Genomic DNA, 57,671 nt, shown 5'->3' on the forward strand with positions numbered 1-57,671 from the left:
CCGGCTTGAAGACGATCTGGCTGGGCATGCAGCGCATCATGGATTTCGCGGCTGGAATCAAATATGCCAAATATGCCAAATATGCCAGGGAGATGCCGGACACGTAAAGTTGTGTGTAATGGGATGCGTTCAGTGTCAGTGCTGGCGTGAGAGAAGAGACCGAGGGCTTGATCTACCTCACAAGGTCGATGCCTTCAGGATGGGTGCAAGCTGCCTCGGTCTCGTGCGATGGGAGCTAACCATCACGAGGTTCAAGATACAAGGATGGGTAGAAGAACGGCCATGGCACGACGCTGACGATTGGCGCAGAGGCTGATTGGCCGTGAAACCCATCGAACCACTACACTACGCCTGACTGAGGTTTCCCCAAAACTTCGTCTTCCAAGGGTGACGTAGAATGACGGTCACATAAGGTTGATTTCATCAACTCAACCGAGGCCGCTGGGATCGCCGACTTGCCGTTGGCGCCCACCGCTGGCCTGACGCCCAGCGGGCCGAATACAACTCGGCCATCCCAGAGGTCGGCTCTCTCATTTGGCATCAACCCACAGGAACATGCGCCATGCGTAAAACCCTCGTCGCCCTGATCCTCGTCGGTCTCTCCGCGCCGACCGCGGCCGAGCAGATCGGCAGCGTCGCCACCAAGTTCAAATGGATGGGACCGAACGACAAAATCGTCATCGAGGTCTTTCAGGACGAACTCATCCCCGGTGTCGCCTGTTATCTCAGCCGCGCCAAAACCGGCGGCGTCTCCGGCGCAGTCGGCATCGCCGAGGACACCTCGGATGCCTCGCTCGACTGCGTCCAGATCGGCCCCATCGACTTGCCGGACGATGTGCGCTCGGGCAAGCGCGACGGTGAGGATGTGTTCAAGAAGCGCACCTCGATCCTATTCAAGACGCTTCAGGTCGTCCGCTTCTACGATGCGCCGCGCCATGCGCTGGTCTATCTGAGCTATAGCGACCGGATCATCGAGGGGTCGCCGAAGAACAGCGTCACGGCGGTTGCCATCCAACCCTGGACCAAGGCCGCCGCGCCGACCCAGTGAACCCTTACCTGAACCAAGCCTCCCGTGTCAGGGCGGGTCGATGTGTCGCAAGCCCGGGCTGAGAGCGTCACCGCCCGGATCGGCACCGACCCGGAACCGCCAGGCGAATCGACCGCGACCGTCCCCGCGAACAACGGCGGACACATCGGAAACCAATCCTCAATCCAACCCCATTTGCGGATAAAATCCCAAGTCTGCTTTCTATCCCAATGAGGTTTACCGGTGGCGCCAGAGAACATGCAACAACCCGCAGGCCGGCCAGACACCAAGCGCGCGCCGATCGTCTGGGAGACGCCCGCGGCTGACCGCTACCGGGACATCCTCTATCAACAGGCCGAGCGGATCGCGAAGATCACCATCAACCGCCCCGAGGTGCGCAACGCCTTTCGCCCCCAGACGGTGCGCGAGCTGATCGACGCCTTTCATCGCGCCCACCTGGACCCCGAGATCGGGGTCATCGTCCTGACCGGCGCTGGCGATCTGGCCTTCTGCTCGGGCGGCGATCAGCGGATTCGCGGCGACGCGGGTTATCAGGACGAGTCCGGCGTGGAACATCTGAACGTGTTGGAACTGCAACGCCAGATCCGCACGCTGCCCAAGCCGGTGGTCGCCATGGTCGCGGGCTATGCGATCGGCGGCGGGCATGTGCTGCATCTGATCTGCGACCTGACGATTGCCGCCGACAATGCGCGCTTCGGTCAGACCGGCCCCAGGGTCGGCAGTTTCGACGGCGGTTTCGGGGCCGGTCTCATGGCCCGGACCGTGGGGCTCAAGAAGGCCAAGGAAATCTGGTTTCTGTGTCGTCAGTACGATGCCCGCGAGGCGCTCGCCATGGGCCTGGTCAATACCGTCGTGCCCCTGCGCGAACTGGAGTCCGAGACGGTTGATTGGTGCCGCCAGATGAACCGGCTCTCGCCGACCGCGCTGCGCGTACTCAAGTCGTCCTTCAACGCCGACACCGACGGGCTGGCCGGGATTCAGGAACTCGCGGGCAACGCCACCGCGCTTTTCTATACCACCGAGGAGGGGCAGGAGGGACGCAATGCCTTTCTTGAAAAACGCGAGCCCGATTTTCATCGGTTTCCGCGGCGGCCTTGAGACTTGCGGCATGTGCTCATGAGTATCGACGACGAGCGAAAATTGTCGGGCGTCCGGATGACCTTGCTGGATGCCCTGGCCCAGACTGCGGCTCCGGATGTCGATTTCGAGCCGCCGCGAGCAACGGGGCTTGTACGTCCGATGGCGCGCGACGCACTCATTGCGGCAACCGCGCTGGTGCATGGCATGACCGTGGTCACCCGAAATGTTCCCGACTTCGCACCCACTGGCGTACAGATCCTGAATCCCAGGGCGGATGCCTGAAACCCGGAGCGATGCCGCTCCGGTCCAGGTTCGCCGCGCCTCGCTCGCCGACTCATCAACACCGACCATCGACCGCATCATGACCCATACCTCGCAGGCTTGCCTTTCTGTAAAGGCCCCGGAAACGCCCTCGCACTGGACGCGCTGGATTTCCGCCGCGCGCCCCAAGACCTTGCCGCTGACGCTGTCTCCCGTGATCGCGGGCATCGCGCTCGCCTTTGCCGAGACGGGACAACTGGCCCCGCTGGCGGCGCTCTGCACCCTGCTCGCGGCCATGCTGATCCAGATCGGGACCAATCTGCATAACGACGCGGCGGACTTCGAGCGCGGCACGGATACCGCCGAACGTCTCGGTCCCCCGCGCGCGACGGCCCAGGGTTGGTTCAGCGCGCGACAGGTCAAGACCGCCGCGCACCTGACGTTCGCGCTCGCCTTTCTGCTGGGGCTGACCCTGATCGCGCGCGGCGGCTGGCCGATCCTGCTCGTCGGGTTGACCTCGCTCGCCGCCGGCTATGCCTATACCAGCGGTCCGCGACCCATCGCCTATGGCCCTTTCGGCGAGGTTTTTGTCCTGCTCTTTTTTGGCATGGCGGCGGTGGGCGGCAGTTATTATCTTCAGACCCTGACTTTCGGCTGGCGGCCGCTATGGCTGGGTTTCGCGCTCGGACTGCCCGCCGCCGCCGTGTTGCTGGTGAACAACTACCGCGATCTGGAGACCGATCGCGCGGCCGGGCGCCGGACCCTCTGTCATTACCTCGACCGTCCGCGCGCGCGGATTCTGTATATGCTGCTGCTGCTGGCGCCGGTCCTCGTCCTGCTGACGGCGGATCTCCCCGGCGCTGCTTGGCCGCTGCTCGCCGCCCTGCCGCTGGCCGCGTTCTTGAGTCTCCAACTCTTTCGCGGTGCCCGTGGCGAGCCGCTCAATGCCCAACTCGCCCGCACGGCGCTCTTTCAGTCCTTGCTCGTCGTGCTGTTGATCGTCGGTTTTCTGCTCCCTGGATCGCCGTGATCGAGCGACTTCAAGTCAGCCCCTATGAATTGCCGCTACACCGCATTTGGGAAAGTGCCCGAGGCGGTTTCGTGTGGCGCAGGGGCTGGCTGATCCAGGCGAGCGCCGAGGGGCTGCATGGCTATGGCGATTGCGCGCCGCTGCCGGCCGCCGGCACCGAAACGCCCGAGGCGGCCTGGGAGGCGCTGCGTCAGGCGCAGGCTTGCGCGGCGTCCCGGTCGGCGGAGACCCTGCTGGATGCGTTGGCGCCGGTGTTGGCGGCGGCCCCCGCCGCCCGTTTCGCCCTCGAATGCGCCCTGCTCGATCTGGCCAGCCGTCGCCGGGGAGTTCCGTTGCGGCACGGACTCTCCGAATGCGCGCGCGACGAGGTTCCGGTGAACGCCATGCTCGGCCCTCTCGGGACGCTCGCCCCAGCCGATCTCCAGACGGCCTGCGACGCGGGATTCAAGGTCTTGAAGATCAAGGTTGGACTCCAGGATCCGACCGCCGAACTCAAACATCTGGTCGAACTCGCCCGCCATCTGCCGCCCGGCATCGGGTTGCGGCTCGACGCCAACGGCGCCTGGGAGCTGGACGCGGCCAGACGCCTGATCGACGGGCTGAACCCACTCCCCATCGAATCGCTCGAAGAACCCCTGCGAGAGCCCGACGCCGACAGGCTGGCGGCGCTTCAGACCGGCGCGGCCTTTCCATTGGCGCGCGACGAATCGCTGCATGGCCCGTTGCATAGACGGCTCGCGGACCTTGATCCCGCCACGCTCGGCGTGCGGCGCATTGTCCTCAAACCGGCCGTGGTCGGCGGTCTGGCGCGCACGCTCACGCTGTCGGCACGCGCCAGGGCGGCGGGGGTCGAGGTCGTCGTCACCAGCCTGGTTGAAAGCGCGGCGGGTCTGTGGCCGACCGCGCAACTGGCCGCCGCCATCGGCAGTCCCATCCCTCACGGACTCGCGACGGCGGACTGGCTGGACGCCGATCTTGGCCCCGCCCCGCGCCCGCGGCACGGCCAGATCGATCTGCCTCGGACGGCGGGCTCGGGATTCGATCCATCCCCATGAACGCGAGCCTGGATCCCGAAGTCTGGTCGGTCCTGCGACTGATCCTGCAGGTCGCTTTTTTCGTGGCCGTGTTCGCGCTGCTCAAATCCATGTATGAGGTCCGCGAAGTCGCCCGATTGCGGCATCTGGCCAAACCGACGGGCGCCTATCGGATCCCGACGATCATGCTGATCCTGTTGTTTCTCGGTCTCTTGCTCTATCAGGCGACCTGGCAACTGACCGGCGTCTTTCGGCCTCAGTTCATTACCTTCATGCAATTGCACGACCGGCGCGCGTTCAATCCGGCCCACTGGATTCAACGCGGACGGATTCTCGACCGCCGAGGCGAGGTGCTCGCCTACAGCGAGGAGATTCTCGGCAAGGTCTACCGGATCTATCCCGACGGGCCGGCGTTCTCGCCGGTGGTCGGCTATACGCAGCCAATGTTCGGGGCGACCGGGATGGAGGCCGTGGCGACCGTCCATCTGAATGGCGGCACGGCCGTGAGTCTGGAAAACTGGAGCGAATTGGGCCGGCAACTGGTGATCCAAGAGAAGCGCCCGCGCGGACAGGATCTGACCCTGACGCTGGACGCCGACCTGCAACGCCTCGCGGTCGAACGGCTCGGCGAGCGCCGGGGCGCGGTGGTGCTGCTGAATCCGCGCGATGGCGCGGTTCGCGTGCTGGCGAGCGTCCCCTCCTACGATCCCAACCAGATCACCCCAGCGCTCTTTCAGGGCGGCGATCCCGGCTCGCCCTTGCTGAACCGCGCGACCCAGGGGCTCTATCCGCCGGGCTCCACCTTCAAGATCGCCCTGGCCAGCCTGGCGCTCGAGCAGGGCTTCACCGGCACGCTCGACTGCCCGGCGGACGGTTTCACGACCTCCGCTCGCTACCGCCGAATTCGCGATCACGAGTATTACACGGCGCGCAACAACGGCACGGTCTGGAAGGGGGGCGGGCGGCTGGATCTGACGCGGGCGCTGGCAAAATCGTCCAACGTCTTTTTTGCGCAACTCGGGGTGCGGTACGGTCACGACGCCTTCGACGCCATGACCGATCGGTTCCAGCTCAATCGTCAGATCCGGCTCCATGAGAGTCCTTACGGCGTCTGGTCGATGCGCACCGGTCAAGCGCCGCGTCTCGATCGCTCGGATCAATACGGTCTGGCGCAAATGTCCATCGGGCAGGGGCGCTTGCTGGTGACGCCGGCCTACATGGCCGTCATGGCGGGCGCGGTCGCCAACCAGGGACTGGCGATGACGCCCCGGCTGATCGAAGGCGAGCCGCCCAGACCGCTTGCCCGCTTCATGAGCGAAGCGGTCGCCGGGAAGCTCGCGCCCATGCTGCGCAAGGTTGTCACGGAGGGGACGGGGCGCGGCATCGACCAGCCGACCCTCGCCATCGCCGGCAAGACCGGCACCGCGCAGAATCCGCAAGGCGATTCGCACAGTTGGTTCGTCGGTTTCGCCCCCGCCGAGCGTCCGGAGTTGGCGGTCGCCGTGCTGGTCGAACAGGGGGGGTATGGTTCCGCGGTCGCGGCTCCGATCGCGCGGGATCTGCTGCTGCGCGCACAGGCGCTTGGGTTGATTCGCGAGTAGACGATCTCCGGGTACTCTAGGCGCGTACCGACTGCTGATCATGCCGACAATGCCGTTTGATGCAACTCATGACATAGTGAACGAGGGTGGCGCCGACGGCGAGGAAGGCAGCGCCCGTGATCGCGGCGCGCGGCAGGGGCGCGATCATGGATAGCCCGAGCATCAACCAGGTGACGAAAGCGATGACGCTGGTGATCATGAAGATGACGGCAAAAGTCCAGGCCGGGGGGTTGCACTTAGGGCAAAGGTTCATGCTGGATCACTCTCTTAAGGTTCTGGAATGGAACCCGTCGACGCCATCCCTAGACTGACATGGATGTGGCTCGCGGAAAGGACAGTCAGGCTCCGCCTGCCTGATGACACCGAATACCGCGTCTGCTCCGACGACCAAGTGTCTGTGCCAACCTGGCCGATTGCTCAAAACGACGCAAAGCACACTGGACGCCCAGTTAGCTTAGAACTCTTCCCGATGGAAAGCGCATTGAAATGGGTCAATCTCCACAAATAAAGACGTCCGGCGAGGACCGGCCAAGGTCGCATGACTGACTGCGGCGAGTCACGCCAACGGCTCGCGCGGATCCTGGCGGCGGCGCTCCAGTCGGTCGAGGGCCGGGCGGCGGTACGTCGCGCGCTGGCCGCCCGACCGATCGCCGAACCGGCCTGGCTCTGCGCCATTGGCAAGGCGGCGGAGTCGATGGCGCTGGGTGCCTGTGACAGCCTGGGCGCAACCTGTGCTGGCGGATTGCTGATCACCAAGTCCGGACACCTGAACCAGTCCCGGCTCGGGAGCCTTGGGATCGAGTCCCTGGTCGGCGGCCATCCGGTTCCCACCGCCGCCAGCCTGGACGCGGGCGCGCGACTGCTCGCCGCGCTCCGGGAGGCACCGACCGATGCCACCCTGCTCTTTCTGCTCTCGGGCGGGGCGTCGAGTCTGGTCGAGGTGCCGGTTGCGGGGTTCGATCTCGCGGATCTGCAACGTCTGAATCGCTGGTTACTCGGCAGCGGACTGCCCATCGAGGACATGAATCTGGTCCGTAAGTCGGTCTCGCGGATCAAGGCTGGCGGATTGCTTGGATACCTTGCAGACCGCCCCATCCGACAACTGGCGATCTCCGATGTGCCTGGCGATCGTCCCGGCGTCATCGGCTCGGGTCTGTTGACGCCCGAGCCGGATCTGGCGCGGCGCGCGCGTCATTTGGATCTCCCCGACTGGCTGGCGGACTGGATCCGGCATGGCTTGATCGAGCGCGCCAGCGCCGACCGCCTGACTCCGGCGACTCCGCCCGACCGCCCACCCGCCATGGAACTAGTCGCCACCCTGACAACCGCCATGAACGCGGCGCTGGAGGCCGCCCGGCGGGAAGGCGTGACGGCGTATCGACACGAGTCGCTGGTTCAGGGCGATGCCGTCGAGCGCGGTCGATCGCTGGCCCGTGCCCTGATGGAGGGTCCGCCCGGCCTGCATCTCTGGGGCGGAGAGACGACCGTGCGTCTGCCGGAATCGCCTGGGCGCGGCGGGCGCAACCAGCACCTGGTCCTGGCGGCGGCGGTCGAACTCGCGGGCCGGGACGACTGTCTGCTGCTGAGCGCGGGAACCGACGGGACCGACGGACCCACGAACGATGCCGGCGCCCTGGTCGACGGCGGAACCCTCGGGCGCGCGCAACTGGCGGGCCTCGACGCGCTGGATTGTCTGGAGCGCGCCGATTCGGGGACTTTTCTGGAGGCGAGCGGCGACCTGATCGACACCGGACCGACCGGCACCAATGTGATGGACCTGATCCTGGGACTGAAACTGTGACCGAAACCCTGAGCGAACCCAGCAGCGGCGGACATCCGACCGCCTCCCCCGACCGTCGCCCCGACACGCTCTTCGACCTCGCGGCCCGCTGTCTTGGCGAGCCGGATCCCACGCGCAAACAGGCCCTGACGCGGCAGGTCGCGGCGGACTGGCTGGCCGGTCGGCTGGAAGTGGATGCCACGCGCGCCAGTCCCGTCGCCGAGCGTCCGGGTCGCCCCGCGCGCCTGGAACTGGTCCCACCCCGCCAGTTGAAGGCCCGCAAGCTGACCAGTCGGGACGGTCGCGCGGCCATGATCCATGCCGTCGTCCATATCGAGTTCAACGCCATCAATCTGGCCTGGGACGCCGTGCAGCGATTTCGGGCGATGCCGCGCGCCTTTCTGGACGATTGGGTGCGGATCGCCGCCGAGGAGGCCGAACACTTCGGTCTGATGCGCGAGCGACTTCAGGATCTGGGCTACGACTACGGCGATTTCCCCGCGCATGACGGGCTCTGGGAAATGGCCCGGCGCACCGCGCACGATCCGCTGATTCGCATGGCGCTGGTGCCGAGGGTGCTGGAAGCGCGCGGCCTGGATGTGACGCCAGGGATGATCCAGCGTTTTCAGGGGGCTGACGATGCCGAGACGGCCGCCCGGCTCGGGGTGATTCTGAGCGAGGAGGTCGGGCATGTCGCGGCGGGATCGCGCTGGTTCCGTGCCCTCTGCGATCAGCGTCAGCTTGTGCCCGCGCCGACCTATTTCGCGCTGCTCGACACCTACATGACCGGCGACATTCGCGGCCCGCTCAACCTGGAGGCGCGTCGCCGCGCCGGTTTCGACGCGGACGAACTGGAACGGCTTCAGACCTTTGGTCAGCCATGACGCCGATTCGATCCTTAGGCGGTTAGAGATAATCTAATCGATCAACCCCAAAAGGCGTCGGCGTCAGCCCCAGCCGCGCGAAGCTGTCGTTTTCGGTACAGACGTTGCCTTCCATCAGCATCTGGATCTGATCGCGCGAGATCGGGAACCAGGAGTACCGATCGAAGACTCCGGCCACAGCTTGGACCGCCAGCGCCGGGGCGGGCACCATCAGCTTGGTCTTGCCGGACGCGGCGGCGATGGTGCTCAGGATCGCCTTCCAGGTGTACCGCTGGGGACCGCACAGGCTATAGGTCTGGGACTCGGTGCGCGGCTCGGCCAGGGCGATCACGAAAGCCTTGGCCACATCCTCGACGCTGACCGGCGCCAGTTCGAATGTGCCTGCGCCGGTGGGCAGCAGGCCCTTGAAAAAGAGCGGCGCGGGCATGGGGCTGTCGATGATGTCCTTCTTGAGCTGCGAACAGAATTCCATGCGCCCCTGGGGATCGCCGAAGATCACCGAGGGCCGGAAGATGGTCCAGCGCAGCGACGAGATCTTGAGCGCTAACTCGGCCTGATATTTGGTGCGCTGATACGGCGTGCCGTCGGCGTGAATCCCGTTCGCGCTCATCAGCAGGAAGCGCCCCACGCCAGTCGCCTGCGCGGCAGCAATGGTGTCGACCACGCCCTGATGCTGAAGCGCCTCGAAGGTGATGCCGCGCGCGGGAAACTCGCGCAGGATGCCAATCAGATAGATCACGGCATCGGTGCCGGCGAGACAATCGGTCAATGTCGCGGAATCCCCGACATGCCCGTGGACAATCTCGCAGTCGGCGATCTGCTCGATCTTGCCCTCGCTGCCTGGACGCACCAGCAGCCGCGGTAGATGACCGGCGGCGATCAAATGCCGCACGAGGTGGAAGCCAACGAATCCGGTACCGCCAATCACTGCAACTTTCATGATGAACTCCTGAGCGATGACGTTAACCGCGTCCGGCGCGAGATGCCCTGTGGCGGGTCGCCTGAGCCCTGGAGTCGCTCATGGCGGTCGGCGAGACGCGGTTGAAGCGGGAGGTCTTTCAAACATAAGGTCTGAACAACGTCAGTCAAGACAGTTCGTCGACATCGCACGGGGTGCGCAAGGAGAAACCGGAAGCGGGAGTCAACGGGCGGCGGTCTGTGCCGCGTGCAGAAGCGGTGGGCGCACGGGCGCCAGACTCAGAATGTGTTGACGGCGCAAACGGCGGACATTGCGGCCCGCGGCCGTGAACACCTCGCGGATCGCCTCGCCGGCGGTCTTGCGCGCGTCGCGCACGACGACCTGACGACCGGCACCGACCTTGGCGCTCAATTCGCAGCGGACGCGGTGCCCGTGCAGCGGGTCGAACTCTTCTTGAATGGTGACCTGGGCATCGACCTGCCCATCGGGAAACCGGGCCGCGAATTTCATGGCCTCGGATTCGATCTGACGACGGATATCGGCATCCAGTGCGAGCGTATCCCCGCCTATCTTCATGAGCATGCTTGACTTTCTCCATGGGCTCGACCGAATTCCGCGTTCTTTGCCGCGTTTCAGGGATCGAGTGGAACGGATGAGGGCGCTATCGCCTCGATGGATTGTGTCGCCGGGGTGTCTCAGGGAGCGGAAGGCGCGGGACGAGACCTGGCGCGACGGTCGAATCATGGCGGTCGATGACTCAAAAAGCAAGGCTGGAAAGCGCTTTCATGCGAAATCACTCGAACAGGTCGCGGAACGCCCTCGCGAATGTCTTGTAGGCATCCCAGCCGTCCCGGTCCATGACCTGATCGATCACCCAGCGGTTTTCCTGGCTGACGCCCATCAGTGCCTGGATCTCGAATCCCAGGTGACGCAGCAGCGCATAGCTCGGGCCGTCGGCGTCAAACTGAAATTCGGCATATTCGCTCGAACGTGCGTTCAACCGGGCGATGAAGGGACCGCCATAGTCGCCGGGTCCGAGCAGATCCTGGCTGTTGTCCTGGACATGCCCGAAGACTTTCCTGGCGAACTCGGTAATCAGGATCCGGCGATCCTCGTCGTGCAACGAACCGTGCGAAAGCCGGTCGGCGATCTGGATCAGGAACACCAGATATTCCTGGATCACCAGCAGACGCTGTTCGTCGCTCGCATAGACGAAACGTTCGCAGTGCAGATTGATCGCCTTTTCCATGGCGATTCGCCAGGCGATGAACGCCAGCGCGCTGGCGATCTCCGGGAGCGAACGCTCCCGTTCCTCGTTCTGCCAATGGCTCTTGATACGCAGCGCCATGCAATCCTCCAGTGTGATTTTCAGAACAATGGCGTTATAAACTTTCGTTGACCTTCGCCATTCACCTTCGTGACAATCGTCGAGTCGTTAATTCAGTTCGAAGATGCTTCCATGATGACTGCCGTCGAACGCACGATCCCGCCCCTGCCAACCATCCGGGAAGTCAAGCCCGGCAGTTTCATCTTCGCCCGCACGCTGGCCTTGCCGCCGGCCTTTTGCGCGGCGGTGATCGAGCGCTTCGAGGCGCATCCCGAACATCAGTACGCGGGTCGCGTCGGACAACTGCGCACCGAGGATCCCGGCATCAAGCGCACCACCGATCTGGTCGTCAGCAACAAGCCCGACTGGAAGGACGTGGACCAGATGTTCTTTCGCTCGCTGGCGGCAGCGATCAAGGAGTTTCGCGAGACCTTTCCCTATTTCAAGGGGCCATTCAAGGACGAAGGCTATCAGGTGCAGCGTTATCTGCCCGGCGAGTATTATCACTGGCACATCGACAGCGGCAGCCATGAACTGAGCCAGCGGCAACTGGTCGCGCTCTGGTATCTGAACGACGTGCCGGGGCCGGGCGGGGAGACCGATTTTCTGCATCAGGGGGTCAGCGTGCGGCCCGAATGCGGCACGCTGGTGCTGTTCCCGCCCTTCTGGACCCACGAACACCGCGCCGCGACCCTCCGGACCGGCGCGAAATACATCGCGACCACCTGGGTGATCTTCGCCTGATGACCGACACCGCGCCCACTCTGCTCGCCATCCTCGAACTCGGCGGCTATCCGAACCTCGCGCCGCTCTACCGCTCGCTGGGTTTCGCGGTCGAGATCGTGAACTCGCAACGCAAGGCCCAGGCGGCGCTCAAGCGTCATGTCCCGGACGTGATCGTGACCGAGTATAACTTCCAGTCCGATTTCCGCGACCGCAGCAGCAATCTGGAGACCCTGATGGCGCGTTTGCAGCGGCATCCCGAGGCCAAGGTCATCTGCTTCTATCCGAGCGAATTCCAGCAAAAGTTCGACGCCATGACCGCACGTTTTCCGATTTTCGCGGCCATTCCCTTTCCGATCGATCCCGGTCGGGTCGAGGATGCGTTGCGACGCGCTCTCGGCTAACGTCGAGCCGCTGTCACGTCCGGGCGTCCCTTGGCACATGATCCGTCACGGCGGGACCGACATAGAGCTGGCGCGGTCGGGCAATCTTGTTGCCCAGCGTTTGCGACTGTTCCCACCAGTGGGCGATCCAGCCCGGTAGCCGACCCATCGAGAACATGACGGTAAACATGTTGGTCGGGATACCCACCGCGCGCATGATAATGCCGCTATAGAAATCGACGTTGGGATAGAGCTGGCGGTCGATGAAATAGGGATCCTCCAGGGCGATTTCTTCCAGCCGACGGGCGATGTCGAGCAGCGGATCCTGGACCCCGAGCGTGGGCAGCAGACGCTCCGCCACGTTCGCCAGCATCCGCGCGCGCGGGTCGAAATTCTTGTAGACCCGGTGGCCGAAGCCCATCAGACGCACCTTGCTGTCCTTGTCTTTCGCCATGCGCACGTAGTCTTCCGGGCTGATGTGTCCCCGGTGGATCTGATCCAGCATCTCCAGCACGGCGACATTGGCCCCGCCGTGCAGCGGTCCCCAGAGCGCGCAGACACCCGCCGCGCAGGCGGCGAAGAGATTGGCCTGACTGGAGCCGACCATGCGCACGGTGGAGGTCGAACAGTTCTGCTCGTGATCGGCGTGCAGCAGCAGCACCAGATTGATGGCGTCGCGCACCACCGGCTCGCAGAAATGCTCCGCGTAAGGCTGCGAGAACATCATGTGCAGAAAGTTGGGCACATAGCGCAGGGCCGGATCGGGATAGATATAAGGCTGCCCGATGGAATGGCGATAGGCATAGGCGGCGATGGTGCGGATCTTGCTGATGAGTCCGGCGGCGGCGACCCGAAAGTGCTCCTCGTCTTCCAGATCAAAGGACTCCGGATGGAAGCAGGAGAGCGCGTTGATCATGGCCGAGAGGATGGCCATCGGCGGGGCCGAGCGCGGGAAGCCCTCGAAGTGGTGCTTCATGCTCTCGTCGAGGTTGGCGCAGGCCGTCAGATCGGTGGCGAACGCCTGATATTCCGCGTCGCTAGGTAGATGTCCGAAGATCAGCAGCCAGGCCACCTCGACAAAATTCGGCCCCTGCTCGAACTGCTCGATGGGGATCCCGCGATAGCGCAGGATCCCGTTCTCGCCGTCAATGAAGGTAATGGCGCTCTGACAACTGCCGGTGTTGCCATAGCCAGGGTCGAGCGTGATGTATCCCGTCCGCGCCCGCAGATCCTGGATATCGATGGCGCGCTCGCCCTCGGTGCCTTCGCGGATGGGAAACCGGTACTGCTTGTCGTCCAGGATCAGGGTCGCTTCGGCGGACATGGTTCAGATCTCCGACACCACTTTATCGTAGAAACCCAGGAAATCGTCCGGGGTGGGGCCCTCGCGCCACTCGATGGCGGTGCGCGGATGTTGGTTGAGCTGGCCGGTGATGTTGTAGGGGATGGATGGTCCCCAATCCAGTTCCCGGCGCAGGGGCAGCAGATAGTTCTGGATCATCTCGATGACCGGCCGTACCTCGAATTTAGGGTTGCGCAGGAAGCCAAGCAAGATCTCGGTGTGACAATTGCCCGCGCCGCGACCGAAACCGAACATGGTGGCATCGACCCGGTTACAGCCCAGGATGATGGCCTCAATGGTGTTGGCGAAGGCCAGTTGCAGGTTGTTATGGGCGTGGATGCCAATCTCCTTACCGGTCCCTTCCAAGGCCGCCGTATATTTCCGGTAGAGCCGATCCACTTGCTCACGATAGAGATACCCGAAGCTGTCGACGATCACCATGGTGGTGGCCGGGGTGGGCGCGATGGCCTCCAGGACGGTATCGATTTCCTCCTCGGTGATGTTGGAGACGGCCATCAGGTTCGAGGTCGCCTCGTAGCCCAGTTCGGTGGCGTGATGGATCATCTCCACCGCCTCCGAGACCTGGTGCGCATAGTAGGCGACACGGATCGTCGAGAGCGGGCTCTCGGCGGCGGGAACCAGTTGGGTTTCCCAATCGCTCTTGCCGGCGTCGGCCATCGCCGCAAGCTTGAGCCCGGTCTTGACCGGATCGTGATCCCCCACCACACGGCGCAGATCCGCCTCGTCGCAATGACGCCAGGGACCGAACTTGTCCTTGGGGAAGACCTTCGGCGAGTTCTTGTAGCCGATCTCCATGTAGTCGATGCCGGCCTCGACGCAGGCGCGATAGGCGGCTTTCACGAAATCGTCGCTGAATTGATGGGCGTTCACCAGCCCGCCGTCCCGGATGGTGCAGTCGAGCACCTTGAGTTCGGGTCGGAAGGTGATCCAAGGGGCCTTTTCGGACATCGATTTACTCCGCGCGGTCATTGAGTGGAGCGTCAGGATCCGAGGATGGCGCGCGTCGCAAGTCCGTCTCCTCGCACTCCCCGGGAGGAAAATGGCTGGGATGAGGGAATGGCGGCGCGAGACAGGAAAAACGTTCGAGCGGCATCCTGACACTTGTCGAGCTATTTTGAGCCCAAGGGGCCGTCCGAGCAAACGGATGTGAAAAGGCGGCCCGGAACAGGATGGAACGCGACCGCAATCCGCCGGTCATCCAACCGCAATCAAGTCGACGCGTGGCCGCCACGGAATGGTCACGCCCAGGCGCTATGCTGCATCGGATTTTCGCCAACCGACTTTGGTGATGGGCCGCGACGCCGCATCGCCGGGAGCCACACTCTGAACACGCCAGCGACCACGACCACAGCGACCAAGGCGACCCCGACGCTTGCCGACCGTATCGACCAGAATGTCTTCAACGCGATTTATTCGCGCGCGCTGGTCTATAACACCTGCTGGGAGGATCCGGCGGTGGACCGGATCGCGCTCAATCTCACGCCCGATGACACCCTGCTGGTGATCACCAGCGCCGGCTGCAACGTGCTCGACTATGCCCTGACCGGACCCCGGCGCATCCACGCGGTCGACGCCAATCCGCGTCAGAACGCCCTGCTCGAACTCAAGATCGCGGGCATCCGCCGCCTGGATCACGCGGATTTCTTCGCCGTCTTCGGTCACGGCTATCACCCCGAATTCCGCGAGATCTACCGCGACGCGCTGCGCGCCGAGCTGTCGCCCTCCGCGCTCGCCTTCTGGGACCGGCGCGCGGCCTGGTTCGGCAATCCGAACGGCAGCTTCTATTTCCATGGCCTGTCCGGCATCGTCGCACGTCTCTTCCAGACCTATCTGAAGGCGCGTCCGCGCCTGGCCGCCAGCGTGCGGGAGCTGTTCGAGACCAGCACGCTCGACGATCAGCGCCATGTCTACGACACGCGGGTGCAGCCCCTGATCTGGACCCCGAGCGTTAACTGGACGCTCTCGCGCCAGCTCACCATGAGCATGCTTGGGGTGCCGCATCCGCAACGCAAGGAGGTCCAGGCCCAGCACGCGCACGGGGTCGCCGGATTCGTGCGCGAGTCGATCGAATACGTGTTTCGCCAATTGCCGCTCTCGACCAACTATTTCTGGTCGGTCTATGTGCGTGGACGCTACAGCGAGCAGTGCTGTCCCGAATATCTCAAACGCGAGAACTTCGCGGCGCTGAAGGCGGGGCTGGTCGACCGGATCGAACTGCACACCTCGACCGTCACCGACTTCCTGCGCGACGGCAAGGAACCCATCTCGCGCTTCGTGCTACTCGATCACATGGACTGGATGAGTTCCTACTATCCAGAGTCGCTGGAGGAGGAATGGCTCGCCATCCTGTCGCGGGCGACCGCCAATGCCCGGATCATCTTCCGCAGCGCCCATGCCGCCCCGACCTATCTCGATCGGATCGAGCTGGGCGCGACCCGCGCGCGACTACGCGACCATCTGGAATTTCATCCCGAGCTGGCGCGCGAACTCAGTCTGCTCGACCGCGTCCACACCTATGCCGGCTTCCATATCGCCGACGTGCGCGCATGATCGCCGACGATGCCCGAGTCCTCTACCGCCTGCTACGCGGACAACCGCGGCGCGGCTCGCACGCCGAGCGGCTGCAAGCCTTCTATGGCCCGCAGGCCGGAGATTACGACCGCTTCCGCGAGCGTCTGCTAAAGGGGCGCGACGACTTGGTGGGGTTGCTCGATCCGCCGCCGGGGTCGCGGATTCTCGAACTGGGCGGCGGCACCGGCCGCAACCTGATGTCGTTCGGGGCACGGCTCGACGGCTTCGCCAGCGTCGAACTGGTCGATCTCTGTCCCGCGCTGCTGGAGCAGGCGCGCAAGCGGACCGCGGGCATGGCGAACGTGCGCGTGATCGAGGCCGATGCCACCACCTATCGGCCGGACATCCCGCCGGATGTCGTCTATTTTTCCTATGCGCTGACCATGATTCCCGACTGGCGCGGGGCCATCGTCAATGCGGTCGAGATGCTGCGTCCGGGCGGAACGCTCGGCGTCGTCGACTTCTATGTGTCGGACGCCGCCGGCGGACCGGGCACGGTGCGTCACGACGCCTTCACCCGCTGGTTCTGGCCGCATTGGTTCGGACACGATGGCGTGCATCCGAACCCCGAGCATCTGCGTCTGCTGCGGCACTTGCTCCCCGCTCATGACGTGCGGGAACACCGCGCACCGGTGCCCTATCTGCCCGGCCTGCGAGTGCCTTACTATCTGTTTGTGGGACGGCGTTCAGGCGCGGCGCCCGGCTGACGACCCTCAAGGCGAAGCGGCGGATGCTTGCTCACGCTCGCTCGTCGGACAACACCTTCATCACCTCATCGCACCACTTGAGTGTCTCCAGGTAGGTGCGCGCGTATTCGTCGGTGGGGATGCCGCCATGATCCAGCGCCTCCCAATGGCCCTGCTCGTACTCGATCACCTGTTGGAGCAGCTCCCCCTGGGGGCCTTCCCGGTCCAGCAGGGCCAGTTTGATCGGTAGACTCAGACTCAGATGATCGAGCAGGTCCGGCATCTCGCTATCCAGAAGCGCGTCGAGAATCGACAGCAGACCCACGATGAACATCTGGTGCTGGATCTCGGGCAAAAAGCGTTCGGCCAGCCGCTCGCACATGCGGGCTCGGATCATGCCGGTGACGATCAACTCGCGTGGCTTGCCGTTGGCCACCTGCCCCATGAGAATCAGACGGGCCCAGTCCCGGATGCGTTTGAGACCGATCAGGGTCAAGGCCTCCCGCAGCGATTCGATCTCGCGCCGCCGGGCGAAGGTCGCGCTGTTGACGTAGCGCAGCAGTTTGTAGGTCAGAACCACATCCTGGGCGAGAACGCGCTCCAAATCCCGTAACTCGACATCAGGATCCTCCAACTGCTGAATCAATCGCAGCACCACCGCTTGGTTGGAGGCCAGGCTTCGCTGTTCGATGGTCTTCGGACGGCAATAGAAAAAGCCCTGAAAATAGTCGAATCCCAGTGCTTTGCAACCTTCATGGAGCGCCTGGGTCTCCACCTTGGCCGCCACCGCGCGCGCGCCATACGCATGCGCGAGATCAATCCGTCGCCGAAGCCAATCCGGATCATGGTTGAGTACATCGAGCTTGATATAGTCCGCCATCGCCAGCAAAGTCCCGGCATTGGGGCGGTCGGCGAGATTGCCGAAGGAGAGTTTGTGACCCGCCTCCTTGAGCCGGGTCAGACCCGCGATCACTTGTTCGTCCGGCTCCACGTCGTCCGGCAGTTCCAGGACCACCTGCCCCTCGAAGAAAGGCGACAGGGACTCGTCCACGACCAAACGGCGTGTCATCCTCACAAACGCAAGCGCGCTGCCCACCAAGGTGTCGAGACCGATATGCAAAAAGCTCGCGAGAATCACCGACAATGACGCCAGATCCATATCCTCAATCCGGGCGCGCTCCGCGCAGGCGTGACGGTACCGGAGTTCGTAGCCGACCACCCCCATGTCATGGTCATAGATCGGCTGCCGGGCGATCAAAAAATCCTGTGTATCGATGCTGTCGCGTAAATCGGTCATGGTCGTCTCCGAACGGGAGCGATGGCTGGGGTAGCGCGATTGGATCCGGGTTGTCGAACCGCCGATCGCGGCGGGCGTTTGGCGAGGCAGGCAAGGTTTGGCATCGACCGGATCATGGCTTTCATGTCACGCACTGGCGCGCGATTCGCTGTATCCGCACCGTTCGCGCCACACTGTCAATCTCAAAAAACAGAGTTTAAACAGTTCAATGTGGATCCAACACCGACGCTTTTTCAGCCTCGCGGCGGCGGTCGCTTTCACGCTTCCGTCGGCTTGGGCGGCCAATCCGCCGGCGCTATCCGCCGCGTCCTCAGAAAACGGACGACCGGCAGAGATGACGCTGGCCACGTACCGCACCCTGTCGGCGAGCCAGTCCCGTCATTATGACCGTACGCAGGATATTTCTCCCCGGCAGATGCTCATTCTGCTGGAGGTGTCCGAGCGCACCGGGGCGAATCTGGGACAGGCACTCGCGACCGGCGAGATGGAAAGCGCCGCGACCTGGAACGACCACGTCCGCCCCACGCTGCAAAATGGCAGCCTGGGATCGGCGACTGGGGTCTGGCAGTTCCAACCCGCGACCTTCCACGGCATCCTCAAACGCTTCGGCACGCAACTGCTGGCGGCGAGCGAGGCCGCCGCGGACCGCGAACGACTGGATCTCGGGGATGGCCCGTTTACCGACGCGACGGTGCGCCGCATGATTCAGGACACGGTGGACGGCAAGCGGGACGAGAGCGACGAGGAACTCCAGCTCCTGCGTCACAATTTCGCGGTGCTAGCCTTTGCGAAACACTACCTCAGTCTTGACTCTGGTGCCACCACGCCGGAAGAAGATTATCTGTATCACTTTCTGGGGGCGGGACAGGGCCGACGGGTGCTGGCACTGGCACGAGGCGAGGCGCGCGATACCCTCTGCGTCAAGCCGGTCGAGGTGCCCGTTCCGTTTCCCGACACCGCGCTGGCACTGGCGGCCGACCTCGGCGAGCGAACAACCATAGGTGCGCAAACCGCCCGACAGACCTTGCCGTCGGCGCACCTCGAACCGATTTCGCGGTCGACGGTTACCCTACAAGAACGACGTCCGGTGTCGTTGCTGCGGGGACTGGAAAGCCGGCAGATGCACATAGCGAGCACCGACCGACGCACCACGGTGACGGTCGGAGGAACCCTGGCAAAACCAACGGCGATCCTCGAACCCGCGCTGTTCTCCTCGCGCGAATTCTCGATCCAACCGTCGATTTCAGCCGAGTGGGGGCTGCCCGCCGACTCGCCCACCGTGACGGGCAACCCGGGGATGTTCTATCGCGACGGCAAAGGACAAAGCCAGCCCTATACCTGGGCGGAGTTCATGGAGCATCTGGCCAGGCGCGTTCGGGCCGACCGCCAGCCGGCGCTGGTGAGGGCCAAATATGGGGTCGGGTTCGATTTGAAGGGAGGCGATCTGCCGGAGCAGGCATTCAATCCGCAGCAGACCTCTAAAGCCGCCGAGTTTTCCCATGAGAACGGCGCGACCGCGCGGTTGCCCGAGACGCTGCTGACCAGCACCCTGAACCAGGATGAAACCCGGCAGTACCGACAGCGCCTCGCCGCCTTGATCAGCCAAGGCGAGGAGCGACCGCTGGAGACTCTGCCGCCGGAGACCCTGTCCGCGCTCCAACACCTGCGGATGCTGCCCCCCGGCGCGGACGCGTCCCATCCGGCGGTGCGGCAAGCTTTGCACCGTTTCCGCGCACTGGTCGGCAAGGACGCGCCGGACGACCCGGCGCAGGCCAGCCGGCTGATGCCCGCCGAACGGATTGCGCTCGAACTCTATGATCAGCGTCTCGCCAGATATACCGCCCTACAAACTCGCCAGCAGACAGCCTTGGGCGATGCCCCGGATCTGAACCGCATCAAAAAAATGCCGGCGAGGGCGCGACGGTCAGCCGCTGTTCACCTGACGACGGTGCAGACGGCGCTGGCCGAGCAGGGACTGCTGACACCGCCGACCCGAAAGTCCGTCTGGCGCGACAAAAAACGCAAGAAGCATGTGAGCTACAAAACGCTCCCTTTCGCCGGCGCGCCAGACCAGGCGACCGTGGCGGCGCTCGACGCCTTCCAGTGGCGCCAGGGCCTGCGGAAAACGGGGGGCGTACTGGATGCGGTGACGCTGCGCCTGCTGGGCCTGCCGCCGTTGGAGCCTGAAATCGTCCTGCCCCTGTCCGGCCCGCAATGCGTCATCGTGGCCGAGGCGAATCCGCTGTGCGCGCTCCCGACCGAATGTCAGTGGAGCGATTTTGACGACCTCATCCCGCCCCGACCGTGTTCCTTGCAAATGAATTGAGCCTCCGGTCGTCCCGCCGCCTTGCGCGGCGGTCTCTTCTCGCCTCGTCCGGATGCTGGACGCGCGCGGAGCGACCCTGTCGGCGCGAATCGGGAGAGGCGGTGCGCCGAAAACCTCAAGACGGCGAATCCGATGCCGCCAGCAGGGCCATCCGTACCAGTTCAGCCAGCGAATCGGCGCGCATTTTCTCCATCACACGCGCTCGATGGGCTTCGACGGTCTTCGCGCTGACCCCGAGCGCAGCGGCGATTTCACGATTGGATTTGCCATCGGTCACCATGGTCATGACCTCGTGCTCGCGCGGGGTCAGTTCCGCCAATCGCATGGCGATATCGGCCTTCGCGGAGCGGCTGGCTCGATGTTTCCGATCGAACTCCAGGGCGTTGTGGATGCTGCGTAGCAGATCCTCATCGTGGAAGGGTTTTTCAATGAAATCCACCGCGCCCGCTTTCATGGCCTTGACCGCCATGGCCACGTCGCCATGACCGGTGATGAGGATCACCGGAAGCCGATAGCCCTGGCGTGCCAGATAACCCTGCAATTCCAGTCCACTCATGCCGGGCATCCGCACATCCAGCAACAGACAGCCGGCGCGGCCGGGGTAATAGCTGGCAAGAAAGACATCGGCGGACTCATAGGTCTGTACCGACATTCCGGTCGATTCGATCAGCCATTGCAGCGACGTGCGCATGGCCTGGTCATCGTCGACGACGAAGACGGTCGCATCGGTGGTCATATTCGTTCAGGTTTCCAGTCGCTCGGTTTGGCCGCCCTCGGTCTCCCGGATGGGGGACGAAAGCGGCAGGGTCATGTGAAAAGCCGATCCGCGACCCAGTTCCGACTCGGCCCAGATCCGCCCCTCATGGTTCTCGACGATGGTCTGGCTGATCGCCAGCCCCATCCCCATCCCGCTCTTTTTCGTGGTCACAAAGGGGTCGAACAGCCCCGCGAGACGTTCCCGCGCGATCCCCGGTCCCGTATCCTCGACCACCACCCAGGCGTCGCCGTCACGTGTCCCGGTGCGGATCCGCAACCGACGCCGATCTTCTGGCTGCTCTTCCAGCGCATCGAGCGCGTTGCCGACCAGATTCAGAAGCACCTGCTCGACCTGAACCAGATCGACCTGGACCGGAATGGCCGCCGAGGCCAAGTCAAGCTGCATCTGGATGCCGAGCCGGTTGGTCTCGAATTCCAGGAACGACATGACTTCCCGCACCAGATGATTCAAGTCTGTCCGCGCGCGCACGGGCGGCTGCTTACCGACCAGCGCGCGCAACCGCTTGATGATCTCGCTCGCGCGCTGGGCCTGCGCCGTGATCTGACTCATGGCGCCGACCAATTCCGCGGTCTGGCCCGCGCCGCCCTGCAGGCGTCGGCTGCAGCCGTTGGCATAGTTGACGATGGCCGACAGCGGTTGGTTGAGTTCATGGGCCATGCCGGTGGCGACCTCGCCCATGGTGCTGAGCCGGCAGACATGGACCAGTTCGGCCTGATGCTGACGGGATTCCTGCTCGGCACGGCGCACGGCGGTGATATCGCGGGCATAAATATTCACGTAGCCGAGATCGCGGATCGGTGCGAGCAGCAGCGAATAGACCTGACCCGAAAGGTCGAGTTCCCGTTCCAACGGCTGGCCGGTCCCCAATGCCAGCGCCACCGCGTCGCACCATTCCTCGGGCAGGCGAACGCCTGGATCCGTCTCCCAGGCAAGCAGCAGCGGACGACTGGCGTTGTTGGCGTAGACGATCAGTCCCTCCGCCGTCACGCGCATGATCGGGTTCGGGCTTTCGCTCGCGAAACGGGCCAGGCTCTTGATCTCCTGTTCCGCCAGCTTGCGGCTGGAGATGTCATGAATGTACAGCGTATAAAAACGTTCATCGTCCAACTCGATCGGCGCGATGGAGATTTCCACTGGAAGCTCCGCGCCATCCGTGCGCAGGGCGATCAATTCGCCGCGCCCCTGGGGCTTGCGATGCAGATGACGGGAGCGGTCAAGTAGGCGCTTGAAAGCGGGGCGGGCGACATCGGGCAGAAACCGCTCCGCGAAGGACGCCCCGATCGCCTCCTGACGCACCTGACCGAAGACCCGCTCCGCCGCCGGATTGAATTCGATGACCTGGCCGGCGTGGTCCAACGTCACGATGGCATCCAGAGAAGCCTCCATCATCGCCGCCTTGAGCGCCTCGCTCTCGCGCATCGCGGCCTGATGCTGACGGCTCATCTCCTCGCGGGCGGTGAGCACCAGTTGCGTGAAATGTTGGATCCAATCCTCCAGCAGCAGGAGCTGGTTACCCGCGCGATGAAAACCGGGCTCCGCGATTCCGAGCGCCCGCTGAGAGAAGCGGGTCATGCGTTTGAGAACCTTATTCAGACGCGAGGACACCAGATAAATGACGGCGGTAAACACACTGATAAAGACCGTGGCCGCGATGACGCGCTGACGGCGCTCAAAGATGCGCACATGACGCGACATCCTTTCCACCACGGTATGCGGCACAAAGGTCGCGAAGAGTGGGTTGGAATCGGCCCCCTCATACTCGGCCAGGGATTGGGAGGTGATCACATAGGCGTCGTCCCAGTCGCTCAGCAGACTGCCCGGAATCAAGGCGTCCGCATCGACGCTCGCCACGATCCGCTGGTCGTCGCTATCGACGAGCGCGACCGCCGCGCGACCGACGTCAAGCCCGCGCTGCGAGGCGGCCAGAAAGGCTTCATCGACCGGAACCAACACAATCAGATAGCCCATGGCATAGCCGCCGGCGTCTTCGACCGCATCGCTGTTCATCAGATAGAGTCGGTCACCGACGCGCTCAATCACTGAAAGCACCGCACGCCGGTCCAGGAATTGCGAGTTCACGCGGGTCGCGATCTCTTCCGGCAGCGGATCCTCTCCGGCCTGAAAGACTTCCCGCACCCGCCCCCGTGAGTCCGTCAACAGCACATGACTTGGCGGACTCAGCACGGCGGGCTCGAAAACGTCCGGCAGCCAGTGCGGACGAAATTCCTTATAAACGACCGGGGCGAGCGTCTCGTTCTCGGACCAGAACAAGGGCTCCAAATACTCGGAAAGACGTCGGTGATTGGCGAGCAGCCGCGTCATCGCGCTGTAACTCGACAGATGACGGTCAAAACGAATCAGGCTCTCGCGCGCGCGCAGATCGAGCTGGATCCGTAATTCCTGTGCAAAGATTTTGTCGACCTGGCGGCTTTGGATCTGATCGAGGATGCTCCAGACCGCGATACCCGCGACCAGGCCGATCAGAATTGCGATCCATGGCATGGGCAGCCGTCGCAAAAGCTTAAACAAAAGTGGTTTAATAAGGATTCGTTTCACCATAACGGCTTCCGTCCGAAGCTATCGATCATCAACCATTCGGCAGTAGAAACCATGGAATTCGACGTTACCCTTGCCAAGCAGCCTTCCCTCTTCCGGCGCCTCGGCGCGATGTTCTACGATAGCGTACTGTTGCTGGGCATCCTGATGCTCGCCACCGCCATCGTCGCCATTCCCTACGAGATCGTCGCTGGCGCAAAAGTCTATGAAGCGACACTCCCACTCGCCCTGATGCGTCTCTATCTACTCGTCGTCATCGCGGCATTCTACGTCTACTTCTGGATGCGTGGCGGTCAGACGCTTGGCATGCGTGCCTGGCGTTTCCGGGTCATCGGCGACGATGGCGCAAATCTGGGGTTCGGCAGCGCGCTCCAGCGCTTCGGCTGGGCCATTCTCAGTCTGCTGCCGGCGGGTCTTGGTTTCTGGTGGAGCCTGATCGATCGGGACCGGCTCACCTGGCACGACCGCAAGTCGCACAGCCGGCTCGTGATGCTGGAGAAGAACGCGGGGAAGGCGTCCTGAAACCGACGACGGGCAACCGGCGGATCGTACGTCGCCGGTTGCCGGTTGCCGCTTGTCGTTGCGACCGAGGTTCCCCCCGTTTGTGTTTTCCAGGAGCGACGGATCCATCAGGGTGCGACAACGACAACGACAACGGTATTCGCTAATGGGCTTGTTTAGCTGATTAACGAACCGCTCCTATCCCACCCGTCTCAGCAACAGCAGCGCCCCGGAAATGAACAGCAGGGGCGGCGCAATGGCCGCAAGGAACGGATTCATCCCGAACAGCAGCGCCAGATAGGCGAAGGTACGGCTGACCAGATAGTAGAGAATCCCGACCAGCACGCCGGCCAGGATGCGCCGCCCCATCCCGGTGCTGCGCGAGGAGCCGAGCAGCAAGGGGGTCGCGATCAGAATCATCGACAGGGTCAGCACCGGATGGACAACCTTGCCCCAAAAGGCCACTTCGTAAACCCCGGAGTCCTGCTTGTTGATCGACATGAAGCGGATGTATTTGTAGAGCCCCCACACGGGGAGTGCGTGCGGATCGGCGACGATGACCTTGAGTAACCCCGGATCCAGCATCGAATCCCAGCCGACCTGGGCGATCCGCTCGACCTCGACACCCGCCGCGCTGACCCGGCTGCGCGCGATCTCTTCCAGCACCCATTGCCCGTCCCGATAGCGGGCGCCGGCCGCGTGGGTCGCGATCAGGGTGCCCTGGGCGGGATCCACGCGATAGATGAAGATGTCGCGCAGGCTGGTTCCGGAACGGATCTCGCGGATATTCACATAGGATGCGTCGTCGATCGCCCAGAAACCGTCGGGGGTCCGCTGGGCCACGTCGCCCGAGAGCGCCTGCCGACGCAACTCCACCCCGCGTTGTTCCGCCAGCGGGGCCAGCACTTCGCCCATCAGGACGGCAATCGCGGCCAGCAGCAGACCGCCCAGCAGACCCGCGCGCACGATTTGCCAGACCGAGATGCCGGCGGCGCGCATGGCGACCAGTTCCGAGCGACTCGCCAGCGAGCCCAGCCCGATCAGCGCGCCGATCAGGGTCGCGATCGGGAAGATCTGGTAGGCGTAACGGGGGAGACTCAGAAGCATGAACAATAGGGCATCCGCCAGACCGTAGCGTTCGACGCCGATCGCGTCGAGTTCGTCGGCGAGGATCACGACCCCCAGCAGCGGCAGCAGGACGCCCAGCGTCAGCAGGGTGCCGCCAATCACCGCCCAGGCAAGATAGCGATCGAGGATTTTCACGACGACCAGGCCCCGTCATTCGATAGACTCTATGAACTTCATCCTATCATTACTGCCCGTCAGCCACTTCAGGCTGATTCCACGCTGATCACGCATCCTCAGGAGCACCACGATGGAATTCACGACCCAAACCGGCGACCTCGCCACCCAAAAAACGCCCTGTCTCATCCTTGGGGTCTTCGAGAAACAGCCGCTCGCCGGTCCCGCCGAGGCCATGGATCGCGCCAGCGGCGGTCGGTTGAGCGAGTTGTGGAAGAAGGGCGATCTCGATGGCGAGGCCGGTCGGACCCTGATGCTCTACGACCTCCCCGGTCTCGCCGCCGAGCGGGTGCTGCTGATCGACTTCGGCAAACCCCAGGAGTGCAACCGGACCAACTATCGCAAGACGCTCGCCGCCGCCGTCGCCTATCTCCAGCAGACCCAGGCGGGCGAGGCCGTGCTGGCGCTCCCGGCGACGCTTCCGGCAGGCATGGATCTTTACGCGGCCATCCGCGACGCGGTGATGACGGCCGAGGACAGGGTCTATCGTTACACCCGGACCAAGGAAGACAAAAAGGCGCCTAAGACGCCGCTCGGACAACTGACGCTGTGGGTGTCGAGCGAGCCGGATCTGGTCATTGCCGAACACGCCATCCAGCATGGCGCGGCCATGGCGGCGGGCGTCAACCTGGCAAGGGAATTAGGCAACTTACCGGGCAACCTCTGCACGCCCACCTATCTGGCCGATCAGGCGGCGGAATTGGGTGGCCGTTACGACGCGCTCAAGGTCGAGGTGCTCGACGAGGCCGCCATGGCTGAATTGAAGATGGGCGCGCTGCTCTCGGTCTCGCGCGGCAGCCGTCAGCCGGCCAAACTGATCGTCATGGACTACCGGGGCGGCACGCCCGACGCCAAGCCGATCGTGCTCGTGGGCAAGGGCCTGACCTTCGACGCCGGCGGCATTTCGATCAAGCCCGCCGCCGAGATGGACGAGATGAAATACGATATGTGCGGCGGTGCCAGCGTGATCGGCGCCATGCGCGCCGTCTGCGAACTGGGTCTGCCCATTAATCTGGTGGGCGTGGTGCCTGCGTCCGAAAATCTGCCGGACGGCGACGCCAACAAGCCCGGCGACATCGTCACCAGCATGTCCGGTCAGACCATCGAGATTCTCAATACCGACGCCGAGGGCCGCCTGATCCTCTGCGACGCGTTGACCTACTGCAAGCGTTTCGATCCCGCCCTGGTCATCGACCTCGCCACCCTGACCGGCGCCTGCGTGATCGCGCTGGGCAAGCATGCCGCCGGGCTCTTCACCGCCGACGATCAACTGGCCACGGAGATCCAGAAGGCCGGCGAATCGGTTGGCGACCGGGCCTGGCGTCTGCCGTTGTGGGAGGACTATCAGCAGCAGCTCGACAGCAATTTCGCCGACATGGCCAATGTCGGCGGCCGCGAGGCCGGGGCCATCACCGCCGCCTGTTTTTTGGCGCGCTACACCAAGGACTATCCCTGGGCGCATCTGGACATCGCGGGCGTGGCCTGGGTTGGCGGCAAGGAAAAAGGCGGCACCGGCCGACCGGTGGCGCTGCTCACCCAGCTTCTACTGGAGCGGAGTGGGGTGTTGAAGCCTTAAGGCGATTTCCGGGAACGAGCTTGACGATTTTTCCATTCGTCCTGAGCTGTTTCAGCTAGGGCGTGTCATCAATTCTCCTTGTGTGGGATGCCGCCCTGTAGGGGCGAATGAATTCGCCCCTTGGCGATGCCGCGCGGCATCCGCGTCGAGCAAATCGATCCGAGCCCTGGAACCGTGGCGGGACGGCGCTTTGCCTGCCATCATCAGGCGATCCGTTTTTCCGCATTATGAAAGCTATTCACTATTGCGGAAAATCAAGCCTCTCCGTAAAGTTCACCCAACGCACGGCCGCACGCAAACGGTCGGCTGAGAACATCATCCCACTGGAGAGAACATCATGACCGACTCGGCACGCACCAGGCTCGATCCCCCCCCGGACTTCTGTGAAGGCATGCTGCATTTCGGCGCGCTACCCACGGAGTTCGCATCGCTCTGCGCGGAGCCAGTCATCACGGAAGGGCGGAACGGCATCGACCGCATCGACAACGCCGCTGTGTTCCAGACCCAACTCGCCGCGGATGCGCTGCGCTATCTCACCCTTCAACTCTGCGCCTCGAAGGAATCCGGCCACCCCGGCGGTTTCGCCAGTGCCGCCGACGCCTATGCCGCCCTAGTGATGCTGGGTCATACCAATATCGTGACCGAGGTGGGCCATCACGCGCCCGGCTTCTACAGCGCCATGTTCCTCGACGGCTCGCTGGAGGCGATGGGCATCCGGAATCTGAGCGATATGCAAACACGCTTCCGCGAGCGCGGCGGTCTGCTCGGGCATCTCTCGGGGGCGATTCCGGGTCTGCTCGCGCCCGCCGGTCCGCTCGGTCAGGGACAGCATTTCGCCATGGCCGGGGCCTATCTGAATCGCGACAAGCTCTTTCCCTGCACCATCGGCGACGGCGGGCTGGGCGAGCCCTACATCCTCTCGGCGATGAAGCATTTCCACACCGCCTATCCGGAGGTGACCAACTTCCTGCCGGTGCTGATCTGGAACGGCTTCAGTCAGGAGCATCATTCGATGGTGTCGTTGATGGACAACGAGGCCATGCTCGCCTATTGGACGGCGCATGACTTCGCGCGCGTCATCCTGATCGACGCCAAGACCTATGACGACGCCGGACAGGATGGCGCCTATGTCGACAGCACCCGCTTCGGCCCCGAGGCGCGCCTGGCCTTCAGCCGTGCCATCCTCGAAGGCATGCAGGAGGCCGCCGACTCGGCCCTGAGCGGCACCCTGACCGCCGTGATCGTGAAGCAGCTCAAGGGCGCCGGAGTGCATACGGTTGGTGCCAAGTCGCACAACCTCTATCCCGGCGACACGCCCGAGAAGCCGAACATCGCCGCCGCCCTGGAGCGCCGCGCGCTGGCACCCGAGATCTGGCAACTGGTGCGCACCAACCTGAGCCGCGCTGGCGGTGGTCCGGCGGGCAAGACCGTGGTGACCGAGTTCGAGCGTCCGTTGGCGGACATCGGCACCCTGCCGATGCAGGCGTTCGCGCCCGGCGAGCAGGCGGTGCCGGCGAGCGCCATGGCGCAGATGGTGGCCGCGCTCGGTCAGCGCGATCCCGAATTCGTGGTGACCAATGCCGACGGCAACGAGGCGTCGAACATGAAGGCCATCAACGATGCGCTCAAAATCCGTCATCCGACCGAGGATCCGCTTTACAACCAGATGCCGAACGGCCAGGTCTACGAGCCGCTGAACGAGGATGCCTGCGCCGGTTTCGCGGCGGCGCTGGCGCTCTTCGGCGGGCGCTCGCTGTGGCTGTCCTACGAGAGCTTCGCCATCAACGGCTGGCCGATCGTGCAGACCGTGGGTCAGGCGATGGCCGAATTGCGCCATCGCACCCCGGCGGTGGTGACCATGTTCACCGCCGGCGCGCTGGAACAGGGGCGTAACGGCTGGACCCATCAGCGCCCGGAGATCGAGAACTATATCGGCGGGCAGGTGCGCAACGGCAACGTCTATCTGCTCTACCCGGCCGACGCCAACATGATCCAGGCCGCCTATGCCTGGTCGGTGGAGCAGTCCAACAAGTGCATCAGCATCGTGGCCTCCAAGTCCGCGCTGCCGGTGCACACCACGCCGGATCAGGCGCGCGCGGCGATCGAACAGGGGGCGACCTGTCTCTACGAATCGGCGAGTGGCGACAAGGGTACGGTGGTCTTCGCGGTGACCGGTGACATGGTGTTCCTGCCGGTGTTCGCCGCCAAGGAGCGGCTGGAAGGCGCCGGCTATCGGGTGCGGATCGTGGCGGTGGCCAACCCGCGCCGGCTCTATCGCCCGCACGAGGTGGCCTGGTCGCACAGTGCCGAGCCCGATGATCGGTTCATGAGCGACGCGGATTTCCAGACGCTGTTTCATGGGGACGTGCTGATCGGCGTGAGCGGCGGCGGCACGGTGGCACTGGAGCCGGTGATGCTGCGCTCGCGTGCCGCGGCGCGGGATCTGTTCGGGTGGCAGCGCGGGGAAACGACCGCCAGCCCGACCGAGATCATGGCGTTTAATGGCATCACGCCGGAGGGGCTGGCGGGACGCGCGGAAGAGTTGATGCGCCACGCAGTTCAATAACAGTAGGATGGGCAAAGCGCAGCGTGCCCATCCTTCACGCCACGAAACTGTCGAAAAAATTTCGTTGTCGTTGTCGAGTATCCGCGCGACAACGACAACGACAACGACAACGACAACGACAACGACAACGACAACGACAACGACAACGACAACGAGCAGAGTCCTCGACCACGTTTTTGGTTCCGGCTTTGCTGGGTTAGGGCCAACGCTTCCGCCCGTCTCGGGGCCTGGAACACCAAACCGAGAAATAGCAGTCGGCTGCCAGCGACCAGCCTCCAGCCATCGATCGATCAAGGTTTTCGCTTCTTGCTGCGTTCCCCCATGAGTGAAGCTCGGCAGGTCTGGCTCAATGGCTAAGTTGATGATTCCCAAAAGCTGGCGGCTGGCGGCTGGAAGCTGACGGCTCTTTATTGGCTAAACCATGCGTCACCACCGCAGAACGATGTGACGAGAAAACCAGCTTGCGAGCACCCGCACCATGAGCCAGACACCGACCACCAAGATCATCGCCATCGACGACGACCCGACCGGCTCGCAGACGGTGCATTCCTGCCTGCTACTGACCCGCTGGGATCCGGAGACATTGCGCGAGGCACTGACCGACGACTCGCCGCTCTTCTTCGTGCTGAGCAACACGCGCGGCATGAGCGCCGACGAGGCGGCGTCCGTCACCCGCGAGATCTGCGTCAACCTCCGCGAGACCCTGGCGCGGCTTGCCGACGCGGGCACGATCATCCATCCCGTCCTGGTCAGCCGCTCGGATTCGACCCTGCGCGGTCATTATCCGGTCGAGACCGACATCATCGCCGAGGAATTAGGCCCCTTCGATGCCCATTTCCTGGTTCCGGCCTTTTTCGAGGGCGGACGCATCACCCGCGACGGCGTGCATTATCTGATCGTCGATGGCGTGCCCGTGCCCGTCAACGAAACCGAATTCGCGCGCGATTCGGTGTTCGGCTACCGCCATGCCTTCCTGCCCGACTATGTGGAGGAGAAGACCGCCGGGCGGATCACGGCGGATCAGGTCGAACGCTTCGGACTCGCGGACATTCGCGGCGACCTCGGCGCGCGTCTGCACGCGCTGCACGGCAACCGCTGCGGCGTGGTCGACGCCGAGCGTCAATCCGATCTCGACGGCTTCGCCCGTCAGGTACTCATGGCGGCGGGCGACGGCAAGCGATTCCTGTTCCGCAGCGCGGCCAGTCTGTTGACAGCCTTCGCCGGCCTGCCGCCCCAGCCGGTGGCGCCAGACGCCATGTGCGAATTCGTCCGCGACGGACGCCCCGGCGTGGTGCTGATGGGTTCGCATGTGGCGAAGTCGACCCGGCAACTGGAGTCGCTGATCGAAAAAACCGACGTGGTTCCGCTCGAAATCGATCTGGATCGCGTGATGAGCGACGCGGCATCCCTGCGCCGGGATCTGCTGGAACGGCTCGCCAGCGCGCAGCGGGAAAATCGAGGCGCCGTACTCTATACCAGCCGGGGCGAGCGTTCGTTTCCGAGCAAGGCGGAACGGCTCGCATTCGGCGAGCGGGTCTCCGCCTTTCTGGTCGAACTCACGCGGGATTTGCCGCGCGACATCGGCTTTCTCATCAGCAAGGGCGGCATCACCTCCAACGACACGCTCAGCAAAGGTCTGGCGCTACGCACGGCGCGCGTGCTCGGCCAGGTGCATGCCGGCTGTTCGGTGGTGCGCTGTCCGGCCGACCATCCGCGCTTTCCCGATCTGCCGGTGGTGATCTTTCCGGGGAATGTCGGCGGCGACGATGCCCTGGCCGAGGTGTATGGGATTCTCGCGCGGACGTAGTCGGCGATCTCGCCTGTAGAGACGGTGATTGCCGCCGGAGAGGTGATGCAGGGCGCGGATACACGAGCGGCCGGTGGCGCTGTCGAGAAAGGCGACGACATCGCTCTGGCCATTGAGCCTAGCGATACCGCGGAGCAATTCGCGCGCCTCCTCCAGGGTGCGCTCCTGCAGAGTCGTGAGTAGCAGTTGGGCGAGCGCGTTCTCGGCCTCCTCGGGTGCCAGGTCGAACAGTGGCTCCAGCGCTTCGCGTTTGAATTCGTCAGGGTATCGCTTGCTCAGGGCCTCATGAACGCGGCGCAGCAGCTCCAGCAGACTGGTGCTGGTCTCGTCCTCGTTGAGCCAAGCGATGCGCAAACGCTCATCCAGGGTTCGATCCAGTCCAGCCGAAGGGTCGAACCATGAACGGCTTAACGCTCAGAGGCTTAGGATTTTCCGTCCGCCCTTCGACAAGCACCGTTCAGCGACAGGACTTGGATGAAAAGACAGGTGCCCAACCAAATCCATGATTCGGTTGGGCACCTGTCATCGTCGCTTAACCAGAAGCTCAGTTAAATCCGGGGCTTCTGATGGCTTTTCCACGTCCTCGCAGCGCTCACGGGCGCGACGAGGACGTCTCCCAGACTTACGCCAGATCGAAGCGGTCGGCATTCATGACCTTCGTCCAGGCGGCCACGAAGTCGTGCACGAACTTTTCCTGGCCGTCATCCTGCGCATAGACCTCGGCATAGGCGCGCAGGATCGAGTTGGATCCGAAGACAAGATCGATGCGGGTCGCAGTCCATTTGACCTCATCCGTCTTGCGGTCACGGATTTCGTACAGGTTGTTACCGGCTGGCTTCCAGGTGTAGGCCATGTCCGTCAGATTGACGAAAAAGTCGTTCGTCAGCACCCCTTCGCGATCGGTGAAGACGCCGTGCCGGGTACCGCCGTGATTGGTGCCCAGAACCCGCAGGCCGCCAACCAGCACCGTCATTTCGTGGGCGGTCAGACCCATCAACTGCGTCCGGTCGAGCATCAGTTCCTCGGCGCTGACGACGTAGTCCTTCTTGAGCCAGTTGCGATAGCCGTCATGAATGGGTTCCAGCACCTCGAACGACTCGGCATCTGTCATCGCCTCGGTGGCATCGCCGCGACCGGGCGCAAAGGGAACGGCGATGGCGCCCCCCCCCGCCTTGGCCGCCTGCTCGATCCCGACATTGCCGGCCAGAACGATGACATCGGCCAGGCTCGCGCCGCTCTCGGCCGCGATGGGCTCCAGTACGCCCAGTACTTTAGACAGACGCGCGGGCTCGTTGCCCTCCCAGTCCTTCTGCGGAGCCAGACGGATGCGCGCGCCATTGGCGCCGCCGCGATTGTCCGAACCGCGGAAGGTGCGAGCGCTGTCCCAGGCGGTCGCGACCATCTCGCTGACGCTCAGGCCGCTGGCCGCGATCCGGGCCTTCACGGCGTCGACCGCGTAATCGGTGCGACCGGCGGGCACCGGATCCTGCCAGATCAGGTCTTCCTGCGGGACATCGGGGCCGAGATAGCGCGCCTTCGGCCCCATGTCGCGGTGCGTCAGCTTGAACCAGGCCCGCGCGAAGACCTCCGAGAAGTAGGCGGGATCCTGATAGAACCGCTCCGAGATCTTCCGATACTCGGGGTCCATCTTCATGCCTATGTCGGCATCGGTCATGATCGGGTTGTGGCGGATCGAGGGATCCTCGACATCGACGGGCTTGTCTTCTTCCTTGATGTCGACGGGCTCCCACTGCCAGGCGCCGGCCGGGCTTTTCTTCAGTTCCCACTCATGGTTGAGCAGCATGGCGAAGTAGCCGTTGTCCCACTGGGTCGGGTGAGTGGTCCAGGCGCCTTCGAGACCGCTGGACACGGTGTCGCGGCCAATGCCTCGGGTCGTCTTGTTGATCCAGCCCAGCCCCTGATCCTCAAGATCGGCGGCTTCGGGCGTTGGCCCCAGCAGGCTGGCATCGCCATTGCCGTGGCATTTGCCGACCGTGTGGCCGCCGGCGGTCAGGGCGACGGTTTCCTCGTCGTTCATGGCCATGCGCGCGAAGGTCACGCGCACGTCCTGGGCGGTGCGCAGCGGGTCGGGTTTGCCGTCGACGCCTTCCGGGTTGACATAGATCAGACCCATCATGACAGCGGCCAGTGGGTTCTCCAGATCCCGCTCGCCCGAGTAACGGCTGTTGGGGTTGTCAGTGGGCGCCAGCCATTCCTTCTCCGAACCCCAGTAGATGTCCTTTTCAGGATGCCAGATATCCTCGCGGCCAAAGCCGAAACCGAAGGTCTTCAGCCCCATCGACTCATAGGCCAGGGTGCCGGCGAGAACGATGAGGTCGGCCCAACTGATCTGGTTGCCGTATTTTCTCTTGATGGGCCAGAGCAAACGGCGCGCCTTGTCCAGGTTCACGTTGTCGGGCCAACTGTTGATCGGGGCAAAACGCTGATTCCCCGTACCGGCGCCGCCCCGTCCGTCGGCGATCCGGTAGGTGCCCGCCGCATGCCAGGCCATGCGGATCATCAGACCGCCATAATGACCCCAGTCGGCGGGCCACCAGTCCTGGCTGTCGGTCATCAGGGCTCGCAGATCCTGCTTGAGCGCCTCGACATCGAGCGTCTTGAGCGCTTCGCGATAGTTGAAGCCCTCGCCCATCGGATTGGTCTTGGTGTCGTGCTGATGCAGGATGTCGAGGTTCAGCGCCTTCGGCCACCACTCCATGACCGATGTTCCAGCGGCGGTATTTCCGCCGTGCATCACGGGACACTTGCCAGCCGTCGTCGTTGCATGATTCATCTCGATCTCCGCTCGTGGTTTCAGTGAGTGAAGTTCATTCATCTTAGCTGCTCGTCGAGCATCTGGCTCGACGGGCACGGCCAGAGAATATGGACAGTCGACGCCGGGGGCCAATCGTTTCGCCGGATCTCGCGGATTGCTCCCGTCTATGGGGAAGGACTCGGCCATGCGCCTCCGCTCACTCAGCCAAGTCAAGCGGCCGCTTCACTGGGAAAAGCGGTCAATTGCGCAGGCGCTTGATGGAATGCCCGCCGGGCGAGCCTGGGCGCTGCGAGAGAGACGATCGATGCCGCACGATGATTGGCGTGCGTGGTGCCGATCGCGCGCCGCGCCGTCTATGACCGTCCGCGCGCGCGGATGGCCGCCAGGCGCTCCAGCACGACTCGGCACTCGACAGGCTTGGTCCAGTGGTCATCGAAGCCTGCGGCGGCGCTGCGCTGGCGATCCTGCTCCTGCCCCCAGCCGGTGATGGCGACGATGGCCAGCGCCTGACCCCAGGGCTTGGCACGCAACTGTCGGCAGGTCTCGAAACCGTCGAGCTTCGGCATTCCCAGATCCAGCAGCACCAGATCAGGACGAAAGCGCTCGGCGACGGCAAGCGCTTCGAGCCCGTCAGCCGCGGTCCGCACCGTGACGCCTTGCAGGTCCAGCAGCATGGCCAGCGATTCGGCGACATCGGTTTGATCGTCGACCACGAGGACACGGCCTTCGAGGCGTCCCAGCGACGGCGGGCTCTGCGCTGGCGCCACAGGGCGCGCGGACACGACCGGCAGGCGCACGCGGAAGGTGCTGCCGGTTCCGGGGCCGTTGCTGTGCGCGCTCACCTGCCCCTCGTGCATGGCCACCAGCCCCTGGGCCAGCGCAAGGCCAATGCCCAGCCCCGTCTGGACCCGCCCGACGTCGGTCGGAACCTGATGGAACAGCTCGAACAGCCGCGGCAGATGCTCGGCGGGGATGCCGATGCCGGTGTCGGTCACTTCGACCACGACCTCTCCGGCGGTCCGGGTGGCCGTGAGGCGAATGGCCCCGCCGGCAGGGGTGTATTTGGAGGCATTGTTGAGCAGGTTGGCAAAGACCTGCGCGAGGCGCACGGGATCGGCCTCGAACGCGATGGGCTCGGGCGGGATCGAGACGCTCAGTTGTTGTCCGGCGGCCTTGATGAGGGGTCGCGCCACCTCGAGCCCGTGCTCCAGCACCGTCGCCAGCCCGACGCGCTCGCGCTGGAGCGCGAGCTTGCCGCGCGTGATGCGGCTGACATCGAGCAGATCGTCGACGAGGCGCACGAGATGGCTCACCTGGCGGTCGATCAGGTCGCGCGCGGCCGCCACCCTCGGATCCGACCCGCCGGCGAGCGTGAGGATGGCGCAGGCGTTGCGAATCGGCGCGAGCGGATTGCGCAGCTCATGGCCGAGGGTGGCGAGGAAGGCATCCTTGCGCCGGTCGGCCTCGCGCAGGGCCGCCTCGGCCGCCTTGCGCTCGCCGATGTCGCGCCAGGTGCCGATGGCGCCGACGACCCGCTCACCGCTATCGTGGATCGGCGCGGCATTACACAGCAAGAACAGCCTCCGGCCGTCTTCGTTGAGCTGCACCAGCTCGGCATCCCGCACGGTCTCGCCCTTCAGCGCCCGTAACAGGGGCAGCTCATCGACCGGCATGACGGTCTGGCCGTCGGGGCGATACACGGTCCAGCTCTCGACGACCTCCGCGATCCGCTTGTCGGCGTGCGGAGCACCCAACAGATCCTGGCCGTGCTGGCTGACCAGACGGAGGTTGCCGTCGGCATCGCAGACGGTGATGCCTTCGGGGACGTTGGCCAACAGGGTCGCCAGCATCCGCTCGCCCGCCTCGGCCTTGGCCAGTGCCTGGCGCCGTGCGTCCTCCGCGTGCTTGCGCTCGGTGACCTCGCGCACCGCGCTGCGGACGATGGGCTCGCCGGCGACCATGTCCACGGAGACGTCGGCCTCCAGCCAGACCAGGGTCCGGTCGGGACGGATGAAGCGGTACTCGTCCTTATGGCCTACCACCTGCCCTTGCGCGCGGGCGCGCTCCAGCAGTCGGGCGGCGTTCTGCGCCACCCGCTCCCGATCGTCGGGATGCACGCCCTCAAACCACCGCTCCCACGAGATGGGCAAGTCCGGCTCAAAACCGAACAGGGCGTAATGCTCCGGACTCCAGTAGGCTGTGTCCCGCGCCGCATTCCATTCGACGAAGCCGATGCGCCCGGCCTGCGCGATGCGTCGCAGCCGCTCCTCGCTTTTGCGCAGGGCCTCCTCGGCCGCCTTGCGCTCGGTGATGTTGGTATGCACCACCACCACGCTGCCGTCCTCGCGCTGCAAGGGGTTGACGGTCAAGGCGTACCAGAACACTTGGTCGGGGGCGTGGCAGAGGTAGTCAAGGTTGAACTGAGCGGTCGCGCCGGACATGACGGCCCGGATGCCTGCCGCCGTCCCGTCCGCGCCTGCGGCGGAGTCGCCGCGGGCGGTGTCGCAAATCTCGAGATAATTGGTTCCGATACCGGTGCGGGGGGCGGTCTCGCCGGGCCGCGGACCGTTCTCCAGGGCAAAGCACTGCCAGGGCGCGTTGACCGCGACGATCACCCCATCCCGGTCGAGCACCGCGACCTCGCTTGGCATGGCGTCTAGCACGGCCTGCTTGAACCGCTCGCCGTCGCGTAAGACGTCGGCCGCGGTATGTTCTGGCGTGACATCGAAGGCCGCCAGCATGGCGCGTGCCGGCTCCTGACCGTCGAAGCTCACTTGCTTGCGCACACGCAGCCAGCGAATCTGCCCGCCGGGCAGGACCACGCGATGATCCAGGTCGAAGAAGCCCGGACCACTCGGGTCCAAGCACGCGGCGATCAGGGCATGCAGGCGCCCGCGCTCCTGCGGGTGGAAGGTGGCGTGCACGGTCTCGCGCGGGACGGACAGCGCGTCCTCGCCCAGCCCGTACAACTGGGCGGCCTTGGCCGTGAGATGACAGGTGCCGGTCGCGTAGTCGATCTCAGCCAGCCCCATGCCGGCGACTCGCAGGCCCAACTGCAGGCGCGCCTCGCTCTCGCGCAGGGCGTCGTTGACGCGCCGGTAGTCCGTGACGTCGCGAAAATAGACGGTCAGCGCGTCGGGCGCGGGGTAGCAGTGGCATTCGATCCACATCTCGAGCGGCGCGGGGTAGTACTCCTCGAAATGGACCGGCTCGCCGGTCTCCATCGCTCGCTGATAGCCTTCGTGGAATTTCGTGCCCAACGCGTGAGGAAACAGCTCCCACACGCAACCGCCGAGCAGGCGCTCGCGCGCGATCCCGAGGATCTGGGTGGCCCGCTCGCTGACGACGGTATAGCGCCAGTCGCGGTCGAGGACGAGCAGCCCGTCGCTGATCCGCTCGATCGTCTGCCGGAATCGGTCCTGCGCCTGCCGCAGTTCCTCCTCGCGCCGGCTGAGCGCCCGTTCCAGGCACAGGCGATCGCTCACGTTGACGACAAAGACGGCGACCGATGGCGCCTCGCCCTCGGGCGTCGGCAGACGCACCGCCTCGCCGTCCCAGGTCGCCTCGGGGTCCGACGGAATCGGCGCTCGATAACCGTCGATGGACCAGGTCTCGCCGGTCTCGATCACGCGCAGGAAGCGCTCCTCGAAGTCGCTCGCGGCGGCGTCCGGAAACACGTCGCGGAAGCGGCATCCGAGCATCGGCGTGTCCGGGGCGAGGCGTCGGTAGCCCTCGTTGACGTAGGTGTAACGCAGCTCGCGACCGGCCAGCACGGCGGCGCAGAGGCTGGCGCGCTCCGTGGCGGGAGGCGGCGGGTCCGACGGGAGGCCGGGCGCCGCCTCGGCACTGTCCGGCAGGGGAACCTCGCGCGCGGTGATCAGCAGCCCGATCCCGTCTTCCATCGGCACCGGCGCAAGGCTCCCTTCCCAACAGGTATCGCGACCTTGGAGGCGCTGAACGTGGCGCGGCACCTCGACGTGGTGACCGGCGCGCGCCCGCGCGTGCATGGCGAGCGACATGTCGCGGGTGTCCGGGAACAGGGCGACGATGTCCGCGCCGATGGCTGTCTCGTCCTTTAGACCGGTGGAGCGCAGCCATTCGTCATTGGCCCGCAGCACCCGCCCGTCGGGTGCCACCAGGCAGCGGCCCACGCCCGGCTCCCGCAGCAGCAGCTCGGCAAGTTCGCTCGCGGCAAGCTTGGAAAGCCCATTCATTTCGACATCCTCGGTGTATCACGGTGCCCGATAATCATTATCCTGCGGGGGGGAAGCGTAGGCGTAGAAACCCCGTGTCCGCCGCAAATGATGCCTACAATAGTGCTTGGCCCGCAACCTGCGGCCTTGCCGAGGCAAGCCAGCCCGTGCGCCGCGGGGGCGGCCGGTCACCTCTCGAAACGCGCCATTGGTGCCGCGTGCCGGTCCGGACGGTGCGACCCGGCAGATGCCACGGAGTCACGACAGGGGGGCAAAACCCCGAAGGCGCAGTGGATGGTTGGGTGTTCCTAACAGCATGAGGGCTGTGGTCAAGAGAGCCCCTTCAGCCGACCGGTCCCCTCGTGATGGGATTCAGCGACCGCTTGCGACAGCACCGCCGCCGCTCGGGCGGACCGGTTCAACGTCAGAAAAGGGTCGTGACTTGTCACTCGCTCCAGAGGCTCGATTTTCCGCTAACCGGATCGAGCCGACACCGACGAAGGAAAGCCCAGTGGCCGTTCCGGGGACGCAAGAGACGCTCGTCCCGATCCCGACGAGCGGCTGGATTGGTCGTTTCCGCCCGCTCGCGCCTTACACCTCCAATGGCAGCTCTCCGCGTTCCGAGATCGATAGGGCCTCTGGACGCGGACATTTCCTGTCGCGTCAGGCCGCACTCGGGCTTCATCCCGAATCGCCCATCGACATCACCTCTGACGCGCATTCACCGCCCAGACCGCCGCTTCCACGCGGCTCTTCAATCCCAGCTTCTTGAGAAGGTGCTTGACGTGGACCTTGACGGTCCCGACCGCCAAGTCCAGCTCGCGGGCGATGAGTTTGTTGCTCCAGCCCTGCGCGATCAGGTCGAGGATCTCGCGCTCCCGGGGGGTCAGGCCGGCCGCGTCGGGATCCCGGGGGAGCGGGCTGTCGCGCAGGGCGCGGGCCAGTAGCTCGGTGAGCTGCGTGCTGATGGCGAGACGCCCGTGCATGGCGCTGCGGAGCATCTCCAGAATGGCCTTGGGCTCCATGTCCTTGAGGAGATAGCCGTCGACGCCGGCGCACAGCGCGGCGAGGACGTCGCTCTCGGTGTCGGAGACCGTGAGCATGACGATGCGGGCGTCGAGCCCGTCGTCGGCGCGCAGATGCCGGAGGGTTTCGATGCCGTCCATGACCTTCATGTTGAGGTCGAGCAGGATGAGATCCGGGCGCAGCGCGTGCGCGAGTTCCAGACCCGTCCGGCCATCCGATGCCTCGCCGACCAGCCGCAGCGATGGCTCCATCGCGATCAGGTCCGCGACGCCTTTGTGGAACAGCGGATGGTCGTCGATGATCAGGACCGAGGACTCAAGTGTCTTGTTCATCAGTGATTCCTGCCTTAGCGGTGGAAGCTTGAGCCGGGTTTTCGCCGGACCGATCGCGGTCCTTGGCCGCGTCCTCGGGAGCGAGTCCGCGCGGGCGAAAATGCAGCCTGATCCGGGTGCCCCGGCCGTTTTCGAGCGGGCTCTCGATCTGGAGGTCACCCCCCAAGCTTAGCGCCCGCTCGCGCATGATGCGCAGCCCGAAATGGTCGCGACCGACCGGCTCGTGCGCGAGTCCCCGACCGTCATCCGCGATCAGGACATCGATCCCGCCGTTGCTGCGCTCCAGATGGATCGAGCCATTGCGCGTGCCGGCATGCCGGATGATGTTCGAGAGCGCCTCGCGGATGATCCGCATGACATGCACCTCCTCGTTGGGCGTGAGCAATCCGGCGGGCAGGCGGTCGACGAGTTGGAGGTCGAGATTGGCGCGGTCCTGAAATTCCCGCACCGTGCCCGACAGCGCGGTGGCCAATCCCCGTTCGTCGATCCGGAGCCGGAAGGTCGTCAGCAGCTCGCGCAGTTCACGATAGGCGCAGTCGATGCCGTCGCGGATCTCTGACAGGATCGCGGACGCCGGGGGCAACGCCGGCTCGCGCGCGTCCCTGGGCGCGTCCTGGGGCACGCTCAGCGCGACTTCCATCCGCAGCACCTGGATCTTCAGGTAGGAGAGCGACTGGGCGAGCGAATCGTGGAGTTCGCGAGCCTGGATGCCGCGTTCCTCATGGAGCGCGAGCCGACGGTCTTCGTCGATCCGCGCCTTGAGGTTCAGCGACCGCGCCAGATGCCCGGCGAGCGATTCGAGCAGCGGTTGCCGCCAGGACTCAAGCTGTCCGCCCGACGGGAGAGTGACGCGCAGGGTTCCGAAGCGATGGCCCAGCTCGCCTACCGGGAAGCCGATGACGCTGGGGCCGGACGTGGCGGTCGCGTCTCGCGCACGGGATTCGGAGTTGTCCGGAGTTTCCGTCGGGATCTCATCTGGCGAATCCACCGAGCCGGACGCGGGCGCGTCGGCATGCGGGACATCCCGCAGACAGAGCCGCAGATCGACGAGTCCGAGTTGCTCGCGGAAATCTTCCAGCACACCGCGCAGGACCGATTCCGAGAGCGACGCCTCCTCCAACGCGCGGCTGGTGCGATAGAGCAGAGCCAGCGAGCGATTGGTACGCGCCAGATCCCGGGTCTTGTCGGTGACGCGCTGTTCCAGCTCGCGGTAGATGTCCGAGAGCCCTTCGGTCATGAGGTTCATGGCCGCGCCGACCCGGCCCAGTTCGTCATGCCCGATCCAGGTGGCGCGGGCGGAGAAATCGCCCGCCGGATGCGATCCGCGCAGGTCGGCCGCCTTTCTCGGTCGGCCCTGTCCCCTGCATGCACAGACGCTGGCGGACTCATGCCTGCTGTTCGTGGACCTGAACCGCGTGCGGCTCGCGATCGAACGCTGGCCGGAGGTGGCCTTCCGGATGCTGACGCTGGTGGCCGAACGCGCCCAGCGGCTGACCGCCGACCTGGAAGTCTGCTGTCTGCATTCGGCGATCCAGCGGGTGGCGGGCTTCCTGCTGCGCGAGGCGGTCTCGGATCCGGCGTCGCCGGATCACGCCGAACTCGTGCTGCCGGCGGCCAAGACCGTGGTGGCCTCCAGCCTGAATCTGTCCCCGGAAACCTTCTCGCGCGAACTGCATGGACTGGCGCGGCGCGGATTGATCGAGGTCGAACGCAGACGGATCCGCATCCCCTCACTGAACCGTCTGCGCGCGCTGGCCGCGCTCGATGTCGAGCGGCCGGACGCGCCGCCACCGTTCCCCGTTCTCGCTCAGGATTCAGCACGTCATGCCCATTAACGCGGATCGCCAGGAATTCCGAGAACTGTGCGTGCGCGACTGTCCCTACGACATGCTGCATCTAGCCCGGCTGGGCGAGGAGATCCCGACCGGCACGCCCTATTTCATCGCACGCGAGGCCGGTTGCGAGATGTGCGAGGACATCCCCTGTGTCGCGGCCTGTCCGACCAATGCGCTCGACCATGATCTGACCGATATCCGCGACGCAGAGATGGGGCTCGCGGTGCTGATCGATCAGGAAAACTGCATCGCCTTTCAGGGCCTGCGCTGCGAGGTCTGCTTCAATGCCTGCCCGCTGCGCAACGAGGCGATCACGCTCGACATGCAGCATAACGAACGCTCCGGCAAGCATGCGCGCTTTATCCCGGTCGTCCACTCCGGGCACTGCACCGGCTGCGGCAAGTGCGAAGAGGTCTGCATCCTCGATCAGGCCGCGATCAAGGTGCTGCCGCGGCATCTGGCCAAGGGCGAATTAGGGGCGCACTACCGGCTGGGCTGGGAGCAGAAACGCGAGGCGGGCGGCGCGCTGGTCACGCCCGATGCCGAGCACCAGTACAACCTCCCCGAGGGGATGCGCTACGAACATGGCGGAGCAGGCTTGATCCAGGAGGCCATGCCGGAGCCGCCGGCTATGTCACTCCCGGACAATCCGCTGGACGCGCTCAACCGCAAGGGGCCGCTGTGATCAGAGCTGTCAGCTTTCAGACTCCAGCGGCCAGCTTTTTGGAATCGGTCAGTTGGCGGGTGTTTGGCGTCGACTGGGGATCACCCATTGGGTGAAGGCATCAAGCGATGAAGACCACGACAACACGAGTGCTGGCGGCTGACGGCTGACGGCTGACGGCTCTTTCCAGGATGAAAGCAGGCATGGACTCACCAGGACAGATCGCCGTCGCGGAGCAGGGTTGGCTCAAGGCCCACCAATGGCTGCTGCTGCGACGTCTCAGTCAACTCGGCATTCTCGCCCTCTTTCTGACCGGCCCGGTCGCCGGGGTCTGGATCGTGACAGGCACTTTGTCCGCGAGCATGACACTCGATGTCCTGCCGCTGACCGATGCGCTGCTGCTCGCGCAATCCGGCCTCTCGGGAACCCTGCCAGCCATGAGCGGACTGATCGGCGCGCTGATCGTGCTCGTCTTCTATGCCCTGATCGGCGGGCGGGTCTTCTGCTCCTGGGTCTGTCCGGTGAATCTGGTGACGGACCTGGCCGCCTGGACCGGCCGGCGCTTCGACATCCGCCCGAGCGGCAGACTCTCGCGCAGCCTGCGCTACTGGCTGCTGGGCCTGATCCTGCTCTTCCCGCTGCTGACCGGCATTATGGTCTGGGAGTTCGTCAATCCGGTCTCCCTGACCCATCGCGGCCTCATCTTCGGCGGGCTCTGGGGCATGGGCTGGGCCTGGATGCTGCTGCTCGGCATCTTTCTCTATGACCTTTTGATGGTCCGGCGCGGCTGGTGCGGACACCTCTGTCCGGTGGGCGCCTTCTATGGACTGGTTGCAGCCATGCTATGCGGATTCGCCGCCGCCGGTCTGACGGCCATGGCACTGGCCGAGGAGATCGAATCGCTGCGCGGGCATGCGGTGACGGATCCCTCTGATCCCTCGCTCAACAAACCGACGCTGGCCGTGCCCGGCGGATTTGTGGTGGGTTGGGAAGAGCAGCCGCCGCTGATCCCGCATCCGATCGACAACTACAGCATCGATCTGCGTCAGAACGGCTGTTTCAAGTGTCACAGCCCGGATACCTTCGAGACCGCCAAGGCGCCCAAGATCGCCGACAGCCATTTTTACGACCGTGACGGCAACAAGCTCGACGGCCTCGCGCCACGCCGCTACTTCTGCACGCAATGCCATGCTCCCCAGGCGGGCGCCATGCCGCTAGTCGAGAATATCTTTGGGGACCGTTGAACCTGAAAGAAGCTGTCAGCTTCCAGCCTTCAGCGGCCAGTTTTTTGAATCAAACACTTGGCTCGCGAGACATTCTGACCGACCCTCAAACGACCCAGGAGGACACCATGCAGGACCATCGTCAGACTTCAGCACCCAAAAACCGCGCCCGCCGAGCGACCTGGCTCATCCTGCTGGCCGGCATCGGGATCGGCATCCTCTTCTGGGGCGGGTTCAATACCGCGATGGAAGCGACCAATACCGAGCCGTTCTGCATCTCTTGCCATGAGATGAAAGTCAATGTCTACAAGGAATCGAGTCCATGGACTATACGAAACAGGAGTCGCGAAGTTCCCAGGCACACCAGGACGCGGAGGACGCCGGACTGACCTGCATCGACTGTCACAAGGGCATCGCGCACAGTCTGCCGATGGAATACGACCCCGAAAAAGATGCCCCAGGCAAGAGCATCTTCTATACCCGGAGCGATTGATCGCGGCTCGGTGTTGAGAAACCGGCGGGGATCGCCTGACAACCCCGTATGACTTACCCCGAGGCGGTGGCAACCCGAGCGCTGACTTGTGCACGCTAACGGGATTTCGCGCTCGGCGATGACTGAAAATAGTAGCTGAGCTTGTCCGAGAGATTGAGGTATTCCACCTGCTCCTCGCTCAGATCGGATTGGCACAGGCTCTTGCGGATGCCTACATCTTCCTCTGCCAGGTTTAGAACCAGCGACTCCTCCTTGGGAATGTCCGGCGAGTAGATCAGAACATTTGGCTTCAACAGATCTGTCGGGTTGAGCGAGATCACCAGGGCAATCCGCTCATCGTTCAATCTGACGACGGTACCGGGCGGAAAGACCCCCAGGTTGGTGATGAAGGTGGTCAGCACCTTGGGGTCATAACAGGTGCGTTCCCTGGAATACATGCGCGAGATGGCTTGATGAGGGGACAGGCCGCGCTCCGCTCCAAGGCCGTTGCACAGATTGTCATAGCGGTTGACGACCGTGACGATGCGGGTCAGCAGGCCAATGTCCGCGGCGCGCAAACCCTCGGGAAAGCCGCTGCCGTCCTGATGCTCGTGGTGCTTGGCGATGATCTCGACCACGCTTGGGGGCAGACTGCCGATGCCGCGCGCGATCTCGGCGCCATAGCGGGTATGCTGTTCGTACAGCAGACGTTCCGGCCGCGTGAGTTCGCCCTTTTTATGTAGAACCTGGTAGGGGATCTTCTGATGGCCCAGGTCGTGAAAGAGCGCGCCGAGCCCGAGCTGGCGTAGTTGAGCCCTTTCCAGGTTCAGCTTCTGACCGATCACCAGCGCCAGCGCAATGACATTGATGGCGTGAAAGTAGCTGTTCTCGTCCTGGTGCTTGAGGTTGACCAGTTGGACCGTGGTCTCCTGGTCCTCGGTGAGATCCTCGACCATCCCCACGACGAGATCCTGGGCCTCCTCGGCCGCCTGAATCGGAGAAGCGCGCAGATTGGCCATGAGTTTGCGCGCCGAGCCTACCGACTGAGTGTAGCGTTTGGCGCATTGATTGAGACGGGTGCGGCGCTCTTTCAACACCCGGATACGCTGCTGTTTTTCCTCCCAGAGCGCGGCGGACGGATCGTCCCTGCTCGAGTCCGTCGGGGTTTGCGGGGGGTCGGGCGGCGGATCGGCGGCTGACGACGGGGCGTCGCTGCGCGCGGGATCGATGCGGACCTGCTCGATCCCGAGCGAGCGCAAGGCATCCAGTTGCTTCTGGGTGCGGATCTTGAAGCTGCTCGTCACGAAGGGATGACTCATCCAGGGCAGGTCAAGATGGATAAACAAACCGATCCGCAGTTGGCTTTTATCGACGGTTTCTTTATTCACATCAAGCACCCAAATCGCCGCGAATCGATCATCCCGATACCGAGCGGTTGAGCCGCAAAGAACGCAACCGCATCAGGTTGCAACGGAAACCCGTTACACTCGCTCATGAAAAGCCAAGAATAAGTCATTCGGACCCTCCCCGCTTGATTCTCGGCTTGACCACTTGTAGCGTGCAGGGTTTGGACGTGTCCAAGTCCACTGAACGCCAGGCCCTCCGACGCACCCGAGACCGATTGCAGTGACTGACTATAAACATACCCTGAACCTCCCCAACACCGACTTTGCGATGAAGGCGAACCTGGCCCAGCGCGAGCCCGAGATGCTCAAGCGTTGGGAGTCGCTGGATCTCTACGCCCGTATCCGCGCCGCGCGCGCGGGCGCCGCGACCTTCATCCTGCATGACGGTCCGCCCTATGCGAATGGCGACATCCACATCGGTCACGCGGTCAACAAGGTACTGAAAGACATCATCGTCAAGTCGCGCACGCTCGACGGACTGGACGTGCCCTATGTGCCGGGCTGGGACTGTCACGGCCTGCCGATCGAGCTTCAGGTCGAGAAGAAAAAAGGTAAACCTGGCCACAAGATCAGTGCCGCCGAATTCCGCGTCGCCTGCCGCGAGTATGCCGCGAAACAGGTCGATGGCCAGCGCGGCGACTTCAAGCGTCTGGGCGTCCTCGGCGATTGGGAGCGACCCTATCTGACCATGGATTTCGGTTTCGAGGCCGGGATCATCCGCGCGCTCGGCCAGATCATCGCCAACGGTCATCTGCAAAAGGGCGAGAAGCCGGTGCACTGGTGCATCGACTGCGGCTCAGCGCTGGCCGAGGCCGAGGTGGAATACGCCGACAAGCAGTCCATCGCCATCGATGTGCGCTTTCCGGTCGCCGAACCCGAGGCGCTGAAAGCCCGCTGTCATGCCAGCCCCAACGGCTGCGGCGAGGGTCCGGTGGCGGTCGTCATCTGGACTACCACGCCCTGGACCCTGCCCGCCAATCAGGCGGTGGCGCTGAACGCCGATCTCGATTATGTCGTCGTCGAGGCCGTCTCGGCGCACGGGAAGGAGCGTCTGATCGTCGCCGAGGGCCTGCTCAAGGACACCATGGACCGCTGGGGCATCGAAGAGTATCGCGTGGTCGGCGATGGGCGCGGCATCGAGTTCGAGGGCCTGATGCTCAGGCATCCCTTCCACGACCGCGAGGTGCCGATCATCGTCGGCGAGCATGTCACGCTCGAAGCCGGTACCGGCGCCGTGCATACCGCGCCCGGTCATGGCCTGGAGGACTATCTCGTCGGCCAGCGCTACGGGCTGTCGGTCGACAATCCGGTCGGCGGCGACGGGCGCTTTTTGCCCGGTACCGAGCTGTTCGCGGGCGAGAACGTTTTTCAGGCCAACGAGCATGTGATCGAGGTGCTCAAGGCCAAGGGTGCCCTGCTGCTGGAAACCCGCTTCACCCACAGCTATCCGCACTGCTGGCGCCATAAGACGCCGATTATCTTCCGTGCAACGCCCCAATGGTTCATCAGCATGGACAAACAGGGTTTGCGCGAGACCGCGCTGCGCGAAATCGAGAATGTCCGCTGGATGCCGGATTGGGGTCAGAGCCGGATCGAGGGCATGGTACGCGGACGCCCGGACTGGTGCATCTCGCGTCAGCGTACCTGGGGCGTGCCCATCGCGCTCTTCGTCCACAAGGAGACCGCCGCGCTTCATCCGCGCACCGCCGAGTTACTCGAACTGGTCGCCAAGCGGGTCGAAAAACACGGCATCGAAGCCTGGTTTGAACTCCACCCGCGGGATCTTCTGGGCGACGAGGAAGGCGCGCGCTACGACAAGGTTCACGACACTCTGGATGTCTGGTTCGACTCGGGCGTCACCCATGCCTGCGTGCTGGAGCAACGCGAGGGGCTGCGCGCCCCGGCGGATCTCTATCTGGAAGGCTCGGACCAGCATCGCGGCTGGTTCCAGTCCTCGCTCATGACCTCGGTGGCCATTCACGGTCGCGCGCCCTATCGTCAGGTGCTCACCCACGGCTTCACCGTCGATGCCCGGGGCGAGAAGATGTCCAAGTCGAAGGGGAACGTGGTCAGCCCTCAAAGCGTCATGAAAACGCTCGGCGCCGACATTATCCGGCTGTGGGTCGCGGCGACCGACTATCGCACCGAAATGAACGTCAGCGACGAGATTCTCAAGCGCACCGCCGACGCCTACCGGCGCATTCGCAACACCGCGCGCTTTCTGCTCGCCAATCTGAACGGCTTCGACCCGGCCATCCATACGGTCGCGCCGAGCGACATGCTAGCGCTCGACCGCTGGGCGGTCGACCGGGCCGAGCAGCTTCAGCGGGAGTTCAGCGACGCTTATCGCGACTACCAGTTCCATCTGATCGTGCAGAAGGTCCAGCAGTTTTGCGTGGTCGACATGGGCGGCTTCTATCTGGATGTCATCAAGGACCGCCAGTACACCACCCAGGCCGACAGCCTGGCGCGGCGCTCCTGTCAGACCGCCATGTATCGCATCGTCGAGGCCATGAGCCGCTGGCTGGCGCCGATTCTCAGCTTCACCGCCGATGAGATCTGGCAAGAGATTCCGGGCGAACGCGACGCGACCGTCTTCACCGCGACCTGGTATGAAGGACTCTTCGCGCTGGAAGACGGCGACGCCATGGATCGCGGATTCTGGGACCGGGTGATCGCCACGCGCATGGCCGTCGGACCCGCGTTGGAATCCGCCCGCAAGGCCGGCCAGATCGGCTCCTCGCTCGACGCCGAGCTGGATCTCTACTGCGCGGACACGCTGCGCGAGGCACTCGAACGGCTCGGAGACGAATTGCGTTTCGCACTGATCGTCTCCGAGGTTCGGTTGTACCCCGTCGCCGAGCGCCCCGAGGATGCGGCCGATACCAACCTGGACGGACTTGCCGTGCGGGTCATCGCGTCCGAACAGGCCAAGTGCGTGCGCTGCTGGCATCATCGCGCGGATGTCGGCAGCCATACCGAGCACCCGGAGCTGTGCGGGCGCTGTGTCGAGAATGTCGCCGGGGCGGGCGAGACACGGCGTTTTGCGTAGAGGGGCGGAACGGCCACGGCAGAATGCCAATGTTTGGCACGGATGCCGAGTGGCCGTGAAACCCATCGCCCACTGAACCGGAGAGAATCATGACCAACCGGCAGTCATTGATCGGCGCTCTTTTGCTGTGCGCGATCCTGGAATGCTTCCCGCCGCCGACTTCCGCCGCTACGCCATCGCGACCCGACGCCCGCGCAAGTTCCTGAGCCAGCTCCTGCCCGAAACTTGTCAGGAAACAGCATGCTCAGGGGTCTATGACCTTGTCGTTGGCGCGCTCCCGGTGCGGCTCATCGTGCTCGATGCACTGGAACAGCACCCGCGCAATGCACCCTGGGGACTTTTCGCCCACGCCCGCGATCAAACTCAGTATGGGTTCGCCCATTATCGTCCGCGTAGCGAGATAGGCATCTTTCTGCGCAACCAACTGGCCAAAGCCTACCATCTGGAGGAAACCGACATGGCCTACACCGTCGAGGATTTCAAGCGTGAAGCGATCCAGGATCTGCTGGAAGATGTCCTGGCCGATCCCAAAGCCATCCAAATCCTGCTGGAGCGACTGAATGTCGAAGAGCGGCTGCGGGGACTCGACCCGGAGACCATCGACGCCTGGCTCAAGAAGCAAGGACGTCGCGATCATTGAGCGGTTCTGCTCTCCCCGCCTGGATCACGCTGACGATACCGACCTATGCCTCGGTGAGGCGCAGGCCGGCATGAGCCCCGGCCACGTCAATGAGTACGTTATCCGACGCGCTGTTTAGGCTTTTCAAAAGCCTCTAAATCCATCCCATGACACAAAACTTCCCGTGTTCGGGTAAAATCCGATTTTATTCGATGCGATAACGTGCCTGCATGTCAACGAGACCCCATGAGCACTCTACCCATCGACTAACGGCAAACTTACGTCGACCGAATGGTGCGAATGTGAAACACTGGCTCTGGCTCTCTCTCCTCGTCCTGCTCCTGGATCAGGCGACCAAATGGTTGATCCTCTCCACCCTGCAACCCTTCGAGCCGGTCATCCTGTCGCCGAACCTCAACCTGACCCTGATGTTCAACGAGGGCGCGGCCTTCAGCTTTCTCTCGGACGCGGGCGGCTGGCAGCGCTGGCTGTTCACCGGGCTCGCGCTGGCCGTCAGCGTCACGCTCACGGTCTGGCTGTTGCGGCTCAAGCGTGGCGAGGGCTGGCTGGCCGCCGGCTTGGCGCTGCTGATCGGCGGCGCCCTCGGTAATTTGATCGACCGGATCCTGCTCGGTCATGTGGTGGATTTCATCCAGGTCTATCTGCCCTTTATTCCACTGGATCTGTTCAATCCCTGGCCCGCCTTCAATATCGCCGACAGCGCGATAACACTGGGCGTTATCATCCTGCTGATCGCGACTCTGATCGCGGACGACACCGCGAGCCGTTCGCCGTCTGAAAACGGCGTCTGAAACCAGAACCAACCGGAAGCGCGCAAGCGATTCCGGTATCATGCGCTCCGATCACAGACCACGAAGGTTCACGGCGACTGGCGCCGACCCTGCATGAGAATCGCCATCCTCTCGCGCAATCCCTCGCTGTACTCGACCCGTCGACTGGTGGAGGCCGCGCGCGCGCGCGGACACGAGACCAAGGTCATCGATGTCCTGCGCTGCTACATGAACATCACCTCGCTCGCCCCCTCGATGCACTACAAGGGCGAGGAATTCACTGACTTCGATGCCGTCATCCCGCGCATCGGCGCCTCGGTGACCTTTTACGGCACGGCGGTGCTGCGTCAGTTCGAGATGCTGGGGGTCTATCCGCTGAACGAATCGGTCGCCATCAGCCGCGCCCGCGACAAGCTGCGCTCGCTGCAATTGCTGTCGCGCAAGGGGATCGGGTTGCCCATCACCGGCTTCGCTCACGCCCCGGACGACGTGGAGGATCTGATCAAGATGGTCGGCGGCGCGCCGCTGGTCATCAAGCTGCTGGAAGGCACCCAGGGCATCGGCGTGGTGCTGGCCGAGACCCAGAAGGCCGCCGAGAGCGTCATCGAAGCCTTCATGGGCCTCAAGGTCAACATCCTGGTGCAGGAATACATCAAGGAGGCCAATGGCTCGGACATCCGTTGTTTCGTCATCGGCGACAAGGTGGTCGCGACCATGAAACGCCAGGCCAAGGAGGGCGAGTTCCGATCCAACCTGCACCGCGGCGGCAGCGCCTCGCTGATCCGCATCACTCCGGAGGAACGCTCGACGGCGACCCGCGCGGCCCGCATCATGGGGCTTAACGTGGCGGGCGTGGACATCCTGCGCTCCAATCACGGGCCAGTGGTGATGGAGGTCAATTCGTCGCCGGGGCTCGAAGGGATCGAGGGCGCGACCGGTAAGGATGTCGCGGGCATGATCGTCGGCTTCATCGAAAAGAACGCCGCGCTCGGCAAGACGCGCACGCGCGGTCAGGGCTAGCCGCCTCTCTGGGATTGCCGAGTTGCACTCGGCCTCTTCGCCCCTGCCTAGCCTCCGGAGAGCCGAGTGCAACTCGGCGGTCCCAGAATGAGGTTGACTCGCTGGTACTCCGCGACGGTTTCATGACAAGATCGGGGCGATGTCTTTCCGGTCGCTTCATGTTCTGGACGTCTCACGATGACCCCTGCCCCGTTTGTTATCGCCGGTCGCTGCGTGCAACCCGGCGAACGCGCCCGCGTCGATATCCCGCTGCCCAGCCTTTACACGCAAACGCCGGTCCTGATGCCGGTGCATGTCCTTCAGGGGCGACGCCCGGGACCGCGGCTGTTCGTCACCGCCTCGATCCATGGCGACGAAATTAACGGGGTCGAAATCATCCGGCGTCTGCTGCTGCAAAAGTCCTTGCAGCGACTGTCCGGCACCCTGCTGGCGGTACCCGTGGTCAACGTCTATGGCTATGTGCGCCAATCCCGCTATCTGCCGGATCGGCGCGACCTGAACCGGAGCTTCCCCGGTTCCGACAAAGGTTCCCTGGCCGCGCGCTTGGCGGCGACCCTGATCGGCGAGGTCGTGGAAGGCTCGACCCATGGGATCGATCTGCACACCGGCGCGCTGCATCGCGAGAACCTGCCGCAGATCCGGGTGACGCTCGATGCCGATGTCCGCATGCCGGCACTCGCCAACGCCTTCGGTACGCCAGTGATCCTGGAAGCCGAGGTTCGGCCCGGCTCGTTGCGCGCGGCGGCGATCGAGCGCGCCATCCCGCTGCTGTTATACGAGGGCGGCGAGGCGCTGCGTTTCGACGAGTTCGCGGTGCGCGCCGGATTGCGCGGCATTCTGGGGGTGATGCGCCATCTGGGGATGATCCGCGGCCACGCAAGCCGCAAAACGCCCGAACACAAACCGGTCGTTGCTCGTTCCAGCCTCTGGGTTCGCGCCGACCGCAGCGGCGTGTTGCTTTCGCTGACACCGCTCGGCGCCTGCGTCAAAAAAGGCGAGACGCTGGGGATCGTCACCGATCCCTTCCGTCACTCGGACGAGCCCGTGCTCGCGCCCGCCAGCGGCATCGTCATCGGGCGCACCAATCTACCCCTGGTCACCGAGGGCGAGGGCATCTACCACATCGCCCGTTACGGCATGCTGGAGGCGACGGTCGAGCGGCTGGAGCAATATCGCGACTCGCTGGATCCGGATGATGAAGAGAGCGAGGAGGTTCTCTGAACTGGCGTGCCGAACAACGTACTATAGCGGTCTTTGCACAGAAGCTGCCCTCATTTCCGCCTTCGCTCCTGGAGCGCACCATGTCCACCGGCTTTGTTCTTGTCCTGCTGAGGGAAATTCGCGAGAGCATTCTGAAACTGCGCGAGGAATTCAACACGCGCCTGGATCAGACCAACGAACGTTTGGACCAAACCACGACGAGCCTGGGCCGCGTCGAGAGCGAACTCCATGAATTGCGGAAATACATGCGCCAAATGGCGCTCAACCAGGCCAAGCATGAACAGACGCATGCGCAAGGGATCGAGCGTCTCGATCACGATGTCAAGGAACTTAAAGAACATCTGAAGCGGCTCAAACAAGGCCTGTAGCACCGCCCCATCCCGACGGCCAAGGACTGGCCGAACAGGAGCGGGTCTCATTTCGACCCCAGGGTCACCTGGTTATTGACATCGTCGATCGTGATCCGGAAACGCCCCAGCACATTCATTCCAAGCAACGCCTGACCGCCGAGCCGCTGGTCATCGATGAACGCGGCCGACACATCGGCGACGCGCGTATCGCCAAGCCAGATCGCGGGCAGTGTCCCAACGCGCGCATCGACCGAACCATTCGCCGTCTGCACCTGCTGATTACGCAGAGTGCTGGTATCCAGTCCCAGAGACGCAACCAGCGACGCCGGCAGCACCACCTGATCGGCACCGGTATCGATCAGCAGGAGTTGCTTGACTTGCTGCTCGCTCGCTCCTTCGAGAGTCAGGGTCAACAGATGAGAGGAGCCCTTGCGCTGCGTCGACAGGACGATTTCTTCAGCATCGCTCGACTCGGATGTGACGGGATCCGCATCCTCATCATCGCTTTCCACCACGAGGGGCGGCGGCACGTAGGCAACCTTTTCGCCCAGAATGAGTACCCGTTCGACCCCGCCATCCGGCGTCTGAACAAGCACATAATCGAAATTTTCCAAGAGCATGTGCAGCCGCGCGAGCAATCCACCGCCCTCGGCGCGCGCCGTGGCATCGGCGGTCTGCTCAATGCCGCGCACCTCGAAACCATGCTCGGACATCAGCTTCTCAAGTTCGGTCGCGACGGGGACCGAGGGCACTGTCGCAGGCTCTTTCGCGGCAAAGGCGATACCACAGACGATCAGTGAAGACGAAATCGAGATCCGGCGGAGAAAAAGCGTCATGGGTTCAATCTCCAGGCGGTAAACGGAAACGAACAACACCGGAGAGACTAACAGCGAGCTGGAACGTCCGCCACCGTCAGACAGACACCGCCAGGCAGACTCGGGCCTTGAACTGACGCCTCATCCTGACGGAAAAAGACAGGAATCCGGGAAACCCTTTACGTATCATGCGCGGTTGACGCACGGTCATCAACCAGCCAGCAAGAGGAAAAATCACCATGTCCAATACCTTCCGCGCCTTGTCCAGACAAGACCTCGCGGCCGCCTTTTTCGCCATCGTCGGCATCTATCTTGCCAGCGTGGTTCCCTCCACCGAGATCGCCTGGGTCAGCGCCTTCCTGCTGCTCACGATCTTCCTGTTCGCCTTCGAGGTCGTCAGCGTCGACGTGGCGGCGATCACCGTGATGGTCCTGCTCGGACTGACGAGTTTCCTGGCGCCCTGGATGGGGCTGGAACAGGGGCTGGTTCCGGTCGAGCGACTGTTCGACGGCTTCTCCAGTAACGCCGTCATCTCCATCATCGCGGTCATGATCGTCGGCGCCGGATTGGATAAGACCGGCATCATGTCGCAGGTTGCCGGGTTCATCATGCGCATCGGCGGCTCCACCGAGACGCGCATCATCCCGCTGATCTCGGGCACGGTCGGCACCATCTCCAGTTTCATGCAGAATGTCGGCGCGGCCGCGCTCTTCCTGCCGGTCGTCAGCCGCATCTCGGCACGCACCGGACTACCGCTCTCGCGTCTACTGATGCCCATGGGTTTCTGCGCCATCCTCGGCGGCACCATCACCATGGTCGGCTCCAGTCCGCTGATTCTGCTCAACGACCTCATCCTGACCTCGAATCAGGCGCTGCCCGATGGCGTGGCGTCGATGAAGACCTTCGAACTGTTCGATGTCACACCGATCGGCGTGGCGCTGCTCGCCACCGGCATTATTTATTTCGTGTTGGCCGGGCGCTTCGTGCTCCCCGCGATTCGCAGCGACAAGCTCGAAGGCAGCGACACCAGCCAGTACTTCGCTGAAACCTATGGGCTCAGCGATTTCGAGCTTGGCGAGTTCCGCGTTCCCCAGAAAAGTCATCTGATCGGGATGAACGTCGACGAACTGGAGCGCACCTGGAAGGTGCGGATCGTCGGGGTCGAAAAGGGCGACGGACTGCGCTTCGGGGCCGACGGGATCGACCGTACCCTGGGCATCGCCGCCGGCACCACGCTCGGCATGCTGGGCAACGCCGACTCGCTGCTGGATTTCGCCAACGCCAATCAGCTCACCCGCAAACGCGAGTTGGAGCTGTTCGCCGAGGCCATGGCCCACACCAAGGCCGGTATCGCCGAGATCGTCATTCCGCCCGGCTCCAGCCTGATCGGCAAGACCGCGCGCGATGTCTGGCTGCGCAAGACCTACGGGCTCTCGCTGCTCGCCATCAATCGTGGCGGCGACCAGATCACCTACAAAACCGGCGGCGTGCGCAACCTGCCCTTCGCCGCCGGCGATGCGCTGGTCGTCCATACCACCTGGGCCGATCTCGCCCGGCTGGAGCAGAATCGCGACTTCGTGATCGTCACCACCGAATATCCGCACGAGGAACTGCGTCCGCATAAGGTACCGGCCGCGCTCTTCCTGTTCGTGCTGACGCTGGGGTTGATCCTCTTGACCGACCTCAGACTCTCGATCGCGCTGCTCACCGGCGCCGTGGGCATGGTGCTGACGCGTGTGCTGTCGATCGAGGAAGCCTATAACGCCGTCAGTTGGAAGACCGTCTTCCTGTTGGCGTCGCTCATCCCGCTCGGATTCGCGGTCGAGTCCAGCGGCACCGCCGCCTGGATCGCGCAGGAGACGCTGACGGCCCTGGGCGACGTACCCATCTGGATGGTTCAGGCGGCACTGGCGGTGCTGGCCACTGCCTTCACGCTGGTCATGTCGAACGTTGGCGCCACCGTGCTGCTGGTGCCGCTGGCCGTCAACATGGCCCTGGGGGTCGGCGCCAACCCGGCGGTGTTCGCCCTGACCGTCGCCATCGCCACCTCCAACTCGTTTTTCCTCCCCACCCATCAGGTGAACGCGCTGATCATGGGGCCGGGCGGTTACCGCGTGGCGGACTTCATGCGCGCCGGCGGCATCATGACCGTTCTTTTCTTGGTGGTCTCGCTGTTCATGTTGAACCAGGTGTTCTGATCGAAGGGGCAAGATAAAGCAAGGAAACTCCCGCAAAATAACATGGCCGGACGGGGCATGCGCCCCGTAAGGACGTTTCAACCTTTCGTTGTCGTTGTCGTTGTCGAATAACGACAACGACAACGACAACGACAACGATCATCGCAGATACTCCGTTCCAAACCGCCGTGCATTGGTTTGATTCGCGCTCCTTCGCTGGTCGTAATTGGAAGGCATTGACCGGTTATTTGCAGGGAGTTGCCCAAGGCTTGCCAAAAGACGAACGAAAAGTCGTCACCGCCTGAAATTGAATCCGTTCATGGTTCGACGAACTCACCATGAACGGATTCAATTTGGCACGCTATCTTCCAACAATCACCTTATTCCTCGGGCGGGCAAATCCGCGACACCTGACCACAGACCCGTTGACCCGCCATTCCTGCTAGATCGCCAAACCTCCATCCCATGCTGTCATTACTCAAAAAAAAGCCCCTCTGCCCGCTTCATGGGTGCGAACTGACCCTGTCCCACCATGGCAAGAAATCCAATGTGGGTCACTATTTCATCGAGGTGGTCGGCGCGCCGCTGCTCTATTGTCAGCAATGCTTCGAGAAGGGACAGGACACCTCGGTCGAGGTCGAGGCAGCGGCCTCGAACGATTTTCTGCGCAGGCTCGCCCGGCTGCTGGAGACGTCCGAGTTCCCCGGACGGCTTGCCAAACCCCGGATTCGCGTCGACTTCAATCCGTCCAAGACCCATCTGGAGACCCCACCCGCGGAGCGGATCGGTCCGCTCTACGACCTCAACGCCCCCGGCGGCATGGGGCCGCGGACGGCAGAGGACGAGGAACCTCGGCTGGCGGGACTCGAACCGCTCGAACCGCGCTATTCGCTGGAACATCTCATCCTTGACCAGGACAGCCTGGAGCGCATCCGCGAGGCCACCAACGTCCTCGTCTCCCAGGATCTGCTCTACGAAACCTGGAATCTCGGCTCGATCGCCCGCACCGGACGACGGGTGGCATTGAACTTCTATGGCCCGCCCGGCACCGGCAAGACCCTGGCCGCCGACGCCATCGCCGATCTGCTCGGCAAACGCATCCTGCGGATCAGCTATGCCGAATTGGAGTCGAAATATGTCGGCGAGACGCCCAAGAACATCCAGGCGGCCTTCGCCAAGGCCACCGAGACTGGCGCCCTGCTGTTTTTCGACGAGGCCGATTCGATCCTGGGCAAGCGCCTGCTCAACGTCTCCCAGTCCGCCGACAACAGCATCAATGTCGCGCGCAGCACCACCCTGATCGAGTTGGACAACTTCAATGGCGCGGTCATCTTCGCCTCGAATCTGGTCAGGAACTACGACACCGCCTTTCTGCGCCGGATGCTGGCGCATGTGGAGTTCCGGCTTCCCGCCACCGAACAACGTGAGATGATCTGGCGCGGTCACGTTCCCCGCCAACTGCCGCTGGCCGACGACGTGGACTTCGCGGCCCTCGCCCGGTCTTCGGAGGGCGCGGCGGGGGGCGACATTCAAAACGCCGTGCTGCTCGCGGCATCCTATGCCTCGCTGCGCCCAGGCGATGCGCGCGTCGTCTCGCTCGCCGATTTCAACCGTGCCATCCATTTCATTCTGGAGGGCAAACGTCGGATTCTCGAAGGCGGCATGGAGACAGACCAAGACCCTTTTGGATGGGTCTAAGTGTTTTCACGGATACCCATCGGAAATGAGAAGGTTAGGATTCAAGCCTATCTTCTAAACTGTTTCAGGCAAGCGGCTCTGAACGCGGTTTAGATCCTCATGATGGACTCAATGGAGAAACCCTGCATGGATCCCGACCCGATCGACTGCCAGATTACCAACCTGGATGAGCAAAGACTTAAACGACTTGAGCGCACGATCGAACGAACCAGAATCAAGCTCGATGTCGTGGGCATTCGACTCGACTGTCTGGGGCGCAAGCTCTTGAAAGCCGAACTGGAGAAAGCCGAACTGCGTCGCCTGCTTGCCGAACGCACGTGGGAGTTCAACCTGTTGCGTCATCGGCTAAAACAGGGGCAGCCGATCCGTCAGACCGAGGCCTTCCGGGAAGCGAGTCTGCGTGCGTCGACCATGATCGAGTGAATCGCCGAACCGGGAAAGCAAGAGGCATCCGACGGCGTCCAGGTCGCAAAAGACCGGGACATGCCGTCGGCGATGTTCAGCCACTCGCCCAGCTGCGGATGCAGACAGCAGGCGACCCGTCTCGCCGCGCCCGCGTCCGTTCCCTGCAACAGGACCGGCAGACCGATCTGGGCACCCGC

Annotated in this window: 48 protein-coding genes (1 of these 48 running past the window's edge); 31 read left to right on the top strand and 17 right to left on the bottom strand. The window is 63.9% G+C overall.

Annotation, left to right across the window (positions count from 1 at the left end; translation table 11 throughout):
* The first annotated feature begins 562 nt into the window (after window positions 1–562).
* The 6 genes from CCR95_RS05580 (at window position 563) to CCR95_RS05605 (ending at window position 6,054) form a co-directional block, all read left to right on the top strand.
* Window positions 563–1,048 (top strand): CreA family protein, encoded by a 486-nt coding sequence (locus tag CCR95_RS05580; protein WP_201092644.1) that lies wholly within the window; start codon window positions 563–565, stop codon window positions 1,046–1,048.
* Window positions 1,049–1,285: 237 nt separating this feature from the next.
* Window positions 1,286–2,146 (top strand): 1,4-dihydroxy-2-naphthoyl-CoA synthase, encoded by an 861-nt coding sequence (gene menB, locus CCR95_RS05585; protein ID WP_201092646.1) that lies wholly within the window; start codon window positions 1,286–1,288, stop codon window positions 2,144–2,146.
* Between the two features lie 18 nt (window positions 2,147–2,164).
* Complete coding sequence (locus CCR95_RS25165) at window positions 2,165–2,410, top strand: PIN domain-containing protein (protein WP_242523074.1); 246 nt, start codon at window positions 2,165–2,167, stop codon at window positions 2,408–2,410.
* Window positions 2,411–2,489: 79 nt separating this feature from the next.
* Window positions 2,490–3,419, top strand: a complete 930-nt coding sequence (locus tag CCR95_RS05595; protein ID WP_201092724.1) for a 1,4-dihydroxy-2-naphthoate polyprenyltransferase — start codon at window positions 2,490–2,492, stop codon at window positions 3,417–3,419.
* Window positions 3,416–4,474 carry an o-succinylbenzoate synthase gene (gene menC / locus CCR95_RS05600; protein ID WP_201092647.1) on the top strand — a complete coding sequence of 353 codons (1,059 nt, stop codon included), beginning with the start codon at window positions 3,416–3,418 and terminating at the stop codon, window positions 4,472–4,474. The genes CCR95_RS05595 and menC overlap by 4 nt, the downstream gene beginning before the upstream one ends.
* On the top strand, window positions 4,471–6,054 hold the full coding sequence (locus CCR95_RS05605) for a peptidoglycan D,D-transpeptidase FtsI family protein (protein ID WP_201092648.1): 1,584 nt from the start codon (window positions 4,471–4,473) through the stop codon (window positions 6,052–6,054). Before menC ends, CCR95_RS05605 begins: the two co-directional genes overlap by 4 nt.
* A 16-nt stretch (window positions 6,055–6,070) precedes the next feature.
* Here CCR95_RS05605 and CCR95_RS05610 read toward each other — a convergent pair whose 3' ends face one another.
* Window positions 6,071–6,307 carry a hypothetical protein gene (locus CCR95_RS05610; RefSeq protein WP_201092649.1) on the bottom strand — a complete coding sequence of 79 codons (237 nt, stop codon included), beginning with the start codon at window positions 6,305–6,307 and terminating at the stop codon, window positions 6,071–6,073.
* 285 nt (window positions 6,308–6,592) lie between these two features.
* On the opposite strand from CCR95_RS05610, the gene CCR95_RS05615 reads away from it, so the two are divergent.
* Window positions 6,593–7,855, top strand: a complete 1,263-nt coding sequence (locus tag CCR95_RS05615) for a glycerate kinase type-2 family protein (protein WP_201092650.1) — start codon at window positions 6,593–6,595, stop codon at window positions 7,853–7,855.
* Window positions 7,856–7,863: 8 nt separating this feature from the next.
* On the top strand, window positions 7,864–8,718 hold the full coding sequence (locus tag CCR95_RS05620) for a ferritin-like domain-containing protein (RefSeq protein WP_201092725.1): 855 nt from the start codon (window positions 7,864–7,866) through the stop codon (window positions 8,716–8,718).
* A gap of 22 nt (window positions 8,719–8,740) precedes the next feature.
* On the opposite strand, the gene CCR95_RS05625 is transcribed toward CCR95_RS05620, so the two are convergent.
* The 3 genes from CCR95_RS05625 to CCR95_RS05635 form a co-directional block, all read right to left on the bottom strand.
* Window positions 8,741–9,658 carry an NAD(P)H-binding protein gene (locus tag CCR95_RS05625; RefSeq protein WP_201092651.1) on the bottom strand — a complete coding sequence of 306 codons (918 nt, stop codon included), beginning with the start codon at window positions 9,656–9,658 and terminating at the stop codon, window positions 8,741–8,743.
* Window positions 9,659–9,859: 201 nt separating this feature from the next.
* Window positions 9,860–10,219 carry an HPF/RaiA family ribosome-associated protein gene (locus CCR95_RS05630; RefSeq protein WP_201092652.1) on the bottom strand — a complete coding sequence of 120 codons (360 nt, stop codon included), beginning with the start codon at window positions 10,217–10,219 and terminating at the stop codon, window positions 9,860–9,862.
* Between the two features lie 211 nt (window positions 10,220–10,430).
* Complete coding sequence (locus CCR95_RS05635; protein WP_201092653.1) at window positions 10,431–10,985, bottom strand: hypothetical protein; 555 nt, start codon at window positions 10,983–10,985, stop codon at window positions 10,431–10,433.
* 111 nt (window positions 10,986–11,096) lie between these two features.
* On the opposite strand from CCR95_RS05635, the gene CCR95_RS05640 reads away from it, so the two are divergent.
* Window positions 11,097–11,708, top strand: coding sequence for a 2OG-Fe(II) oxygenase (locus CCR95_RS05640; protein WP_201092655.1), 612 nt, complete (start codon window positions 11,097–11,099; stop codon window positions 11,706–11,708).
* The gene (locus tag CCR95_RS05645) at window positions 11,708–12,091 is read left to right on the top strand and encodes a DNA-binding transcriptional response regulator (protein WP_201092657.1); all 384 of its coding nucleotides are present in this window, start codon (window positions 11,708–11,710) and stop codon (window positions 12,089–12,091) included. The genes CCR95_RS05640 and CCR95_RS05645 overlap by 1 nt, the downstream gene beginning before the upstream one ends.
* Window positions 12,092–12,104: 13 nt before the next feature.
* Here the strand turns inward: CCR95_RS05645 and CCR95_RS05650 are convergent, their stop codons facing one another.
* Window positions 12,105–13,394, bottom strand: a complete 1,290-nt coding sequence (locus tag CCR95_RS05650) for a citrate synthase (protein WP_201092661.1) — start codon at window positions 13,392–13,394, stop codon at window positions 12,105–12,107.
* 3 nt (window positions 13,395–13,397) lie between these two features.
* Complete coding sequence (locus CCR95_RS05655; RefSeq protein WP_201092663.1) at window positions 13,398–14,381, bottom strand: aldolase catalytic domain-containing protein; 984 nt, start codon at window positions 14,379–14,381, stop codon at window positions 13,398–13,400.
* Between the two features lie 153 nt (window positions 14,382–14,534).
* On the opposite strand from CCR95_RS05655, the gene CCR95_RS05660 reads away from it, so the two are divergent.
* Together CCR95_RS05660 and CCR95_RS05665 are read left to right on the top strand one after the other, a co-directional pair.
* Window positions 14,535–15,983, top strand: coding sequence for a BtaA family protein (locus CCR95_RS05660; protein WP_242523075.1), 1,449 nt, complete (start codon window positions 14,535–14,537; stop codon window positions 15,981–15,983).
* A complete protein-coding gene (locus CCR95_RS05665; protein WP_201092665.1) occupies window positions 15,980–16,711 on the top strand; it encodes a class I SAM-dependent methyltransferase in 732 nt (243 codons plus the stop codon). Before CCR95_RS05660 ends, CCR95_RS05665 begins: the two co-directional genes overlap by 4 nt.
* A gap of 31 nt (window positions 16,712–16,742) precedes the next feature.
* On the opposite strand, the gene CCR95_RS05670 is transcribed toward CCR95_RS05665, so the two are convergent.
* Window positions 16,743–17,987: an EAL and HDOD domain-containing protein gene (locus CCR95_RS05670; RefSeq protein WP_201092667.1), complete on the bottom strand. Its 1,245-nt coding sequence runs from the start codon at window positions 17,985–17,987 to the stop codon at window positions 16,743–16,745.
* Window positions 17,988–18,321: 334 nt separating this feature from the next.
* Here CCR95_RS05670 and CCR95_RS05675 point away from each other — a divergent pair, with 334 nt between their 5' ends.
* Window positions 18,322–20,313 (top strand): peptidoglycan-binding protein, encoded by a 1,992-nt coding sequence (locus CCR95_RS05675; RefSeq protein ID WP_201092669.1) that lies wholly within the window; start codon window positions 18,322–18,324, stop codon window positions 20,311–20,313.
* Between the two features lie 115 nt (window positions 20,314–20,428).
* Here the strand turns inward: CCR95_RS05675 and CCR95_RS05680 are convergent, their stop codons facing one another.
* Entirely contained in the window at window positions 20,429–21,049 is a 621-nt protein-coding gene (locus CCR95_RS05680) for a response regulator transcription factor (RefSeq protein ID WP_201092672.1), read from the bottom strand.
* A gap of 6 nt (window positions 21,050–21,055) precedes the next feature.
* Window positions 21,056–23,593 (bottom strand): PAS domain-containing sensor histidine kinase, encoded by a 2,538-nt coding sequence (locus tag CCR95_RS05685; RefSeq protein ID WP_201092674.1) that lies wholly within the window; start codon window positions 23,591–23,593, stop codon window positions 21,056–21,058.
* A 108-nt stretch (window positions 23,594–23,701) separates the two neighbouring features.
* On the opposite strand from CCR95_RS05685, the gene CCR95_RS05690 reads away from it, so the two are divergent.
* The gene (locus CCR95_RS05690) at window positions 23,702–24,169 is read left to right on the top strand and encodes an RDD family protein (protein WP_201092675.1); all 468 of its coding nucleotides are present in this window, start codon (window positions 23,702–23,704) and stop codon (window positions 24,167–24,169) included.
* Between the two features lie 177 nt (window positions 24,170–24,346).
* Here the strand turns inward: CCR95_RS05690 and lptG are convergent, their stop codons facing one another.
* Window positions 24,347–25,411, bottom strand: coding sequence for an LPS export ABC transporter permease LptG (gene lptG / locus CCR95_RS05695; protein ID WP_201092676.1), 1,065 nt, complete (start codon window positions 25,409–25,411; stop codon window positions 24,347–24,349).
* A gap of 112 nt (window positions 25,412–25,523) precedes the next feature.
* On the opposite strand from lptG, the gene CCR95_RS05700 reads away from it, so the two are divergent.
* The 3 genes from CCR95_RS05700 (at window position 25,524) to CCR95_RS05710 (ending at window position 31,399) form a co-directional block, all read left to right on the top strand.
* Window positions 25,524–27,026: a leucyl aminopeptidase gene (locus CCR95_RS05700; protein WP_201092677.1), complete on the top strand. Its 1,503-nt coding sequence runs from the start codon at window positions 25,524–25,526 to the stop codon at window positions 27,024–27,026.
* Between the two features lie 337 nt (window positions 27,027–27,363).
* Window positions 27,364–29,592: a phosphoketolase family protein gene (locus CCR95_RS05705; RefSeq protein ID WP_201092678.1), complete on the top strand. Its 2,229-nt coding sequence runs from the start codon at window positions 27,364–27,366 to the stop codon at window positions 29,590–29,592.
* A gap of 478 nt (window positions 29,593–30,070) precedes the next feature.
* The gene (locus CCR95_RS05710) at window positions 30,071–31,399 is read left to right on the top strand and encodes a four-carbon acid sugar kinase family protein (RefSeq protein ID WP_201092679.1); all 1,329 of its coding nucleotides are present in this window, start codon (window positions 30,071–30,073) and stop codon (window positions 31,397–31,399) included.
* Window positions 31,400–32,021: 622 nt separating this feature from the next.
* On the opposite strand, the gene katG is transcribed toward CCR95_RS05710, so the two are convergent.
* From katG to CCR95_RS05735, 4 genes are all read right to left on the bottom strand, one after another.
* Window positions 32,022–34,193, bottom strand: coding sequence for a catalase/peroxidase HPI (gene katG, locus CCR95_RS05720; RefSeq protein WP_201092680.1), 2,172 nt, complete (start codon window positions 34,191–34,193; stop codon window positions 32,022–32,024).
* Window positions 34,194–34,528: 335 nt separating this feature from the next.
* On the bottom strand, window positions 34,529–38,389 hold the full coding sequence (locus CCR95_RS05725) for a PAS domain-containing protein (protein WP_201092681.1): 3,861 nt from the start codon (window positions 38,387–38,389) through the stop codon (window positions 34,529–34,531).
* Between the two features lie 683 nt (window positions 38,390–39,072).
* Window positions 39,073–39,726 (bottom strand): two-component system response regulator NarL, encoded by a 654-nt coding sequence (gene narL, locus CCR95_RS05730; RefSeq protein WP_201092683.1) that lies wholly within the window; start codon window positions 39,724–39,726, stop codon window positions 39,073–39,075.
* A complete protein-coding gene (locus CCR95_RS05735) occupies window positions 39,710–40,972 on the bottom strand; it encodes an ATP-binding protein (protein ID WP_201092684.1) in 1,263 nt (420 codons plus the stop codon). Before CCR95_RS05735 ends, narL begins: the two co-directional genes overlap by 17 nt.
* Here CCR95_RS05735 and CCR95_RS05740 point away from each other — a divergent pair.
* From CCR95_RS05740 to CCR95_RS25785, 5 genes are all read left to right on the top strand, one after another.
* On the top strand, window positions 40,971–41,561 hold the full coding sequence (locus tag CCR95_RS05740; protein WP_201092685.1) for a Crp/Fnr family transcriptional regulator: 591 nt from the start codon (window positions 40,971–40,973) through the stop codon (window positions 41,559–41,561). The two genes, CCR95_RS05735 and CCR95_RS05740, sit on opposite strands and share 2 nt — an antisense overlap.
* Window positions 41,551–42,246 carry a ferredoxin-type protein NapG gene (gene napG, locus CCR95_RS05745; protein ID WP_242523076.1) on the top strand — a complete coding sequence of 232 codons (696 nt, stop codon included), beginning with the start codon at window positions 41,551–41,553 and terminating at the stop codon, window positions 42,244–42,246. Before CCR95_RS05740 ends, napG begins: the two co-directional genes overlap by 11 nt.
* 182 nt (window positions 42,247–42,428) lie before the next feature.
* The gene (gene napH / locus CCR95_RS05750; RefSeq protein WP_242523077.1) at window positions 42,429–43,469 is read left to right on the top strand and encodes a quinol dehydrogenase ferredoxin subunit NapH; all 1,041 of its coding nucleotides are present in this window, start codon (window positions 42,429–42,431) and stop codon (window positions 43,467–43,469) included.
* 107 nt (window positions 43,470–43,576) lie between these two features.
* Entirely contained in the window at window positions 43,577–43,837 is a 261-nt protein-coding gene (locus CCR95_RS26065; RefSeq protein ID WP_338115354.1) for a NapC/NirT family cytochrome c, read from the top strand.
* Window positions 43,771–43,941 (top strand): NapC/NirT family cytochrome c, encoded by a 171-nt coding sequence (locus tag CCR95_RS25785; RefSeq protein ID WP_276570231.1) that lies wholly within the window; start codon window positions 43,771–43,773, stop codon window positions 43,939–43,941. Before CCR95_RS26065 ends, CCR95_RS25785 begins: the two co-directional genes overlap by 67 nt.
* Before the next feature lie 95 nt (window positions 43,942–44,036).
* On the opposite strand, the gene CCR95_RS05760 is transcribed toward CCR95_RS25785, so the two are convergent.
* Window positions 44,037–45,308, bottom strand: coding sequence for a DUF3391 domain-containing protein (locus CCR95_RS05760; RefSeq protein WP_201092687.1), 1,272 nt, complete (start codon window positions 45,306–45,308; stop codon window positions 44,037–44,039).
* A gap of 238 nt (window positions 45,309–45,546) precedes the next feature.
* On the opposite strand from CCR95_RS05760, the gene ileS reads away from it, so the two are divergent.
* The 6 genes from ileS (at window position 45,547) to CCR95_RS05790 (ending at window position 52,397) form a co-directional block, all read left to right on the top strand.
* Entirely contained in the window at window positions 45,547–48,378 is a 2,832-nt protein-coding gene (gene ileS, locus CCR95_RS05765; RefSeq protein ID WP_201092688.1) for an isoleucine--tRNA ligase, read from the top strand.
* A 142-nt stretch (window positions 48,379–48,520) separates the two neighbouring features.
* The gene (locus CCR95_RS05770; protein WP_201092689.1) at window positions 48,521–49,018 is read left to right on the top strand and encodes a hypothetical protein; all 498 of its coding nucleotides are present in this window, start codon (window positions 48,521–48,523) and stop codon (window positions 49,016–49,018) included.
* Window positions 49,019–49,299: 281 nt separating this feature from the next.
* Complete coding sequence (lspA, locus tag CCR95_RS05775; RefSeq protein WP_201092690.1) at window positions 49,300–49,809, top strand: signal peptidase II; 510 nt, start codon at window positions 49,300–49,302, stop codon at window positions 49,807–49,809.
* A 93-nt stretch (window positions 49,810–49,902) separates the two neighbouring features.
* Complete coding sequence (rimK, locus tag CCR95_RS05780; RefSeq protein ID WP_201092692.1) at window positions 49,903–50,808, top strand: 30S ribosomal protein S6--L-glutamate ligase; 906 nt, start codon at window positions 49,903–49,905, stop codon at window positions 50,806–50,808.
* Window positions 50,809–50,985: 177 nt separating this feature from the next.
* Entirely contained in the window at window positions 50,986–52,029 is a 1,044-nt protein-coding gene (locus CCR95_RS05785) for a succinylglutamate desuccinylase/aspartoacylase family protein (RefSeq protein WP_201092693.1), read from the top strand.
* Between the two features lie 80 nt (window positions 52,030–52,109).
* On the top strand, window positions 52,110–52,397 hold the full coding sequence (locus tag CCR95_RS05790) for a hypothetical protein (RefSeq protein WP_201092694.1): 288 nt from the start codon (window positions 52,110–52,112) through the stop codon (window positions 52,395–52,397).
* 47 nt (window positions 52,398–52,444) lie between these two features.
* Here the strand turns inward: CCR95_RS05790 and CCR95_RS05795 are convergent, their stop codons facing one another.
* On the bottom strand, window positions 52,445–53,215 hold the full coding sequence (locus CCR95_RS05795; protein ID WP_201092695.1) for a retropepsin-like aspartic protease family protein: 771 nt from the start codon (window positions 53,213–53,215) through the stop codon (window positions 52,445–52,447).
* Window positions 53,216–53,433: 218 nt separating this feature from the next.
* On the opposite strand from CCR95_RS05795, the gene CCR95_RS05800 reads away from it, so the two are divergent.
* The 3 genes from CCR95_RS05800 (at window position 53,434) to CCR95_RS05810 (ending at window position 57,492) form a co-directional block, all read left to right on the top strand.
* On the top strand, window positions 53,434–55,392 hold the full coding sequence (locus tag CCR95_RS05800; protein WP_201092696.1) for an SLC13 family permease: 1,959 nt from the start codon (window positions 53,434–53,436) through the stop codon (window positions 55,390–55,392).
* 444 nt (window positions 55,393–55,836) lie between these two features.
* Window positions 55,837–57,069 carry an ATP-binding protein gene (locus CCR95_RS05805; RefSeq protein ID WP_201092697.1) on the top strand — a complete coding sequence of 411 codons (1,233 nt, stop codon included), beginning with the start codon at window positions 55,837–55,839 and terminating at the stop codon, window positions 57,067–57,069.
* Window positions 57,070–57,195: 126 nt separating this feature from the next.
* Window positions 57,196–57,492 carry a hypothetical protein gene (locus CCR95_RS05810; RefSeq protein ID WP_201092698.1) on the top strand — a complete coding sequence of 99 codons (297 nt, stop codon included), beginning with the start codon at window positions 57,196–57,198 and terminating at the stop codon, window positions 57,490–57,492.
* On the opposite strand, the gene CCR95_RS26070 is transcribed toward CCR95_RS05810, so the two are convergent.
* A protein-coding gene (locus CCR95_RS26070; RefSeq protein ID WP_201092700.1) for a nicotinate-nucleotide--dimethylbenzimidazole phosphoribosyltransferase crosses the window boundary here: on the bottom strand, window positions 57,438–57,671 show its 3' portion. Its footprint extends 675 nt past the window's final position; only the last 234 of its 909 coding nucleotides appear in the window; the start codon falls outside the window, past its right edge; the stop codon is at window positions 57,438–57,440. The two genes, CCR95_RS05810 and CCR95_RS26070, sit on opposite strands and share 55 nt — an antisense overlap.

This window comes from Thiocystis minor (genome assembly GCF_016653465.1).
Classification (GTDB): Bacteria; Pseudomonadota; Gammaproteobacteria; order Chromatiales; family Chromatiaceae; genus Chromatium; species Chromatium minus.

Excerpts from the sequence above, each read along its gene's own strand:
- CCR95_RS05625 (WP_201092651.1), bottom strand. The coding sequence starts at position 9,658 with ATGAAAGTTGCAGTGATTGGCGGTACCGGATTCGTTGGCTTCCACCTC.
- CCR95_RS26065 (WP_338115354.1), top strand. The coding sequence starts at position 43,577 with ATGCAGGACCATCGTCAGACTTCAGCACCCAAAAACCGCGCCCGCCGA.
- napG (WP_242523076.1), top strand. The coding sequence starts at position 41,551 with ATGCCCATTAACGCGGATCGCCAGGAATTCCGAGAACTGTGCGTGCGC.
- CCR95_RS05790 (WP_201092694.1), top strand. The coding sequence starts at position 52,110 with ATGTCCACCGGCTTTGTTCTTGTCCTGCTGAGGGAAATTCGCGAGAGC.
- CCR95_RS05685 (WP_201092674.1), bottom strand. The coding sequence starts at position 23,593 with ATGCCATGGATCGCAATTCTGATCGGCCTGGTCGCGGGTATCGCGGTC.
- CCR95_RS05740 (WP_201092685.1), top strand. The coding sequence starts at position 40,971 with ATGGCCGCGCCGACCCGGCCCAGTTCGTCATGCCCGATCCAGGTGGCG.
- CCR95_RS05580 (WP_201092644.1), top strand. The coding sequence starts at position 563 with ATGCGTAAAACCCTCGTCGCCCTGATCCTCGTCGGTCTCTCCGCGCCG.
- CCR95_RS05635 (WP_201092653.1), bottom strand. The coding sequence starts at position 10,985 with ATGGCGCTGCGTATCAAGAGCCATTGGCAGAACGAGGAACGGGAGCGT.
- CCR95_RS05675 (WP_201092669.1), top strand. The coding sequence starts at position 18,322 with ATGACGCTGGCCACGTACCGCACCCTGTCGGCGAGCCAGTCCCGTCAT.
- CCR95_RS05710 (WP_201092679.1), top strand. The coding sequence starts at position 30,071 with ATGAGCCAGACACCGACCACCAAGATCATCGCCATCGACGACGACCCG.
- CCR95_RS05705 (WP_201092678.1), top strand. The coding sequence starts at position 27,364 with ATGACCGACTCGGCACGCACCAGGCTCGATCCCCCCCCGGACTTCTGT.
- CCR95_RS05645 (WP_201092657.1), top strand. The coding sequence starts at position 11,708 with ATGACCGACACCGCGCCCACTCTGCTCGCCATCCTCGAACTCGGCGGC.
- CCR95_RS05795 (WP_201092695.1), bottom strand. The coding sequence starts at position 53,215 with ATGACGCTTTTTCTCCGCCGGATCTCGATTTCGTCTTCACTGATCGTC.
- CCR95_RS05770 (WP_201092689.1), top strand. The coding sequence starts at position 48,521 with ATGCTTCCCGCCGCCGACTTCCGCCGCTACGCCATCGCGACCCGACGC.
- CCR95_RS05805 (WP_201092697.1), top strand. The coding sequence starts at position 55,837 with ATGCTGTCATTACTCAAAAAAAAGCCCCTCTGCCCGCTTCATGGGTGC.
- CCR95_RS05630 (WP_201092652.1), bottom strand. The coding sequence starts at position 10,219 with ATGCTCATGAAGATAGGCGGGGATACGCTCGCACTGGATGCCGATATC.
- CCR95_RS05700 (WP_201092677.1), top strand. The coding sequence starts at position 25,524 with ATGGAATTCACGACCCAAACCGGCGACCTCGCCACCCAAAAAACGCCC.
- rimK (WP_201092692.1), top strand. The coding sequence starts at position 49,903 with ATGAGAATCGCCATCCTCTCGCGCAATCCCTCGCTGTACTCGACCCGT.
- CCR95_RS05725 (WP_201092681.1), bottom strand. The coding sequence starts at position 38,389 with ATGAATGGGCTTTCCAAGCTTGCCGCGAGCGAACTTGCCGAGCTGCTG.
- CCR95_RS05665 (WP_201092665.1), top strand. The coding sequence starts at position 15,980 with ATGATCGCCGACGATGCCCGAGTCCTCTACCGCCTGCTACGCGGACAA.
- CCR95_RS05690 (WP_201092675.1), top strand. The coding sequence starts at position 23,702 with ATGGAATTCGACGTTACCCTTGCCAAGCAGCCTTCCCTCTTCCGGCGC.
- CCR95_RS05655 (WP_201092663.1), bottom strand. The coding sequence starts at position 14,381 with ATGTCCGAAAAGGCCCCTTGGATCACCTTCCGACCCGAACTCAAGGTG.
- CCR95_RS05785 (WP_201092693.1), top strand. The coding sequence starts at position 50,986 with ATGACCCCTGCCCCGTTTGTTATCGCCGGTCGCTGCGTGCAACCCGGC.
- narL (WP_201092683.1), bottom strand. The coding sequence starts at position 39,726 with ATGAACAAGACACTTGAGTCCTCGGTCCTGATCATCGACGACCATCCG.
- CCR95_RS05670 (WP_201092667.1), bottom strand. The coding sequence starts at position 17,987 with ATGACCGATTTACGCGACAGCATCGATACACAGGATTTTTTGATCGCC.
- CCR95_RS05615 (WP_201092650.1), top strand. The coding sequence starts at position 6,593 with ATGACTGACTGCGGCGAGTCACGCCAACGGCTCGCGCGGATCCTGGCG.
- menB (WP_201092646.1), top strand. The coding sequence starts at position 1,286 with ATGCAACAACCCGCAGGCCGGCCAGACACCAAGCGCGCGCCGATCGTC.
- CCR95_RS05640 (WP_201092655.1), top strand. The coding sequence starts at position 11,097 with ATGATGACTGCCGTCGAACGCACGATCCCGCCCCTGCCAACCATCCGG.
- CCR95_RS05800 (WP_201092696.1), top strand. The coding sequence starts at position 53,434 with ATGTCCAATACCTTCCGCGCCTTGTCCAGACAAGACCTCGCGGCCGCC.
- CCR95_RS05810 (WP_201092698.1), top strand. The coding sequence starts at position 57,196 with ATGGATCCCGACCCGATCGACTGCCAGATTACCAACCTGGATGAGCAA.
- CCR95_RS25165 (WP_242523074.1), top strand. The coding sequence starts at position 2,165 with ATGAGTATCGACGACGAGCGAAAATTGTCGGGCGTCCGGATGACCTTG.
- katG (WP_201092680.1), bottom strand. The coding sequence starts at position 34,193 with ATGAATCATGCAACGACGACGGCTGGCAAGTGTCCCGTGATGCACGGC.
- napH (WP_242523077.1), top strand. The coding sequence starts at position 42,429 with ATGGACTCACCAGGACAGATCGCCGTCGCGGAGCAGGGTTGGCTCAAG.
- CCR95_RS05680 (WP_201092672.1), bottom strand. The coding sequence starts at position 21,049 with ATGACCACCGATGCGACCGTCTTCGTCGTCGACGATGACCAGGCCATG.
- CCR95_RS05650 (WP_201092661.1), bottom strand. The coding sequence starts at position 13,394 with ATGTCCGCCGAAGCGACCCTGATCCTGGACGACAAGCAGTACCGGTTT.
- CCR95_RS05735 (WP_201092684.1), bottom strand. The coding sequence starts at position 40,972 with ATGAACCTCATGACCGAAGGGCTCTCGGACATCTACCGCGAGCTGGAA.
- CCR95_RS05610 (WP_201092649.1), bottom strand. The coding sequence starts at position 6,307 with ATGAACCTTTGCCCTAAGTGCAACCCCCCGGCCTGGACTTTTGCCGTC.
- CCR95_RS25785 (WP_276570231.1), top strand. The coding sequence starts at position 43,771 with ATGGACTATACGAAACAGGAGTCGCGAAGTTCCCAGGCACACCAGGAC.
- CCR95_RS05595 (WP_201092724.1), top strand. The coding sequence starts at position 2,490 with ATGACCCATACCTCGCAGGCTTGCCTTTCTGTAAAGGCCCCGGAAACG.
- CCR95_RS05605 (WP_201092648.1), top strand. The coding sequence starts at position 4,471 with ATGAACGCGAGCCTGGATCCCGAAGTCTGGTCGGTCCTGCGACTGATC.